Source organism: Pseudomonas sp. W15Feb34 (assembly GCF_023127765.1).
Classification (GTDB): Bacteria; Pseudomonadota; Gammaproteobacteria; order Pseudomonadales; family Pseudomonadaceae; genus Aquipseudomonas; species Aquipseudomonas synxantha_A.
This window is the reverse complement of record NZ_SPKN01000048.1, coordinates 1-57671: the sequence shown is the minus strand read 5'-3', so window position 1 is coordinate 57671 and position 57671 is coordinate 1. Positions and strand designations below refer to the sequence as shown.

Annotated in this window: 45 protein-coding genes and 1 pseudogene (1 of these 46 running past the window's edge); 27 read left to right on the top strand and 19 right to left on the bottom strand. The window is 60.3% G+C overall.

Going from position 1 to position 57671, the window contains the following annotated elements; all coding sequences use genetic code 11:
- From E4O97_RS25650 to codA, 4 genes are all read left to right on the top strand, one after another.
- Positions 1–511, top strand: partial view of a hypothetical protein gene (locus E4O97_RS25650; protein WP_078820846.1) — the 3' portion only. It extends 569 nt beyond the left edge of the window; only the last 511 of its 1080 coding nucleotides appear in the window; its start codon lies off the left edge, out of view; the stop codon is at positions 509–511.
- Between the two features lie 96 nt (positions 512–607).
- On the top strand, positions 608–964 hold the full coding sequence (gene queD, locus E4O97_RS25645) for a 6-carboxytetrahydropterin synthase QueD (RefSeq protein ID WP_003190259.1): 357 nt from the start codon (positions 608–610) through the stop codon (positions 962–964).
- A gap of 213 nt (positions 965–1177) precedes the next feature.
- Complete coding sequence (gene codB / locus E4O97_RS25640; RefSeq protein ID WP_248162636.1) at positions 1178–2446, top strand: cytosine permease; 1269 nt, start codon at positions 1178–1180, stop codon at positions 2444–2446.
- Positions 2447–2496: 50 nt separating this feature from the next.
- Positions 2497–3732 carry a cytosine deaminase gene (codA, locus tag E4O97_RS25635; protein WP_032876831.1) on the top strand — a complete coding sequence of 412 codons (1236 nt, stop codon included), beginning with the start codon at positions 2497–2499 and terminating at the stop codon, positions 3730–3732.
- 8 nt (positions 3733–3740) lie between these two features.
- On the opposite strand, the gene E4O97_RS25630 is transcribed toward codA, so the two are convergent.
- From E4O97_RS25630 to E4O97_RS25610, 5 genes are all read right to left on the bottom strand, one after another.
- The gene (locus E4O97_RS25630) at positions 3741–5891 is read right to left on the bottom strand and encodes a lipase family protein (protein ID WP_248162631.1); all 2151 of its coding nucleotides are present in this window, start codon (positions 5889–5891) and stop codon (positions 3741–3743) included.
- A gap of 14 nt (positions 5892–5905) precedes the next feature.
- Positions 5906–6667, bottom strand: a complete 762-nt coding sequence (locus E4O97_RS25625) for a hypothetical protein (protein WP_248162628.1) — start codon at positions 6665–6667, stop codon at positions 5906–5908.
- A gap of 4 nt (positions 6668–6671) precedes the next feature.
- Positions 6672–7508, bottom strand: coding sequence for a DUF4123 domain-containing protein (locus E4O97_RS25620; protein ID WP_078820839.1), 837 nt, complete (start codon positions 7506–7508; stop codon positions 6672–6674).
- On the bottom strand, positions 7508–9523 hold the full coding sequence (gene tssI / locus E4O97_RS25615; protein WP_248162625.1) for a type VI secretion system tip protein TssI/VgrG: 2016 nt from the start codon (positions 9521–9523) through the stop codon (positions 7508–7510). Before tssI ends, E4O97_RS25620 begins: the two co-directional genes overlap by 1 nt.
- A 299-nt stretch (positions 9524–9822) precedes the next feature.
- Entirely contained in the window at positions 9823–10809 is a 987-nt protein-coding gene (locus E4O97_RS25610) for a diaminopimelate epimerase (protein ID WP_078820837.1), read from the bottom strand.
- Between the two features lie 360 nt (positions 10810–11169).
- Between E4O97_RS25610 and E4O97_RS25605 the strand changes: the two genes are divergently transcribed.
- Positions 11170–12321 (top strand): MFS transporter, encoded by a 1152-nt coding sequence (locus E4O97_RS25605; RefSeq protein WP_032876840.1) that lies wholly within the window; start codon positions 11170–11172, stop codon positions 12319–12321.
- Between the two features lie 9 nt (positions 12322–12330).
- Here the strand turns inward: E4O97_RS25605 and E4O97_RS25600 are convergent, their stop codons facing one another.
- From E4O97_RS25600 to E4O97_RS25570, 7 genes are all read right to left on the bottom strand, one after another.
- The gene (locus E4O97_RS25600; RefSeq protein WP_228309674.1) at positions 12331–12993 is read right to left on the bottom strand and encodes a type III secretion effector protein; all 663 of its coding nucleotides are present in this window, start codon (positions 12991–12993) and stop codon (positions 12331–12333) included.
- 419 nt (positions 12994–13412) lie between these two features.
- Positions 13413–13730 (bottom strand): hypothetical protein, encoded by a 318-nt coding sequence (locus E4O97_RS25595; protein ID WP_032876842.1) that lies wholly within the window; start codon positions 13728–13730, stop codon positions 13413–13415.
- 140 nt (positions 13731–13870) lie between these two features.
- On the bottom strand, positions 13871–14923 hold the full coding sequence (locus tag E4O97_RS25590; RefSeq protein ID WP_248089541.1) for a type III secretion effector protein: 1053 nt from the start codon (positions 14921–14923) through the stop codon (positions 13871–13873).
- 161 nt (positions 14924–15084) lie between these two features.
- Entirely contained in the window at positions 15085–17490 is a 2406-nt protein-coding gene (locus E4O97_RS25585) for a TonB-dependent receptor (protein ID WP_248162621.1), read from the bottom strand.
- A 97-nt stretch (positions 17491–17587) separates the two neighbouring features.
- Positions 17588–18538, bottom strand: coding sequence for a FecR domain-containing protein (locus tag E4O97_RS25580; protein ID WP_148854458.1), 951 nt, complete (start codon positions 18536–18538; stop codon positions 17588–17590).
- Between the two features lie 26 nt (positions 18539–18564).
- Complete coding sequence (locus tag E4O97_RS25575) at positions 18565–19062, bottom strand: sigma-70 family RNA polymerase sigma factor (RefSeq protein WP_216091014.1); 498 nt, start codon at positions 19060–19062, stop codon at positions 18565–18567.
- 98 nt (positions 19063–19160) lie between these two features.
- A complete protein-coding gene (locus tag E4O97_RS25570) occupies positions 19161–19556 on the bottom strand; it encodes a cytochrome c (RefSeq protein WP_228309670.1) in 396 nt (131 codons plus the stop codon).
- Between the two features lie 177 nt (positions 19557–19733).
- Between E4O97_RS25570 and E4O97_RS25565 the strand changes: the two genes are divergently transcribed.
- From E4O97_RS25565 to E4O97_RS25555, 3 genes are read left to right on the top strand one after another with little or no spacing between them, the layout of a single operon-like run.
- The gene (locus E4O97_RS25565) at positions 19734–20534 is read left to right on the top strand and encodes a glucose 1-dehydrogenase (RefSeq protein WP_248131558.1); all 801 of its coding nucleotides are present in this window, start codon (positions 19734–19736) and stop codon (positions 20532–20534) included.
- Positions 20527–22353: a glycoside hydrolase family 15 protein gene (locus E4O97_RS25560; RefSeq protein WP_248131556.1), complete on the top strand. Its 1827-nt coding sequence runs from the start codon at positions 20527–20529 to the stop codon at positions 22351–22353. The genes E4O97_RS25565 and E4O97_RS25560 overlap by 8 nt, the downstream gene beginning before the upstream one ends.
- Complete coding sequence (locus tag E4O97_RS25555) at positions 22341–23252, top strand: alpha/beta hydrolase (protein WP_248162618.1); 912 nt, start codon at positions 22341–22343, stop codon at positions 23250–23252. The genes E4O97_RS25560 and E4O97_RS25555 overlap by 13 nt, the downstream gene beginning before the upstream one ends.
- On the opposite strand, the gene E4O97_RS25550 is transcribed toward E4O97_RS25555, so the two are convergent.
- Positions 23238–24206 (bottom strand): helix-turn-helix domain-containing protein, encoded by a 969-nt coding sequence (locus E4O97_RS25550; RefSeq protein ID WP_078820829.1) that lies wholly within the window; start codon positions 24204–24206, stop codon positions 23238–23240. The two genes, E4O97_RS25555 and E4O97_RS25550, sit on opposite strands and share 15 nt — an antisense overlap.
- 88 nt (positions 24207–24294) lie before the next feature.
- On the opposite strand from E4O97_RS25550, the gene E4O97_RS25545 reads away from it, so the two are divergent.
- Entirely contained in the window at positions 24295–24975 is a 681-nt protein-coding gene (locus E4O97_RS25545) for a DJ-1/PfpI family protein (protein ID WP_078820828.1), read from the top strand.
- 498 nt (positions 24976–25473) lie between these two features.
- On the opposite strand, the pseudogene E4O97_RS25540 reads toward E4O97_RS25545, so the two are convergent.
- Positions 25474–25644: pseudogene (locus E4O97_RS25540) on the bottom strand (LysE family translocator); the annotation flags it as partial.
- Between the two features lie 130 nt (positions 25645–25774).
- Between E4O97_RS25540 and E4O97_RS25535 the strand changes: the two are divergent.
- The 15 genes from E4O97_RS25535 to E4O97_RS25465 all read left to right on the top strand — a co-directional run bounded on the left by E4O97_RS25535 (position 25775) and on the right by E4O97_RS25465 (position 45423).
- Positions 25775–26290, top strand: coding sequence for a sigma-70 family RNA polymerase sigma factor (locus E4O97_RS25535; RefSeq protein WP_032876877.1), 516 nt, complete (start codon positions 25775–25777; stop codon positions 26288–26290).
- On the top strand, positions 26277–27227 hold the full coding sequence (locus E4O97_RS25530) for a FecR domain-containing protein (RefSeq protein ID WP_032876880.1): 951 nt from the start codon (positions 26277–26279) through the stop codon (positions 27225–27227). Before E4O97_RS25535 ends, E4O97_RS25530 begins: the two co-directional genes overlap by 14 nt.
- 105 nt (positions 27228–27332) lie before the next feature.
- On the top strand, positions 27333–29819 hold the full coding sequence (locus tag E4O97_RS25525; RefSeq protein ID WP_248131552.1) for a TonB-dependent receptor: 2487 nt from the start codon (positions 27333–27335) through the stop codon (positions 29817–29819).
- 433 nt (positions 29820–30252) lie between these two features.
- Positions 30253–31692 (top strand): undecaprenyl-phosphate glucose phosphotransferase, encoded by a 1440-nt coding sequence (locus tag E4O97_RS25520; RefSeq protein WP_032876885.1) that lies wholly within the window; start codon positions 30253–30255, stop codon positions 31690–31692.
- A complete protein-coding gene (locus tag E4O97_RS25515; RefSeq protein ID WP_248162615.1) occupies positions 31692–33152 on the top strand; it encodes a mannose-1-phosphate guanylyltransferase/mannose-6-phosphate isomerase in 1461 nt (486 codons plus the stop codon). Before E4O97_RS25520 ends, E4O97_RS25515 begins: the two co-directional genes overlap by 1 nt.
- The gene (locus E4O97_RS25510; RefSeq protein ID WP_194440396.1) at positions 33152–34063 is read left to right on the top strand and encodes a glycosyltransferase; all 912 of its coding nucleotides are present in this window, start codon (positions 33152–33154) and stop codon (positions 34061–34063) included. Before E4O97_RS25515 ends, E4O97_RS25510 begins: the two co-directional genes overlap by 1 nt.
- 6 nt (positions 34064–34069) lie before the next feature.
- On the top strand, positions 34070–34897 hold the full coding sequence (locus tag E4O97_RS25505) for a polysaccharide biosynthesis/export family protein (protein ID WP_032876894.1): 828 nt from the start codon (positions 34070–34072) through the stop codon (positions 34895–34897).
- Positions 34898–34967: 70 nt separating this feature from the next.
- A complete protein-coding gene (locus E4O97_RS25500) occupies positions 34968–36947 on the top strand; it encodes an exopolysaccharide transport family protein (RefSeq protein WP_248131550.1) in 1980 nt (659 codons plus the stop codon).
- Positions 36947–38128, top strand: coding sequence for a glycosyltransferase (locus tag E4O97_RS25495; protein WP_248131548.1), 1182 nt, complete (start codon positions 36947–36949; stop codon positions 38126–38128). Before E4O97_RS25500 ends, E4O97_RS25495 begins: the two co-directional genes overlap by 1 nt.
- Complete coding sequence (locus tag E4O97_RS25490) at positions 38125–39465, top strand: beta-xylosidase (protein WP_103735419.1); 1341 nt, start codon at positions 38125–38127, stop codon at positions 39463–39465. The genes E4O97_RS25495 and E4O97_RS25490 overlap by 4 nt, the downstream gene beginning before the upstream one ends.
- A 22-nt stretch (positions 39466–39487) precedes the next feature.
- Positions 39488–40702, top strand: coding sequence for a glycosyltransferase family 4 protein (locus E4O97_RS25485; RefSeq protein ID WP_216091006.1), 1215 nt, complete (start codon positions 39488–39490; stop codon positions 40700–40702).
- Positions 40693–41796 carry a glycosyltransferase family 1 protein gene (locus E4O97_RS25480; protein ID WP_078820818.1) on the top strand — a complete coding sequence of 368 codons (1104 nt, stop codon included), beginning with the start codon at positions 40693–40695 and terminating at the stop codon, positions 41794–41796. The genes E4O97_RS25485 and E4O97_RS25480 overlap by 10 nt, the downstream gene beginning before the upstream one ends.
- Positions 41796–43199: an O-antigen ligase family protein gene (locus tag E4O97_RS25475; protein ID WP_005786790.1), complete on the top strand. Its 1404-nt coding sequence runs from the start codon at positions 41796–41798 to the stop codon at positions 43197–43199. Before E4O97_RS25480 ends, E4O97_RS25475 begins: the two co-directional genes overlap by 1 nt.
- Positions 43196–44017 (top strand): acyltransferase, encoded by an 822-nt coding sequence (locus E4O97_RS25470; RefSeq protein WP_005786788.1) that lies wholly within the window; start codon positions 43196–43198, stop codon positions 44015–44017. The genes E4O97_RS25475 and E4O97_RS25470 overlap by 4 nt, the downstream gene beginning before the upstream one ends.
- On the top strand, positions 44017–45423 hold the full coding sequence (locus tag E4O97_RS25465) for a lipid II flippase MurJ (RefSeq protein ID WP_248162606.1): 1407 nt from the start codon (positions 44017–44019) through the stop codon (positions 45421–45423). Before E4O97_RS25470 ends, E4O97_RS25465 begins: the two co-directional genes overlap by 1 nt.
- A 59-nt stretch (positions 45424–45482) precedes the next feature.
- Here E4O97_RS25465 and E4O97_RS25460 read toward each other — a convergent pair whose 3' ends face one another.
- The 3 genes from E4O97_RS25460 to E4O97_RS25450 form a co-directional block, all read right to left on the bottom strand.
- Entirely contained in the window at positions 45483–46055 is a 573-nt protein-coding gene (locus E4O97_RS25460; RefSeq protein WP_032876911.1) for a DUF4174 domain-containing protein, read from the bottom strand.
- 152 nt (positions 46056–46207) lie between these two features.
- Positions 46208–46840, bottom strand: coding sequence for a glutathione S-transferase (locus E4O97_RS25455; protein ID WP_078820816.1), 633 nt, complete (start codon positions 46838–46840; stop codon positions 46208–46210).
- Between the two features lie 49 nt (positions 46841–46889).
- Complete coding sequence (locus E4O97_RS25450) at positions 46890–49247, bottom strand: DNA polymerase II (protein WP_248162603.1); 2358 nt, start codon at positions 49245–49247, stop codon at positions 46890–46892.
- 212 nt (positions 49248–49459) lie between these two features.
- On the opposite strand from E4O97_RS25450, the gene E4O97_RS25445 reads away from it, so the two are divergent.
- Together E4O97_RS25445 and E4O97_RS25440 are read left to right on the top strand one after the other, a co-directional pair.
- Entirely contained in the window at positions 49460–51673 is a 2214-nt protein-coding gene (locus tag E4O97_RS25445) for a TonB-dependent siderophore receptor (RefSeq protein ID WP_248162600.1), read from the top strand.
- 99 nt (positions 51674–51772) lie between these two features.
- Positions 51773–54532 (top strand): autotransporter outer membrane beta-barrel domain-containing protein, encoded by a 2760-nt coding sequence (locus E4O97_RS25440; protein WP_248162598.1) that lies wholly within the window; start codon positions 51773–51775, stop codon positions 54530–54532.
- A 77-nt stretch (positions 54533–54609) separates the two neighbouring features.
- Here the strand turns inward: E4O97_RS25440 and E4O97_RS25435 are convergent, their stop codons facing one another.
- Positions 54610–55068 carry an SRPBCC family protein gene (locus tag E4O97_RS25435; protein ID WP_248089568.1) on the bottom strand — a complete coding sequence of 153 codons (459 nt, stop codon included), beginning with the start codon at positions 55066–55068 and terminating at the stop codon, positions 54610–54612.
- A gap of 99 nt (positions 55069–55167) precedes the next feature.
- Here E4O97_RS25435 and E4O97_RS25430 point away from each other — a divergent pair, with 99 nt between their 5' ends.
- On the top strand, positions 55168–55569 hold the full coding sequence (locus E4O97_RS25430) for a GFA family protein (RefSeq protein WP_103735413.1): 402 nt from the start codon (positions 55168–55170) through the stop codon (positions 55567–55569).
- Position 55570: 1 nt separating this feature from the next.
- On the opposite strand, the gene mrdA is transcribed toward E4O97_RS25430, so the two are convergent.
- Positions 55571–57463 carry a penicillin-binding protein 2 gene (gene mrdA, locus E4O97_RS25425; protein ID WP_078820812.1) on the bottom strand — a complete coding sequence of 631 codons (1893 nt, stop codon included), beginning with the start codon at positions 57461–57463 and terminating at the stop codon, positions 55571–55573.
- Between the last annotated feature and the right edge of the window lie 208 nt (positions 57464–57671).

Sequence of the window (57671 nt, the reverse complement as noted above, 5' to 3'; positions counted from 1 at the left end):
GGCGCCGCCGGTACATCCGCTCAAGGACTTTGCCTCGCGCTTCATCGACCTGGAACTGGGCAACCTGCGCCAGGCGCTACTGGCATCCGGCTCAATCCCCATGGTCATGCAAGGCGTGCGCGACCTGCCCGGCGCCGGGGCCGGCACCTACCGCGACGGCGGCCTGCTGGACTACCACCTCGACCTGCCCTATCACGGCGATGACATCGTGCTGTACCCGCACTTCACCGACCGAGTCATCCCCGGCTGGTTTGACAAGGGCCTGCCGTGGCGACGCAGCAACCCGCAAGGCTTGCAGGATGTATTGTTGCTGGCGCCATCCAGGGACTACCTGGCCCGCCTGCCCCACGGCAAACTGCCAGACCGCAGTGACTTCAAGCGCTTTATGGGCGACGACCCGAGCCGCAACAAATATTGGCAAACCGCGATGAGCGAGAGCCGGCGGCTGGGGGATGAGTTCCTGGCATTGGCAGATAACGGTAAATTGGGCGAACACTTGCAAGCCCTTTGACCCCATGGGGCCTGCTGGCGAGGGGCGGTATGCGCAAGGGTTGATCAAACTGTTAAACTCGCCGCCTGCCAGACACCTGACCGAGCTGAAAACACTGTGGAAATCTTCAAGGAATTTACATTCGAATCCGCCCACCGCCTGCCCCACGTACCGGAAGGCCATAAATGCGGGCGCCTGCATGGGCATTCGTTCAAGGTGGCCATCCACCTGAGCGGCGACCTGGATCCCCATACCGGCTGGATTCGCGACTTCTCGGAGATCAAGGCGATTTTCAAGCCGCTCTATGAGCGCCTCGACCACAACTACCTCAATGACATCCCCGGCCTGGAAAACCCCACCAGCGAAGTGCTGGCCAAGTGGATCTGGAATGAATTGAAACCTCTGCTGCCGGAGCTCAGTGCAATCCGCATCCATGAGACTTGCACCAGCGGCTGCATCTATCGCGGCGAGTAAGCGGTAGCGTGTTGGAAAAACCACCTGCGGGTGGTTTTTTTTCGCAAACTGAATTCGACTGAGCCAGTTTGGCTCACCACTGCATTGCTTCTGCACCAGATTGGGCTGGGGGCAACTTGAAGACGCTTGCTCCCGTTAGCTGATGTGTATCTACCCCCTGCGTTGGCACGCACGATGCAAACGAGCTGCGTCACTACTCAGGGAGCAGCCCCCATGACGCATCAACCACCTGGCAACGATTACCCCCTCAGCGAAGTCCCCCTGCATGCGCGCAAAGGCCTTGCGTCCACGGCCATGGTGTTGCTGGGTTTTACCTTTTTTACCGCAACCATGTTTGCCGGCGGCAAGCTGGGGGTGGCGTTCAGTTTCATCGACATGCTCGGCGTCGTGGCCCTGGGTAACCTGTTGTTGGGTATCTATGCCGCAGGCCTGGGTTACATCGCGTTCAAGAGCGGCCTGAATTCGGTGTTGATGGGGCGTTTCTGTTTTGGCGAAGTGGGCAGCAAGCTCAGCGACTTGATCCTCGGTTTTACCCAGATCGGCTGGTATGCCTGGGGCACTGCCACGGCGGCCGTAGTATTGGGCAAGTATTTCCAACTGAGCCCAGGCAGTGTGCTGGGGTTGATGATGGTGTTTGGCTTATTGTTCTGCGCCACTGCCTATGTGGGGTATCGCGGGCTGGAAATCCTGTCCTGGATCGCAGTGCCTGCAATGGGGTTATTGTTGATCCTGTCGATGTGGGTCGCCACGGTGAAGGTCGGCGGGCTACCGGGGCTGCTGGCGGTGGTGCCGACCGCAGAGTTGGACTTGTCCACGGCGATTACCCTGGTGTTCGGCACCTTCGTCAGCGGTGCGACCCAGGCCACCAACTGGACGCGGTTTTCGCGCTCGGCCAAGGTCGCGGTGCTGGCCAGCCTGATCGGCTTTTTTATCGGCAATGGCCTGATGGTGCTGATCGGCGCCTATGGCGCCATCGTCTATCAGCAACCGGATGTGGTAGAGGTTTTACTGCTGCAAGGTTTCGCCATGGCCGCGATGGCGATGTTGCTGCTCAATATCTGGAGCACCCAGGACAACACCATCTACAACTTCGCCGTCGCCGGTTGCAACCTGCTGCGCACCCAGCGCCGCAAAACGGTGACCCTGGCCGGTGCAGTAATCGGCACCCTGCTCGCCTTGCTTGGCATGTACGACCTGCTGGTGCCGTACCTGATCCTGCTGGGCACCGTGATCCCGCCCATTGGCGGGGTGATCATGGCGGACTTCTTCTATCGTTATGGGGGCCAATACCCGCGCCTGGCGGATGCTCGCCTGCCGGCATTCAACTGGCCGGGTCTGGTAGCGTATGGGGTGGGTACCGTACTGGCGTTCAATTCGCCATGGGTCGCGCCGCTGGTGGGAATTGTTGCCGCATCGCTGACCTACGTGTTGCTCAGCGCCATACTACGCATCATGACCGCCGGGGCATCGATATCGCCTTGAGGATCCGGCGGCTGCCTGCCTGATTGTTTTTAGCCAAGAGGAACTTGACCATGCACATCATCAATGCCCGCCTGCGCAACCGTGAAGGCTTGCATGATCTGCACCTGGAACACGGCCGGATCGCCAGTATTACTGCGCAAACCAGCGTTCCCACGCTCGCGGCCGGCGATCTGGACGCCGCCGGCAACCTGGTGATACCGCCTTTCGTCGAACCCCACATCCACCTTGATGCCACGCTCACTGCCGGCGAACCGCGCTGGAACATGAGCGGTACGCTGTTCGAGGGGATCGAGTGCTGGGGGGAACGCAAGGCCACCATTACCCAGGAAGACACCAAGGCCCGGGCCAAAAAAACCATCCAGGCCCTCGCCGCCCACGGTATCCAGCATGTGCGCACACATGTCGACGTCACCGACCCGGACCTCACCGCGCTCAAAGCCATGCTGCAAGTGCGTGAAGAAAGCACGCACCTGATCGACCTGCAAATTGTTGCCTTCCCCCAGGAGGGCATCGAGTCGTTCCGCAATGGCCGCGAGTTGATGGAGGAAGCCATTCGCCTGGGCGCCGACGTAATCGGCGGCATCCCCCACTTCGAATACACCCGCGATCAAGGGGTCAGTTCGGTGAAGTTCCTCATGGACCTGGCCGAACGCACCGGTTGCCTGGTGGACGTGCATTGTGACGAAACCGATGACCCTCACTCACGCTTTCTCGAAGTACTTGCCGAAGAAGCCCGCAGCCGCGACATGGGCACCCGCGTCACCGCCAGCCACACCACCGCCATGGGCTCCTACGACAACGCGTACTGCGCCAAACTGTTTCGCCTGCTGGGGCATTCCGGCATCAGCTTTGTGTCTTGCCCCACCGAAAGCATCCACCTGCAAGGCCGCTTCGACAGCTTCCCGAAACGCCGCGGCGTCACCCGTGTCAACGAGTTGCTCGAAGCCGGCATGAACGTGTGTTTCGGCCAGGACTCCATCGTCGATCCCTGGTACCCGTTGGGTAATGGCAACATCCTGCGCGTGCTGGAAGCCGGCCTGCACATCTGCCATATGCTCGGCTACCGCAACCTGCAAAGCGCGCTGGACCTGGTCACCGACAACAGTGCCAAGGCCATGGCCCTGGGTGACCGCTACGGTCTGGAAGCCGGCCGCCCTGCCAACCTGCTGATCCTGTCGGCCGACAGCGACTACGAAGTCATTCGTAGCCAGGGCCTGCCGCTGTACTCGATCCGCAATGGCAAGGTGCTGATGAAGCGGCAACCGGCACAGGTGGAGTTTATGTAACCCGGTGGCTAGACGATGGAGTCGATATCCAGTGTTTGCGCCCTTGCCAGATCATCGTGGGAAGGCGGTGGGATGCTGGCAAATTGAGCAGGCTCGCGATTCTCACGGTGGCTGAACCAGCGTTTGAGGCAGGCGTGCAGGTGCGCAGCCTCCGCATGACTGCCGTAGACATCGCGGGCTTGAAGGCGACGCCAGCGCAGGCTGGCCAGACGCTCACGGCTGGTGTGCAAACGGTCGATCTCGGCGTTCAAGGCATCGTTGGTTTCATAGCTGCGATCATTGGCAGGGCGTAGACGGGCGAGGTCACGCCGTTTGGCCCGCAGTTGCGCGCGCATGTCCTCAAGAGCCTGGTCGAGCAGCTCAAACTCCCTTGGAGTCACCAAGGGGCCTTGGCTATCCAGGGTTTGTTGCCAGCGCCGCAATGTAGCCCAGGCCGCAGGGATGTAGCTGGTGGTCATGAAGTGTTGACCGGCCTGAAAAAGCTGCCTCAATAGATTGTCGCGGTCGGGCATGTCGCCCTGCAGTTGCAATGCGCGATTACAACCCGCCTCTTCGATGGACTCACAGCCCGGCTTCCATAACACCGAAGAATGGGTGCCATCCGGGAGCGTGATCGGCATGAAGTGATGTTGTTCACCATGATGTTGATAGGGGTTGCCCCCCATGCGCACCAACCCGGCGGCGAACAACAGGCCACCGGGTACAGGAGTACTGAATAAGGTGATGGCACCGGGTATCCAGAGTTTGGCGGTGGTGTTCATCCACGGGGCGGGGACACTAGGCACGGGGTCGTTGTGATTGACGATGCGGTGGTGGACCAGTGATGAAGCGCCGGCAGTGAATTCGGAGTCAGCGGCACGGGGCGCCCCATAGGTGTAAAGGAGGATGTTGTAGTGGGCGTCCGGCGTTCGGCGCAGTCCTTCGGCCAACAGCAATGCAATGGCGCCGCCGAGGCTGTGGCCGCAAATTACAATGCGTTGGCCGGTGTGAAACTGATCAAGGTATCGCAATACGAAATCACGCATAGCCCGGTAGGCTTGATAAAATCCGTCATGCACTTTTCCAACGCCTTCGGCAAACGCTACCTGATGGGCGTCTGCGTCACGTAGCACATCGGCACGGCTGACGGTTCCTCGCACAGCGATCAGGATTACCTCATCGTGGTGAGTGATGAAAGCCTGGGTGTCGGTGCCGAATTTTTCGTCATCGAAAAAGTGCAAGCGCGCAGGGTGCTCCTGTTCTTCCTTCAGTTCCGGTCGGTTTTGGGGATACAACTCAGGATCGAATGGCAGGATTTCGAAACGGCTGGAATAAGGGACCTCTTCATAGAGCGGATAAAAACGCTGCACTTGCTTCGGGTCAATTCGCCAGGCTTCGTGATACAACGAAAGCTGTTCAGCGAATAAATTTCCAACGCTTGGATCGAGCGGAAACCGGACTTCATGCAAAGGCCTTTCTGAGGGTTCCTGCCCAAAATCGCAATAACTCAACGCGGCAAACAATGCGAGCTGGTACAGGTTCAGGGCACTGAATCTGTCTTCAATACATAGCATTGGGCGCAACGCCCGTAGTGGTCGTACTTCGAGGACAGTGTGGTTGTTGGGGAACAGTACGATACCTGACAACGTTGGCTCGGGTGGGCCGAATCCAAGGTCGGCCATCATTTTCAGTACATGACGTTTGGGACTATGGGCACGAGGCGTTATCGCAGGTAAGTGGGCAACATGGCGTACTAGATCCCTGACTTCGACTTGGTAGAATTGGTTGGCTTGTTGTTGTGCAGGATTAGCCTCAACGCGACGCCCATCGGCCATAGCAAATCCAGTCTGCTCAGCACGAACTTGAAGCTCGGTAACTGGAAGCTGATAGGTCGGTCGCATCATTAACCGACGATATGGCTGCCCTGCTCCTGAATACAGGTCATCAAAAACAAGGATGACGGGGCCGCTATTAATATTTTCCAGCTTGGCAAAGCCTTCTCCATTCAATCTACCCTTGTACTGCTGTCCTACACTGTCGCGGACGGTATATGGCAGGCCGCCATACGTCGCGCCAACCCCGAGCTCATCGACCAGGCAAAAGCTGACCCAGTGCCCTCGCAATGAACAAGCTGGCGCACTGTCGCTGAAAAAGGATCGCGTCCTTGCGTCCAAATACATGGCTTAACTCCTTATCACTCACACGTTGGATAAATATTGCAGATGCGGCCATCCGGCATTTTTATTGGCTTGAAATCGGTGTTATTGCCATTGCAGTAAGCATCCAGATCGGCAAAATCTATACCCTTGCAGCGTTTCCACCCTCCTGGAACAGCGACCCAGTTATCGCCAAAAGCGGGGCGTTCCTCATCAGTCATCTTTAGCATCACCCTGAGGGTTCTCCCCCGCAGTTGATCGCGCTGTGCAGTTCCACCAACGCGTGTTGTCTGCAACTGTCCTAGCGAATTAACCGAACGGCACTGGAGGATTTTCCTGATTGCATGAAAGGGACCTACTGTCCGAAACAACCATTGACACTGACCTGATAGCTCCTTCACTCCTTTCTCCTGCATCCCAGGTATATCCAGATGATCGCTAATAGAGATATAGGCATCATCCCCCCCCACATCTGTATCCCGCGCGCCCCACTTCGCATAAAAACCAAACTCCACACTGCGCAGTACCAACGGGCAACCCTCTACCGTTTCAGCCAGCGGCAGTTCATAGCTAATCCTGCTCGCTACCGGTTTGTATTCCGTGAAAAAGACTTTTCGCTCTGGTCTCTTACCTCGACGCCTGGGTAAAACGCAGCGTTCACCCGTCGCAGGTCGGTAATTGGCAGCAGTTTTAAGTTCAAACTGGGCCGGCAAATCCACCTCCAATGTAAAACTATCCACCACCCGCCCCGCGCACCCCGGATTCCCCGCGCCCCCAAGAACAAGCAACACCGCTGCCATCCACCTACTCACCGTTTCCCACCTCCCTGTGCCACTGCTCCACGACCCGGTCAAAATGCACTTCAGGTGTTTCCCCAGCCCGAGGCGGCCAATGAATAACGCTGCTTCGGATCGTCTCTTCCAACCGGCGCACCACCAGGAACGCCAACTGCTCGGGGCTGCGCCATTGCCAGGTCCGCGCCTGTTCCAGTATTTGGCTGAGCCAGACCTTGGGGTCCTGGAATTCGACCAATGCCGCCAGGTCCTCACTGTGCTCCGCGAGCAGATAACGCAGGATATTGGCGTGCAGGATGGCTTCGGCCTGTGGGTTTGGCGTATCCAGCCAGGGCGCTGGATCCGGTGCCGAATAATCGCCCGGAGCAGGGTTTTCGCTTTGGTGCCAGCGCCCTTCATGCCAATAGCACACGCTGACCAGCGGCCCGAGATAGACCGGCCAGTGCTCCTTTGATAGATGGAGCAAGGCGCGGGCCAGGGTGCGGTTGTCGTGAATACGATAGAGCGCCCGCTGCCCCGTCGGCCCCACCAGCAGCCTGTCGCGCCAATGTCGCGTTGCACCCGCCAAGTCGGCAGCGGATAGGCTAAAGAGCCATCCCCAGTTCGACTCGGGATGTTGCAGCAGGTCGATCAGTGCAGGCTCATTCATTTGTTCCAGCAATAGGATCAGCGGGCCAGAACTCGCCAACTGCGCCGCATCGGTCTCGCTGTAGAGCTTGCAATAACGCGACAGGTCGCGCCCTGCCAGCAGCGGTTGGCTAGCCTCATGACTCCCCTCAAGCATCAGGCATAGGTGGTAGCCTTGTTGCTGTTGTCGGGCCATCCATCGAGTGACCAGGCTGTCCATCAAGCTGCCCTCCCCGCAATATCGCACTGACCTTCGCGGCAGCATTCGCACAGGGGGCAAAAGTCCGCACCCAGTTTTTTAGCCAAATCCATGATGACGCCTTGCGCTGCAGAAATTTGCGCGCGGGCAACTGGCGGGGGCGTTACCGAGCGCGTTGCGGACGGTGAACCGCCCAGGATGATGGGCCGGCTGCTGAAAATACCTCCGGCCTGAATCAGCAGGTGCTCTCCGCCAGCCTTCAGGCTCAGTTGCGCACCCGCCTCAATCACCAGGTTGGCACCAGCCTTGAGATGAACCTGTTGCCCGGCTTCGATCACCAGGGTCTGAGCAACACGGGTCAGGCTATCGCCCTGTACGTCGAGGTGGTCATGCGCCTCGAGCACGACCTTGCGAGCACCGAGAATATGGCGACGCTCCTCACTCTCCAATCGAACCGTACTGGTTCCCCGAATGACTTCATGCCGTTCCCCTGCCACTTCCAGGCGGCTGTCATGCCCCACCCGTTGTTCCAGGTCACGCTGGGCGCGCAGGTAGATGAGCTCTTCGCCACTGCGGTCTTCCAGATGCAGCTCATTGCCACCGCTACCGCCTGGGGAGCTGCGGCTGCGCAGTACCGTGCGTGTCTTGTGCTGTGGCAAGGGGTAAGCCGGCAAGTGCGACGCATTGGGCAGGCAGCCGTTGACCAAAGGTTGGTCCGGGTCGCCTTCCAGGAAGCTCACCAGCACTTCCATGCCTACCCGGGGAATGACCAGCGCGCCAAATCCGTCACCGGCCCAGCCCGACGCCACCCGCAGCCAACAGCTGCTCGTATCGTCGTTTTTGTCCAGGCGATCCCAATGAAAGCGCACCTTCACCCGGCCATAGGCATCGCAATGCACGTCCTCTCCAACGGGCCCGGTTACCGTTGCGGTCTGGCTGCTACTGATCGTCGGCTTGGGGTGCTTGAGGGCCGGGCGATGCACTGCGCGCCAGGGGATTGCAGTGAATCGGTTGCGATAGCCCTGAAACCCGCCGGCCTCGAATGCCGACTCTTCCAACACCTGCGGCTGGTAGCCCTCATGACGCACCGACGTCAGCAACCATAAGTCATTGCACGCTGGATCCGGGTGACCGCACAGTTCAAGAAAGTGACCACTGCGTAACGCGGGTTGATCGCTTTTGCCCAACACCCGATGGCGATCACGCTGATGGCGCTCCAGGCCACGCCGCGCCAGTTGCGCCCCCCGAGCACGGCTGGTGAAACCACCGGGGCATTCATAGTCTTCCCATGGTTCTGCCGTTTTGGCACCGGCCTGTTCTTGCAGGCAAAACGAAGGATGCTCAAAGTCATAGTCTCGACGCACGGTTCGCTGACTGCGTGTTTGCAAACGCCGATCGAAGCGCTGGACAACCCGGGTCTCGAGCGCCGGATCGCCCGACGAGCAATAACGCTGCACCGCCAGCCGTCGAAATACCGTCTGGTCGTCACCGAATACCAGCAGATGGTTATCCACGCTGTGGCGAAAATGGTAGTGAATACCCTCCTCTTCACACAGCCGCTGGATAAAGTGCAGGTCGGATTCCCTGTACTGCACGCAAAACACCCGCGGTGGATACACCACCGGTCCAAGCTCGAAGGCATAGGCGTCGGCAAGGATCCCGTGGTGTTCAAGGACCGTTGCAATGATCTGCGGCACGCTGCGTTGCTGGAATATCCGCTGGTCGCGACGATGGGCAAGGCAGGCCAGGCGCGGGGCGAGGGTCAGGTGATAACGGGTGAGCCGCACGCCAGGGTCACCTCGACCGATGGCGTAGACCTGCCCATGCAGCCCCTGCTCCGCTTCGCCAAAGTCCAGATAGGCGGGTTGATGAAGCAGCGCCTCCAAATCGAAGGAAGGGTCTTCGCTGACCAGTTGCACATGTATGAAGTAAGGCTGATCGAGGGCTTCAGTGCCTTTGAATGCCACTACCTGAAAGTCTGTAGTTATGCCTGAAAGAACTAATTTGAAACGTGACGAAACAAACGCGTTAACCATCCTTTGTTACCCGCCATCAACTTTTCAACTGAACGACTCTCCCTCGCCAATACCGGATGGATTGCGAAAAAAAGCACCTGAACAGACTAAAGCTTAGCGATTTCCCGCGCTTTTCGGCGCTTACCCAATAAAAAAGAAGTTTCGTACACCGAGGATGGAAATGTCGCTTATAAAGCAAGACATACAGCCAATAAGACATCTAAGAACAACAAGAAAATTCTTACGCGATTTTATATCTGAATAACCAAGTTCCGAAGAAACAGCTGACATCTGTCCAAGCCGACAGCAGCCTTCCAAATTCAGGGGATGAGTCGCGCCGCCCCAAAAAGACTGACACCCTGCAGCTGTCCAGACTCGGTTTGCAAACGCACTGGCGCCGTGCCACCCGGCATCACTACGGCGATGTCTCCCCCCTCAACCCAACCCGCGCGCCATGCCGCGCACGCCACGGCGCTGGCGCTGGTACCCGAGGACGCCGTGGGCCCCTCCCCTCGCTCAAATACCCGCGCTATCACACGATTGCCAACGTCCCGAGCCGCCCATTGAAGGTTGATTCCACCGGCACAGGGTTGGCCGGTACCTGCGGGCGGTGCAAAAGCGATAGTTTTCAACCGATTGAACAGCACCGATTGATGCATCGTGTCGTTGTCTGGCAATGCCGACACTTGCTCGACCAGCGTCACACAATGAGGATTACCCACCCGGACGAACTGGCTAATTCCCCAATGCGAATCAATCGATGTCAGTGCCGCCAGGCAGCTGAATAGGTGACTGCCCACGACCACGGAGCTTATGCCAGCGGCACTTACCGCCAAGGGGCCAAAATCAGGTCGGCCCAAGGTCAACCAGAAACCTTGCTCACGTTCATGCATCGCCGGCTCGACATAAGTGGCCACGGGCGATACCGCGTCAGGCTTGTCGTGATATACCCGCAATTCACTGCCCTGGGCCATCAAGCCCTGGTCGCTCAACGCCTGAGCAAAAATAGTCAGGCCATTGCCACTGCGTTCGGCCAGCGACCCGTCGGTATTGATGATCAGCAGATCAAACGGCGACTGGTCCTGAAAAGGCCCTACCAACAAACCATCGCAGCGGTGCGCCTTTGTATTAGCCGGACGAGGCAATAAGCCCCAGCCACATTCAGAGGCAATAGCCGACGCCGCCCACGCCTTGCGCGTGATCGCCGCCGTGCGGGCATTGTTGGGCACATCAATACCCAGTTCACGTAAATAGGTGGGGCTGACCACTCCATAGATATTGCCGCGCGCATCGTAGAATCGGGTCATTACCACACCCGCCTGAAATTTTTCATCGGCCCGTCCGTTCAGTTACCTGCTTACCAGAACGACAGCGTATTACAGAACCGCCACCTGTGGGAGGTGGTCTGGAAGGTGGTAATCCGTCGCAAGAAACCTGGGGTTCAGCCACCCTCACGAGGATTACACACCTTCCAGACCACCGCCTACAGGCTCGATCACTCCTGTGTGGTTATCAGCCACCAAAGCGTTCCGGCTTTGTAAAAATAATTTTCTCGATCCGTATTTTTGATTCCGAACGCGAAGGGAACCCGGCTCGCTCCAGAGGGCCTGATGTGCAAGGATGTGACACTGAACATCGCTCGATGAACGCAAAACCAAGGACTTTTCATGACTGCCATCCCCACCCCTGCGCCCGTAATTCCCGGGCGGCTGGAGCAGATGTCGACGCGCATCGCTTTCTTTATCGCCGGCTTCGGTATCGCCGCCTGGGCGCCCTTGGTGCCGTATGCCAAAGCGCGCGCAGATCTGAATGAAGGCACGCTTGGCCTGCTGCTGTTGTGCCTGGGAGTTGGCTCGATCATCGCGATGCCGGCAGCAGGCGCCTTGGCATCGCGCTACGGCTGCCGTCGCGTACTGACCGCAGGGACGCTCATGATCTGCCTGGCCCTGCCGATGCTGGCCACTGTCAGTTCGATCCCCTTGTTGATCGCAGGGTTGTTCCTGTTCGGCGCGGGCCTGGGCACCGTGGATTCCACCGTCAATCTGCAAGCGGTGATTGTCGAGCGCGCCAGTGGTAAAACCATGATGTCGGGCTTCCATGGTTTATTCAGCCTGGGGGGCATCGTCGGCGCAGCGGGGGTTGCCGGGTTGCTGGGCCTGGGCCTGTCGCCACTGCAGGCGACGCTGGTAGTGGTGGCTATCATGGTTGTGGCGCTGCTCAAGGCCGCACCGCACCTCCTGCCTTATGGCAGTGAAAGCTCCGGCCCGGCTTTTGCGGTGCCACATGGTGTGGTGTTGTTTATCGGTTGCCTGTGTTTCATCGTGTTCCTGGCCGAAGGTGCCGTGCTGGATTGGAGTGCTGTATTCCTCAGTGCCGAGCGCGGCCTGGATGAAGCTTACGCCGGCCTTGGCTACGCGGCATTTGCCTTGACCATGACCGCTGGGCGTTTGACCGGTGATGCCATTGTCCGACGCCTGGGGGCAACGCGAGTGATCGTGATCGGGGGCACCTTGGCGTGTGTCGGCCTGCTCATCGCGACGCTATTACCCGCCTGGGAAACTGCATTGCTTGGATACGCATTGGTGGGTGCCGGGTGTTCGAATATCGTGCCGGTGCTGTACACCGCCGTCGGCAAACAAAAGGTCATGCCGGAGCATATTGCGGTGCCGGCCATCACCACGCTCGGTTATGCCGGCATTCTCGCCGGCCCTGCGGTAATCGGCTTTATCGCCCATGGCAGCAGCCTGAGCACCGCCTTTGTATTGATTGCGGTGTTGCTGGCGGCCGTGGCCATCAGCGGCAAAATCCTCAAGGTATAGGCCCGGCAGTCAGCGCGCTTTGCGAGCATCGTCCTGCTCCCGCCAGCGCTCGAGGCTTTTGTTGCTCAGCCAACCCTCTTTGTGGGGTGGGCCAAACAGTCGTGTGCCGTTGGCACGTTCCAATGAAGGCAGCAAACCTGGGCGTTCGATAATGTTCTTCGCCGTGTAGACACACAACTCACTGTATTGGGGCCTGGGCATGCCGGTAGACGTATCCAGTACAGGGCTGCCCTTCTGATCAACTTCGTAAGGGTCCTGCATGACCGCCTTGAGCTTGGCAATCTCAACGTACTGGTGTTGTTCGAACAGGAAGGTGCGGTCCATTGTCTTGTCTCTCAACTGTTCAAACTGGCTTTGCAGCGCTTGCACCACTTGCGCGTTGCCATGGGTATGAAACGGATCCTGGCTGAACACACTCGCCGAGCTGTTGCCATGCAAAGCCTGGGCTGCCGCACTGAGGCTGTCACGCGTGATATCGCCGTCGCGGCTGAAGATGGTGTCGCTTAACCGCGCACGCTTGAGAATTTCCCTGACGACCTGAATGGCGCCGTCCAGTGCCTCGTTTTCACCCATGGGTTGAGCGGCGATCCGCTGCAATGACATCCAGGTCAAGCGCCCCTCATTAAGGAAGGGGTGCAACAGGCCAAAGGCTTTTTCAAGGGCCTTTGCCAACTGCTTGTCCGTTGAAGTTTCACCCGGCAGGGAACTGCTCGCCCGTTCAGCGGGGAAGTTCTGTAGGTCTCGATGACTTAGAGCGGATAACGTTCCGCGCAAAAGAGTGGGCTGGCGAAAGATCCCTCGCTCCGGCACGGAAGAAGCTTCCTGCCAAGTGACCGGTGATAGCGTCGTTGCTCGCGCAGCTGACCCGCCAGGGGCGAGAGGCCGGCCGGGAGGTAGTACACCCTCGATTTTCATGGGTTTTCTCCAACTCTATTCAGATGCATATCCGCTTGGTGACCTGTGTCGGAATGACAAGATCAACGAATGGATTCCACTCGGACAAGCACCTCATGTGTGGTTGGAGGGAGACGGCAGTTCCGGATGAGCAGCGAATACCAATGACAATATGTAAAAGCCCAGGCAAGGCAGCATCAACCTGACTTTCGACTACGCCACCACGTCGCCAGGCTATTGATCAGCCCGGTGCTTTTCAGTGAATCAGCGCGGGCCACTGGGACCTGGCGGTCAGCCAACATGCCCCGGGAAAAATCATCCGCAACGGGCGCCTGAAATTTTCGCTCGCCGGCAAACGCTTTCATGCGGCGGGCTTGGGCCACATATTCCTGCGCGGCAGTGGGCATACCTTCTGATACTCCGCCCTTCTCGGACAGCGCAGGGTTTACTTGCTGGGTGTTTTGCAGAAGTTCAAGGCGGCAGGATTGGGAGGAATTAAACGAAGTTGAAGTCATGTGTTTTCCCTCAGGCGAAATCTGAAAAGCAGTGGGCCAATGCACCACCGCAGTTACCACCTATGTGGCAAATAAGCGTAAGCCGTTCCTTAAATGATTGAATCAGGCGCCGTTTTCGCAGCACAGCGCCTGAAGGCGGGTTATTGCGACAGTAAGGCCAATGCTTTGCGACGGATCTTTCCATCACCGTCGGCACTGACGAGGTTATCCAACAGTTTGAGCAGGTCGCCCCGTTTCATGACTGCCTGGGCCAATTGGATCAGGTGATCCTTGGCTGCATCGCCTGTGAGCTCCTGACTTGCGAGTTTCCTCAAGTCTTTGAATTTCAGGTGTGGCCCGCCGCTCCCATCCTTGAGTTCATCGAAATGCTCGAGCATTTCAGCGGCCAATTCCTTGTCAGTCTTGTACTTGAAGTAGTTATCTCCCTGGATAACCGCGTTCAGGCTTTTCCAATCAATAAGATCATTCAACGCACCGGTGCGACCGTCCCGGTCAAGCGCCGCCATCAGCTCCGGACGTCGCAGCAGCTCATTGGCCAAGCGGGCGTTTTCCCTCATGACCGGGTTAGGTGACCATCCTCGTTTCGCCATCGCAAGAATGCTGTCAACGCTGATAGACCCAGGGTTATTTGGATCTCTAAACGCGTTGAAGCTGTCGCGCAATTGCTGCGCCAACTCTTCGTTACTCTTTAATGAGTATTGCGGATCCGGCCTGCCGGGGGCGACCGGATAAGGCCTACCCCCTGCAGTAGGGTCGGGGCGCGGCGGTGGATTGCTTGCCCCGGGGTTGGGCCTTGGCGGCGGGTTGCTGCAGCCCGGATGCATGGGCGGCCGATGCCCCAGAAACCAATGACTGAGCCAGCGCTTGAGTTGGCTCAGTAAGTGATGCAGCCCGGGAGGGTTGTGTTGATGGCCAAGCACATCAGCCGCGGTTGTTGCCGGCTGATGGTGATCGAACACCGGCCCGGCCTTGTTTTGCGTGGTCGGGAAGTTGACATGGGCAGCACGCTGATCATTGAAAGAAGGCGCAGCAGGTGCCTCGCGAGTGTTTTTGACGACAGCCTTGCCAGTGACTTGTGAACGGTCTGGCGTTGTTGAAGCAGAGACGGATGTATCCATCGATACAGACATAGGTTTCTCCATTGCAGTAGGCGCGATTTCAGCTTGTCGCTCCAACGCAGTGTCGAAGCCCATCAGCTTTCCCATGTGTGGTTTTGTGTCGGAAACAGTTCCTGACGCAGCAACAATACGTGCTTTGACGGTGTAGGAAACAGATCAGGCAGGCTTGCATTACGCCGGGCGCGGGCAAAAAAAATCGCAACCCTTGGGCTGCGATTATTGCCATCAACCGAAGATCAGAATCCAACGCTTGCCTGTACGAAGAACGTGCGCGGCTCGCCCAGGTATATCCCGGCGTTATTGTCGCTGGAGCGTGTGTAATGTTGCTGGTCGAAGAGGTTTTTCACCCCCACGCCAAGTTTCAGGTTCGACAGTTGCGCACCGAAGTCATAACCGCTGCGCACGTTGACCGAAACATAACCCGGAATATCACCGTACTGGCCGTCAGCGGTGCCTTGGGTGATATAGGTGGTGCCGGTGCCTGGCGCACGCTGGCCAGACTGAGCATAGACGTCCAGGTTGTGCGTCCAGTGATTGACATCGTAACGCAGGCCCAGGGTCGCCACTTCACGGGAATACAGCGGCAGATCGCGGCCCTTGAACGGTACGTCGCCCTCGGAGGTGGCCTTGGTGTAGGTAAAGCCGGCGTTGGCGGTCAGACCGTCGAGGCGCGGGTCAAGATTGGACAGGTCGTAGTGGGCCGACGCTTCGATACCGGCGTGCTTGGTGGCGCCGAGGTTGGTCCAGCCTACGTCATTGCTGACGTATTGCAGTTCATCCGAGAAGTCGATGTAGAACAGCGTCACTTCGCCGCCCCAGATGCTGTCGTTGTAGCGCGTCCCGATCTCGTAGGTCTTGGCTTTTTCCGGGTTCAGACCGTTGGCGGTCTGGTTGCCGGTACCACCCTGCCCCAACTGGAAATACTGCAAGCTGCCGAAGGAGGTTTCGTAGTTGGCGAACAGTTTCCATGCGTCGCTGACGTGGTACATCACGCTCAGGGCCGGTAGCGGTTCATTGTTGTGAATCTCGCGGCGTTTTTCCTCGGTACGCTTGCCGTTCAAGGCCACTACCGGGCGGTCATGCCATTCGGTGCGGATGTCTTCAAAGCGGATGCCCGGCGTGATGGTCCACTGGCCGATGTCGATTTTGTTGTCGATGTAGAAAGCGCTGGCTTCGGTGCCGCCGGTGCGGTCTTGATAAACGTGGCCGTCGCTCTGCCCACCTGGCGTGGGTACGTTGTTGACCAGGTTAAGGCTGGTGGCCTGCTCGTGCATGCCTTCCTTCAAGTAGCGGTAGCCAACGCTGACTTCCTGCATGCTGGGGCCCACATCGAACACATGGGACACCCGTGGCTCGATGCCGAAGGTGTAGTAGGTGCGTGGGTAGGAACTGAGGGTTTTCAGATCGCGGTTGGCGATGTTGCTGCCTCGGAAGCTGTCGGAATAGTAGGTCAGCACTTCAGCCTGGGTACGGTCGTCAATCTGGCGGATGTACTTGAAGGACACGTCCTTGCGGCGGCCGCTGAAGTTGTCCCAGTCGCGCACCGACTGGTACGGGTTGGCGTCAAACTGCTCCTGGGTCAGGCCGCCGGGCATGTCGGCGCTGGCATCGTAATAGTGGAAGTTCAGCGAGAAGTCGTCTTGATCGGTCGGCGCCCAGTGGGTCTTGAAGATTACATCGTCAATGTCGTTGGAATTGTTGCTGTTGCGATAGCCGTTGCCATTGACCCCGGAGTACAGCAGCGCGGCGCCGATGCCGTTGTCGGCGGTGCCGCCGATAAACGCATTTTCGACGTGCTTCCAGCCACCGTGGGCGGACGTTTGCAGGGTAGTGCCGACTTCCCCGGAGAATTTTTCCGGGATGGCGCGGGTCACGAAATTGATCACGCCGCCGACGTTCTGCGGGCCATAGCGCACGGACCCGGCACCACGCACGACGTCGATGCTGTCAAGGTTACCGGCGGAAATGGGCGCCATCGACAGTTGCGGCTGGCCGTACGGGGCGAAGGCTGCCGGTACGCCGTCAATCAGCACGGTGGAGCGTGGCGACAGGCGTGAGGTCAAGCCGCGTACGCCGACGTTGAGAGAAATATCGCTGCCCCCGGTGCCATTGGATTCCTGTACCTGCACGCCAGGCACGCGGCGCAATACGTCGCCGACGTTCATCGCGCCCTGCTCCACCATGGCTTCGCGGCGCACCACCGTGCGTGCACCCGCATGGTTTTGCACCACGGCGGCATCGGCATCGCCGAGCCAGTCGCCCACCACCTTGATGTCGGTGACGCCCAGTTCCAGCGGCGAGCCAGCTTCGCCAGTGCCGGAGCTCAGCGTGCGCAAGGTTACGGAGCCTACGTCGATCTGGTAATCCAGCCCACTGCCTTGCAGCAATTGGCGCAGGGCTTGTTCAGGCGAGAGGTTGCCATCCACTGCTGGGGCTTGCTTGCCGGCGACCATGTCGGGGCTGAAGAACACTTGCAGGGAGGTCTGCTGGCCCAGTTGGCTCAAGGCTGCGCCCAGGGGCTGGGCGCGAATATGAACGCCCTCGCCAGCCTGTGCGGCAGGCAGCGCGATGCTGACTGCAATAGCCAGGGCGAGAGGCGCCCAGCGGGAGATTTTATTGTTGTGGAGGGCGAGTTTTTTCACGTCGAACCTAGTCCTGTGATCGCAAAAATGTGCGGCTGTTAATGCAAACCAGTTGCAGTTGCAGGAGAAGACGAACAATGCGAAAAAAACCTGAATGTCAGCGTGAAATAATTTCCTGGCTGCCGTCCGGCAAGGTGCGCAAGGCAACCGGCAGAATATGTGGCAAGGCTTTGAGCAAGGCGTCGGTGTCACTGGCGTTGAACACGCTGGTCAGACGCAGGTTGCCCACCGCTGCCGTGGTGATGCGCAACGGTTGCTCGCGATAACGCGACACTTCCCGCGCCACTTCGGCCAGGCTAGCGTTGTTGAACACCAGTTTGCCGGTGCGCCATGCGGTCAGCTCTTCAGGGTTTACGGCATAGGCCGCAGCCACTTCGCCCTGAGTATCGACATGAGTGCCCCGGCCGGCGGTGAGCGTCACGACTTGAGCCGACGCTCGTCCCTGCACCTTGACGGTGCCGGTCTCGACCACCACGCGGGTGCGGTCGTCATCGCGACGCACATCGAAGCGTGTGCCGGTGACCGTTACCTGCCCTGCCCCGGCGGCCACCACGAACGGGCGACTGGCGTCGTGCTCGACACTGAACATCGCCTCACCCTGCTTGAGCTCAATGCCCCGCCGACCTTTTTCGTAGTGAACCGCAACCACACTGCGGCTGTTGAGGTCCATCACAGAGCCGTCTGGCAAGGCCACCTGGCGCTGCTCGCCCACCCGGGTAGTGAACTCGGCGCTGTAGAGCTTGGACTGGCCCAGCCCGCTGAACAAACCCAGGCCCACGGCAATGGCAACCACACCGGCCGCTACCGCATAGCGCAACACCGCCCCACCCCTGGGGCGCTCGGCCGGCGCATCGCACAAAGCCTGCAAACGGGGTTGGGGCAGCAGATCCGTGGCGCTCCACAGCCCTTGCAGCACATCGAACTCATATTGGTGTTCGGGCTGCTCGGCACGCCAGGCCTCGAAACGTTGCCGTTCTTCGGCGTTCAACGGGCCGTCTTGCAGGCGCACAAACCATTGCGCCGCTTCGTCACGGACACGCTTATCCATCGTGGAAGATCCTGTTTCAAAGCGGGTCATGGCGCCATTGCATCCAGGTGGTCACGCAGATGCCGCAGGGTGCGGATCATATACTTCTCAACCATGTTTTTAGACAGCCCCAGGCGCACGGCGATTTCCTGTTGGGTGAGCCCCTCGATTTTCTGCCAGATAAAAATCTTGCGACAGTTGAGCGGCAACTCGACCAGGGCCCGCTCGATGGAGTCGGCCAACTGAATCGCGTGCATGTAATGCTCCGGATCACCGCTGTGGGGGGCGTGATCAACGGCCTGCAACGTCAACGCCGCGCGGCGTTCTGCGCGCCGGTAGGCGTCCACCGCGATATTGCGCGCGGTTTGATGCAGGTAGGCGCGCGGTTGTGCAACCTCGCTGGCGTCGGACTCAAGCACTCGCACAAAAGTGTCGTGGGTCAGGTCCTCGGCTTGCTGACGGTTCCTCAAGCGGCGCGTCCAGGTGCCGATCAACTCTTCGTAGTGCTCGAAAAAGCCTGTTCTGCGGGGCGGCTGAGGATTCATCGCGAAGGCACTGAGGAGGCGGGGCGTGAATAGTAATGCTTCCTATTAAGTGGGGCAATTGCTGTCCATCGCCGGTACGCCCGCCGCACTCAAACCCCTCAACTTTTTGAAATCACGCTACTCATGTATTGATGCAGATCGCGGAAGTCCTGAACGCTCCACGCGTGCGGCGCTATCTTCACACCGTTGTCCTTCAACGTCTTTGGAATCAGGTTGCCATTTGGGCGAAGTATTATCGACGAGACGATCACGCCCGGATAATCATGCAGCCGCTGTTTGAACGCGGCGGTTGTAAGGTCAGGCGTGGGGGGATTGCTTTTTTTAGCTAATGGCCCGGTGGCCTTTATATCGGGTCCATGGCACACGCCGCATCGCTGTAGATAGAGCGTTTTTCCATTGCTGTTTTCCGCAACAGCCAATGATGTCTGAGCCAGTGATAAAACGGCTGATAAGCCAATGAGTAAACTTTTCATCCTTGGGGTGCGTGTCGACATACACATTCCTTTGCTCCATCCCTTACCTTTTGTTTTCAGCATATTACGATAAACCTTTGCCTTGCGCCCCGGCGCTACACCTGCGGCCCGCGGTCTAGGCGTACAAGCCGTGCGGTGAACTTCCGCTCCCCGCCGCCAGTCATCTGAAAGGACTCGGATAAACACAGTGGGTGGGCGATGCAGATTTCCTTGCAGCAACAAGTGGCTCTGGTCACCGGCGCCAGTTCCGGCATCGGTGCTGGCGCAGCCAAAGCCCTGGCCGACGCGGGCGCGGCAGTGGTGCTTAACTACAATTCCCAGGCGGCCCCCGCCGAGGCTCTTGCCGCACAGATCAATGCCAACGGCGGTCGGGCGCTTGCCATCGGTGGCGATGTGTCCAAGGAGGCTGATGTCGAGCGCCTGTTCGCACAGACCCTCGATGCCTTCGGCCACCTGGATATTCTGGTGGCCAACTCCGGCCTGCAAAAAGACGCCAACCTGGTCGACATGAGCCTCGAGGACTGGAACACCGTGATCGGTGTCAACCTCACCGGGCAGTTCCTCTGTGCCCGAGCGGCGGTGCGTATCTTCAATCGTCAGGGCGTTCGTGAGGGCGTGTCACGAGCGGCCGGCAAAATCATCCATATGAGTTCGGTGCATCAAGTCATTCCGTGGGCCGGGCATGTGAATTATGCAGCGTCCAAGGGCGGCGTGGAGATGCTGATGCGCACCCTCGCCCAGGAAGTCAGCGAGCAACGCATCCGCATCAACGGCGTTGCGCCGGGGGCCATTCGTACGGCGATCAACCGTGCAGCCACTGAAGGCGCTGCGGAGAAAGAGTTGCTCAAATTGATTCCTTATGGCCGCATCGGCGATGTAGAAGATGTGGCCAATGCAGTGGTGTGGCTGGCCAGTGATGCTTCTGATTACGTGGTCGGCAGTACGTTGTTCATCGATGGCGGCATGAGCCTTTATCCGGAGTTTCGCGGCAATGGTTGATCTGAAAAAAGAACCCCAAAGCGCCATCGATGCCCACGGCATCATCGGCGACATGCGCAGTGCCGCACTGGTAAACGACCGTGGCAGCATCGATTTTTTCTGCTGGCCGGAATTCGACAGCCCGTCGATCTTCTGCGCACTGCTCGACACGCCCGACGCCGGTACCTTCCAGCTTACCCCGGACCTGCCTAACGCCCGCCGCGAGCAGATCTACCTGCCTGACACCAACGTGCTGCAAACACGCTGGCTGAGTGACGAGGCGGTGGTGGAAATCACCGACCTGCTGGCCGTCAGCGAAGACGTTGACGATTTGCCGCTGCTGATTCGCCGCGTACGGGTAGTCAGTGGCCAGGCAACTCTGCACCTGCGTTGCGCCGTGCGCCACGACTACGCCCGTGCCAAGACCCACACCACAGCCGATGACAGCGGCGTGCTGTTCAGCGCCGACGGTCAGCCCGGCCTGCGCCTGGTAGGCAGCCACCCGCTGACCCTCGAAGAAAATGCAGTCGTATCCCGCTTCACCCTGGCCCAGGACGAGGGCGCCGAATTTGTGCTCGGCGGCCAGGATGATCCGCGGGTGGTCAACAACTGCACGGACCTGTACCTGGAACGCACCCTCAAGTTCTGGCGCGGCTGGATCTCCCAGTCCAATTACCGTGGGCGCTGGCGCGAAATGGTCAACCGCTCAGCCTTGGCGTTGAAGCTTTTGACCTCGCGCAAGCACGGCGCAATCATCGCCGCCGCCACCTTCGGCCTGCCGGAAAGCCCCGGCGGCGAGCGCAACTGGGATTACCGCTATACCTGGATACGCGATGCGTCGTTTACCGTCTACGCGTTCATGCGCCTGGGGTTTGTCGAGGAAGCCAACGCCTATATGCGCTGGCTCAAAGGCAGAGTCAGCGACTGCTGCGGCCAGCCGACCAAAATCAATATTCTCTACGGCATCGACGGTCGCCAGGAGTTGCCGGAAACCACACTCGATCATTTGCGCGGCCACGGCGGCGCCCAGCCGGTGCGCGTGGGCAACGAAGCGTTCGACCAGATCCAGCTGGATATCTACGGCGAACTGATGGACGCGGTGTATCTGGTCAACAAGTACGGCGAAGCCATTTCCCACGAAGGCTGGAAACATACGGTGGAAGTGGTCGACCAAGTGTGTGAGATCTGGAACCGCAAAGACGTAGGCATCTGGGAAATGCGCGGCGAGCAACACCACTTTCTGCACTCGCGCCTGATGTGCTGGGTGGCCTTGGACCGAGCTATTCGCCTCGCCTCCAAACGCTCGCTGCCCGCCCCATTCGCGCGCTGGGACCAGACACGCCAGGCTATCTACGCCGACATCTGGAGCAACTTCTGGAACGAAGAGCGCGGGCATTTCGTCCAGCATATCGGCAGCACGGCGCTGGACGGCTCGATGCTGTTGATGCCGCTGGTGCGCTTCGTTGCGGCCACCGACCCGCGCTGGCTGGCGACGCTGGAAGCGATCCAGAAAAGCCTGGTGCGCGACGGCATGGTCTACCGCTACCGCAATGACGACAGCCAGATCGATGGCCTGCAAGGCACCGAAGGCGCATTTGCCGCCTGCTCGTTCTGGTACGTGGAATGCCTGGCCCGCGCCGGGCAAGTGGAAAAGGCCCACCTGGAGTTCGAACAGCTGCTGCGCTACGCCAACCCGCTGGGACTGTACGCCGAAGAATTCGACAGCCAGGCTCGGCACTTGGGCAACACACCTCAGGCGTTGAGCCACCTGGCATTGATCAGTGCGGCAACGTTCCTGGACCGCAAACTCAGCGGGGAGAAGACTGTATGGCAACCCTGACCTCCCCGGCCGCGCTGTTGTATGTACGCACGTCCATGCTAGACGTGGCTTACGAGACGCACGGCCCCATCGCGGGCGAGCCGGTGATCCTGCTGCATGGCTTCCCTTATGACCCTCGCGGTTATGACGAAATCGCGCCGGTGCTGGCCGAGCGTGGTTATCGGGTGTTGGTCCCCTATTTGCGCGGTTATGGCCCGACGCGGTTTATCAACGACCAGGTCATGCGCTCCGGCCAACAGGCGGCGTTGGCCAAGGACCTGCTGGATTTCATGGATGCGCTGTCCATTAAGCAGGCCACGCTCGCCGGGTATGACTGGGGTGGGCGCGCGGCGTGTATTGTCGCGGCGCTATGGCCCGAGCGGGTACGCGGCTTGGTGACGGGGGACGGTTACAACATCCAGGACATCGCCAAGTCCCTCGAGCCTCGGGCACCGGAAACCGAGCATCGATTGTGGTACCAGTATTACTTCCACACCCAGCGTGGGGTCGACGGTTTGACCGCCAATCGACAAGAGCTGTGTGAGTTGTTATGGCGGCTTTGGTCGCCGACCTGGCGTGAAGGGCCAAGTCTGTATGGCAAGACTGCGCCGTCATTTGATAACCCGGACTTTGTCGCGGTGGTGATTCACTCTTACCGCCATCGTTTCATGTATGCGCCGGGTGATCCTGCGCTGGAATCCATTGAGCAGGCATTGGTGCAGCAACCGGCGATAACGGTGCCCAGCATTTCGTTATGCGGGGCCGACGACGGTGTGGGCCCGCCGCCGCTTGTGGATGACGATGTGGAGCACTTCAGCGTTTTTTATCGACGGCAGGTTTTGCCAGGCATTGGTCATAATGTTTTCCAGGAAGCGCCCCAGGTCACGCTTGAAGCATTACTGGAACTACTGGAGCGCTGAAAAACGCTCCCGGTAAGCTTGAGGCGTCACTGACAAGGCCCGCACAAAGCTGCGGCGCAAAGTCTCTTCACAGCCAAAACCGCACTGCATGGCGATACGTTTGATGGAGGTCGTGCTGTCTGCCAATTGCCGGCGCGCAGTTTCGACACGGATCAGTTCCACGGCCCGGGCCGGGGTCTGGCCGGTCTCGGCGCGGTAATGGCGCACAAAGCTACGCTCGCTCATGCCAGCCTGGGCCGCCAGGGTGGCGATGTTCAGATCCAGCGTCAGATGGTCGGCGATCCAAGCGTGCAGGTCGGCAAAGCGGCTGTCGCTCCTTTGCAGGGATAACGTCACGCTAAATTGCGACTGACCGCCAGGGCGCTTGAGGAATACCACCAAGTGGCGCGCCACTTCCAAGGCAATGGCGCGACCCAGGTCATCCTCTACCAGGGCCAGGCACAGGTCGATCCCGGCGGTCACACCAGCAGACGTCCACACGGCGCCCTGCTGGATGAAAATCGGATTGGCCTCCACCGTGAGTGCGGGAAACTTGCGCGCCAGTTCTTCACACCGCGTCCAGTGCGTGGCCACTCGGCAACCATCGAGCAAACCGCTGGCGGCCAGCAGAAAGGCCCCGGTGCACACCGAAGCCATGCGCCGGGTGTGCCGGGATTTATCGCGCACCCATTGCACCAGTGTCGGGTCTTCGGCGGCAGCGTACACGCCCCAGCCACCGGCGATCACCAGGGTATCGCAAGGCGCGTCGATGGCGGGCAGCGGTTCAGCCAGCAGCGCCAGGCCGGCAGAAGTCCTCACCGGTTCAGGCTGAGCGGCGATCACGTTCACCGCGTAGGGCAACGGTAAACCACGTTGGCGCAACAGGTCATTAGCCGACGCAAACACTTGCATAGGCCCGGTGACATCGAGCACCTGGGCATTTTCAAAAGCGAGTACATGAATAATCTTGGGCATGATTGGCGTGATTAGTGGGCTCAATGGCGTACACGCCAAAGCCTAGGCTTCTACAGTGCGGTCGTCCATTTCTTTCGGAGCTTGCACCATGACCTTGCAGATCGGCTTTCTGTTGTTCCCCGGCATCCAGCAACTGGACCTGACCGGCCCCTATGATGTCCTCGGTTCGCTGCCAGACGTGAAGCTTCACCTTGTATGGAAAGACCTCGCGCCGATCACCTCCAGCACTGGCCTGGTGTTCACGCCGACCATTACTTACGCCGACTGCCCGAACCTGGATGTGCTCTGCGTACCCGGTGGCGCCGGTGTGGGCCCGTTGATGGAAGACCCGCAAACCCTGGATTTTCTCAAGGCCCAGGCACAGACAGTGCGCTACCTGACCTCGGTGTGCACCGGCTCATTGGTATTGGGCGCAGCAGGGTTGCTGCGCGGTCGCAAGGCCACCACCCACTGGGCCTACCACCACCTGCTCGCCCCGCTCGGTGCTGTTCCCGTGCAGGAGCGCGTGGTGCGTGACGGCAACCTGTTTACCGGCGGCGGGATCACCGCCGGCATCGACTTTGCCCTGACCCTGGCCGCAGAGTTGTACAGCGAAGCGGCGGCGCAACTGGTGCAACTGCAGATCGAATATGCGCCGGCCCCACCGTTTGACTCCGGCCGCCCGGAGACTGCGCCCCGATATGTACTGGAGGAAGCCAACAAGCGCACGGTGGAGTCACGCAGAGTGCGTGGGGAGATTGTTGCGCGGGCGGCTGCGCGGTTGGGGTGAATGTTCATCCGTGGCGAGGGAGCAATCTCCCTCGCCACAGTACAGCGCTGTTTCTTAACTGACAGGCATCGCCGTTACTGCGCTCGCGTCTCGCCGCCTCCCTCTACTACCCGATCAACCAGCAACTGAACGCCCTCTACCATCCGGCAAATCCCCAACACCACACTGCGTTGCGAACCTTCAACCTGTACGGACCGGACACGCTGTTCAAAAGTGAGCCGCCGTCAGGGCGGAACCCTGAGTGGCCGTTACCGCAGGAATGGATATGTACTCGGTATGACTGTGTCGGCTGTCAGGCCGCCTTCGCGAGCAAGCCCGCTCCACATTTGGATCGCGGGGTGTCAGGTAGAGAAGCATCGCCTGTCAGGCCGCCATCGCAGGCAAGCCAGCTCCCACAATTGGATTGTGAGGTGTCAGGTAAATGAGCATCGACTGGCAGGCCGTTACGGGAGCAAGCTCCCTCGCCACACAGAAACCTGCTTGGCTTCCCGCGTGTCGTCAGGCAGGACGCGACATCACCGCCAAGCGCACGGCCAACGCCATCAGCACCGCCGCCAAACCCCACTTCTGCAGCCAGGCGCTTTTGGTGCGTTTGGCGAAGAAGCGGCTGAGCGCCCCGCCAAACATGCCCAGCAGTACATGAAACACACTCGCGATCAGCGTCAGCACGGCGCTCGCAGGCTCTACAAAAATTGTGCTGGATACATTACTGACGCAGCAAACCAGTGATTGCTGAATGCCACAACCAACGTCTAGAATGCGAAACATTATCAATTAAGCCTGCTGCGCCAGGATGACCATGTCGAGCGATCACCCACTGGACCATGCCGCCATCGGCCAGCTATACCAAGCCCACCATTCCTGGCTGCGCGGCTGGTTGAGCCGACGCACCGGCTGCCGTGAACACGCCGCTGACCTGGCGCAGGAAACCTTTGTGCGCCTGCTCAACGCGCGCAAGCAACAGACCTTGCAGCAGCCGCGTGCTTACTTGAGCAGCATCGCGCGCAGTTTGATGATCGACCAATACCGACGCCGCGAACTGGAACGTGCCTACCTGGAAAGCCTGGCGCACTTTCCTCAAGTCGAGGTGCCGAGCGAAGAAACCCGCCTGCTGATCCTCGACAGCCTGGCGCGCATCGACCGCTTGCTCGACCAGCTCAAGCCACGGGTGCGCGAGGCGTTTCTGTTGGCCCAACTGGACGGCCTGACCTGCGCGCAAATCGCCCTGCGCCTGGGCGTGTCCAAGGCCACGGTGGAGCGTGACCTGTCCAAGGCACTGCACGCCTGCTATCGGTTACGTTATGCCGAATGCTGATCCGCGCCTGGTGGACCAGGCCATCCAGTGGATGATCAAGCTGCGCTTCAACACCGCTGACGACGCCAGCACGGCGGCCTTTGAGCAGTGGCTGCACACCAGCGCCGCGCATCAACTGGCGTGGCAGCGCGTGGCGACCATGAATGACGACTTCACCCAACTGCCGGCGCATGTCAGTCGCCATGCCCTCGATGGCGCACGCCAACGTATCAGTCGGCGTGAAGGCTTGAAGCTGCTGGGCTTGTTTGCCGGCGCCGCCGGGTTGGCCTGGCTGGGTCGCGACTACACGCCCCTGCCCGCCCTGATGGCCGACTACCGCACGGCCACCGGCGAGCGGCGCTGGGTGGCGTTGAACGATGGCAGCAAGGTCCAGCTCAACAGCGCCAGTGCCATCGATATCACCCTGAATGCCGAGCGGCGTCTGGTGAACCTGCGTCAGGGTGAAGTGTTGGTCAATACCGGCGCTGACAACCGTCCGTTCTGGGTGCACACCCGCGATGGTTACCTGCGCACCCTCGGCACGCGCTTTGTGGTACGTGAAGAAGCCCAAGGCACGCTGCTGGCTGTGCAACAGGGTGCGGTCGCGGTGTATGCCGACAGCCATGACGCCAGCGCACGCCAAATGATCAAGCCGGGCGAACAGGTGCTGTTCAACCGTAGCGGCATTCGCCCTTCTCCCACCAATGGCCTGGATCCCTGGGCCTGGAGCGACGGCGTCATCAGCGCCCACAATATGCGCCTTGACGACTTCCTGGCCGAACTGGGCCGCTACCGCAACGGCTTGCTCCGTTGCAGCGAAGCCGTCGCGGGGCTGCGGGTTTCGGGCACCTATCAACTGGAAGACACCGATCAGGTACTCAAGCTGGTGGCGCAATCGTTGTCGATCAATGTGACCTACCGCAGCCCCTATTGGGTGACCGTCTCCGCTCGGGTTTGAGCGGCCGAAAATAAATGAGGTGAATTCTCATTGCCATTCGACCTGTAAGGAAAGGCCGATCAACAGGCCGGTGTTGTCCACTTCCTTCAGGAGCATCCCGCGGTCATGCAAGCGTTCCCCTCCAAACGTTCCCCCCTCAGACACGCCCTCAATGCCACTCTTCTTGGCGCGTGCGTGGCAGCCAGCGCTTTGCCGTATACCGCAACAGCCCAGGAACCCGGCAGCGAGCGCCAGGCCCGCACCTGGAATATTGCGCCCGGGCCTCTGGCCGGCGCCCTTGATCAGTTTGCGCGGCAGGCCGGTATCAGCCTGTCGTATGACGCGGGCAGCGTGGCCGGCAAAAGCAGCCCGGGGCTGAGCGGCACCCTGGCCCCACAACAGGCCCTGAGCCAGTTGCTTCAGGGCCAGGGTTTGCAGGCGCAAAGCCAGGGCCAGAACGCCTGGTTACTGCTACCTCAGCAGCAAGCCGGCTCGGCACTGAACCTGGGCGCCACCACCATCACTGGTGATCGTCTAGGCGCCACCACCGAAGGCAGCGGTTCCTACACCACCGGTGCGGTGACCATCGGCAAGGGTGAACACAGCCTGCGACGCACGCCGCAATCGGTGAGCGTGATGACCCGCAAGCTGATGGATGACCAGAACATCACCACCATCGACCAATTGCTGGAGCGCACGCCAGGGATCACCAGCTACGAGTCGCCCATGGGCGGCAAGTATTTTTACTCCCGGGGCTTCAAGATGCTCGGCCAGTACCAGTTCGACGGCGTGCCGCTGGACATCGGCAAGGACTACATACAGGCCGACAGTTTCAGCGCGAACATGGCGATTTATGACCGGGTGGAGGTGCTCAAAGGCGCCGCCGGTATGCTCAAGGGCGCCGGCACCGCCAGCGGTGCAGTGAACTTCGTGCGTAAGCGGCCCCAGGCCACCCCGACCACCAGCCTCGGGCTGTCGGCGGGCACTTGGGATAACTACCACGCCGAACTCGACACCGGCGGCCCGTTGAATGACAGCGGCACAGTGCGCGGCCGTGCGTCGGTCAGCCAGCAGAATCGTGGCTCCTACATGGACCTTGCCAAGCGCCAGGACCAGGCGTTTTACGCGGCGCTGGACATGGATGTCAGCCCTGACACCACCCTAGGCTTCGGCGCCAGCTATGAGGATGTCGACGCCACACCGTGCTGGAGCGGCCTGCCGCGCTACCGCGACGGCAAAAGCCTCGGCCTGAGCCGCTCCACCTGCCTGGGCCAGGCCTGGAACGATTGGCAAAGCCAGCGCACCACGCTGTTCGCCGATCTGACCCATCACTTCAACGACGACTGGAAGCTCAAAGTCAGCGCCGTGCATAGCCGCAACCTGCAAGACATCAAATACGCCGCCAGCGAAAGCACCGTGGACTATGGCAACCCGGCCCCTACGCTCACCAGCTACGCCGCGCTGCTGGATTACGATCACAAGGACTACGGCCTGGATGCCTACATTGATGGTCAATTTGAAGCGTTTGGCCTGCAACATGAGTTGATCCTCGGCGCCAATGGCAGTCGTGGCACCCAGGACGATGTCTACGCGATCCGCAACCTGCCCCAGCGCCAAAGCGTTTTCAACCCCAACCACCACTTCCCGGAACCTGCCGACGATACCTTCTGGCCCAACATGTACCGTGGCGGCACGGTCAAGGAAACCGCCACCCAATACGGCGCCTACGCCACCTTGCGCCTGCGCCTGGCCGAACCATTGATGCTGGTTCTCGGCAGTCGCGTCAGTTGGTATGAAAACCGCCGTGAGTCCTTGAACCTGGCTTGGGGCGAGTGGGCCGACCAGGATGCACGCACCAAGGAAACCGGCGTGGTCACGCCGTTTGCCGCGCTGATCTACGACCTCAATGACAACCTTTCGGTGTACGCCAGCTACGCCGATATCTTCCAGCCACAAAGCTCCTACGCCACGGTCAGCGGTTCGGCGCTCAAGCCGAAAATGGGTGAGAACTACGAGCTGGGTATCAAGGGCGAATGGTTTGACGGGCGCCTCAACAGCTCCCTGGCGCTGTTTCGCGCCATCGAAAAAAACGCCGCCCAAACCGATTTCGAGACCCGCTGCGGCAGTTCCTCTGACGGCTACTGCTACACCGACACGGGCAAAGTTCGCGCCCAAGGGGTCGAGGCCGAGCTGAGCGGCGAATTGCTTGAACGCCTGCAAGTGTTTGGCGGCTACACCTACACGCAAACCAAGAACCTGAAGAACATCGACAGCGCAGCCGAAGGCGCGGTGTCCAACACCTACGTACCAAGGCATATGCTGCGTTTGTGGGGCGACTACCAGTTGGACGGTGCACTGTCAAAATGGACAGTCGGCGCAGGGGTCAACGCCCAAAGCAGCAACTACCGGTTGCAAACTATCAAACTGGAACAGGCCGGGTATGCGTTGTGGAATGCGCGCATTGCGTATCAGGTGGACGACACCTGGACTGTGGCGCTCAACGGCAACAACCTGTTCGATAAAAACTACTACCAGACCGTGGGTACCTCAGGCTGGGGTAATCTTTATGGAGAGCCGCGCAACCTCACGCTGAGCCTCAAAGGCAACTTCTAAACATCAGCAGTCCTTGCACCAGAGCCGGCAAGCCGGCTCTGGTTCGACAACCCCCCTTCCCCCGCCCTGCTTCTGTCAAAAAAAAGCTTTTTTCGCTGGCAGGCAAATCCCCACGTTTGTTCCTACACTCCAAAAAGCCATCATCGATTCTCGATTTTTCTGAAAGCCCGGCCTCCCATGTCAATAAATCGTCATATCATGGGAGCCTCATGAGAGCCATTGAAGGCAAGGGCAAAAAAAGCCAAATCATTGACACGGAACCTCAAGGAAGCCACTATTTAGCCATCACTCCGTAAATTCCTGCGTCTGAACAGGCATTACGTATTACCCAGCAACTGCAGTTGTTCGATTTGCACCACTTGTAAAGCAAACCTGCCTTATGGATGAGCAAAACGAATAGGAACGTTCTGGTGGTGTATTGAGGATCTGATCTATGCGCGGTAAATCGTCGGTCGATAGCCTGTTTTTGACTCGTCCCGGTTTCGTTGAGTTTTTTGTCGTCTTCGTAAAACTGATCCACGGCCTCACTGCTGTAGTGCCGGCAATTATCCTGTTGTTCTACCCGGAACCCGTCGCCGAGCACATGCGCAACCACTACCTTGGCCTGCTGGTATTCTTTGCGCTCTTGACCATCATTCTGTTCCAGGCCCTGGGGGTGTACTCCGAGGATCTGTTCAGCAATCGCCTGCGTTTTCGCGTGATGCTGGTGGCCTGGGTCTCAGCGTTTTGCATCCTGCTGTTCATGTACCAGATCCTGCTGCTGTTCCCACAGTTGAGCCCACGCAACCTGGCGGCTTGGTTCTCCATGAGCCTGGTGCTGTTTGGCGTGGAGCGGATATTGATGCTGCGCCTGTATCGCCATTTGATGAAGAACGGCAAATTCTTGCAGCGTACGGTGATCCTGGGTTTTACCGAGACGGCGGTGCATGTGGCTGAACACCTGTCGCGCAACAGCGATATCCGTTCCGGCCTGATCGGCTTTATCGACGACCGTACCGAGCGCATTCCCAAGGAATTGAGCCGCCTGCCCTTGCTGGGCAATACCCGCGACCTGGAAAAGCTGATCCGCTCCGAACAGGTCAACCAGGTCATGATCACCCTGCCCTGGGCTGCCGAGCAGCGTATCAACGGGCTGGTCAAACGCCTGCGGCAGATGTCGGTGAACGTCATGCTGGTGCCCGACATGGCTGCCTTGCGTTATGGGCATAACCGCATCACCGACGTGGGCGGCATCCTGATGTTCAACACCTCGCAGTTGCCGCTGCGCGGCTGGTCGCCCTTTATCAAGCGTTGCGAAGACCTGCTGCTGGCCAGCCTCGGCCTGTTGTTGCTGTCACCGGTGATGCTGGCGACGGCCATCGCGATCAAACTCGATTCCAAGGGCCCGGTGCTGTTTCGCCAGAAGCGCTTTGGCTACAACGACAACCTGATCCGAGTGTTCAAGTTCCGCTCGATGTACGTCGAACAGACCGACCTCAACGCCGAGAACCAGACCACACGCCAGGACCCGCGCATCACCCGGGTAGGCAGGATCATTCGCAAGACCAGCATTGATGAGCTGCCACAACTGTTCAACGTGCTGCTGGGCAATATGTCGATGGTCGGCCCGCGCCCCCACGCCACTGCCACCAAGGCCGCCGGGATTCCGTTCGAGCAAGCGGTCAGCGAATACAGCTCACGCCACCGGGTCAAGCCAGGCATCACCGGCTGGGCACAGATCAATGGCTACCGTGGCGAGACCGACACCCTGTTCAAAATCCAGAAGCGAGTCGAATACGACCTGGAATACATCGCCAAATGGTCGGTGTGGCTGGATCTGTACATCGTTTTCATGACGGTTCCGGCCGTCCTTTCCACCAAGGAAGTTTATTGATGAACCCTCTTAACGGATTGATCCCGTGCATCATCTCCGGTGGTTCGGGCACGCGGCTGTGGCCGGTTTCGCGGCAGAACATGCCCAAACCCTTCATGCGCATGCGCGACGACCAGAGCCTGCTGCAAAAGACCTTCCTGCGCGCCAGCCACTTGCCGGGGGTGGAGAGCATCCTGACAGTGACCAATCGTGACCTACTGTTTCGCACCCTCGACGACTACCGCGCGGTGAACACCCAGCGATTGGCCCTGGAGCTGCTGCTGGAGCCGTTTGGCCGTAACACCGCCGCCGCCATCGCCGTGGCCGCCTTGCATGTGCAGGAGCATTTCGGCGCTGAAGCGCAGTTGCTGGTGATGCCCGCCGATCACCTGATCCTGGATGAAACGGCCTTCGCCCAAGCGGTGGAAAAAGCCCGTGCGCTGGCCGAGGCCGGTTACCTGGTGACCTTTGGCATTCAGCCTGACCGTGCCGAAACCGGCTTTGGCTATATAGAACAAGGCGCAGCGTTGGGGGCCGGGTTTCAGGTCCGGTGCTTTGTCGAGAAGCCCGATCTGGCCACCGCCCAAGGCTATCTGGACGGCGGCAAGCACCTGTGGAATGCCGGCATGTTCTGCTTCAAGGCGGCCAGCCTGTTGGAAGAATTGGCCAGCCACGCCCCGGCAGTGCTGGACGCAGCCAAGGCCGCACTCGAGCACAGCCAGAGCCTGCAGAACAGCAGCAGTCGCCAGCGTGAGCTGAGCCCGGAAGGTTTCGGTACCGCGCCGGACATCTCCATCGACGTGGCCCTGATGGAAAAATCCGCAAAGGTCGCGGTCGTGCCCTGCAACATTGGCTGGAGCGATATCGGTTCCTGGGAAGCGCTGCGCCAACTCACCCCCAGTGATGACAATGGCAACCAGATCAATGGCGAGGCGATCCTGCACGACGTGCATAACTGCTACATCGACTCGCCCAAGCGGGTACTCGGTGCAGTGGGCGTGCGCGATCTGATCATCGTCGACACCCCGGACGCACTGTTGATCGCCGACGCGCACCGCAGCCAGGACGTGCGCTATATCGTCGCCGAACTCAAGCGCCAGAATCACCCGGCGTTCAGTCTGCATCGCACAGTCACCCGCCCGTGGGGCACCTACACGGTGCTGGAAGAAAGCACGCGCTTCAAAATCAAGCGCATTGTGGTCAAGCCAAAAGGCTCGCTGTCCCTGCAAATGCACCATCACCGCAGCGAGCATTGGGTAGTGGTCAGCGGCGCAGCGATGATCACCAATGGCGAGCGCGAAATCCTGCTCAATATGAACGAGTCCACCTATATTCCCGCCGGCCACAAACACCGCCTGACCAACCCCGGCATCATCGATCTGGTGATGATTGAGGTACAGAGCGGTGAGTACCTGGGCGAAGACGACATCGTGCGTTATGACGACATCTACGGCCGCGCGCCGGTGGAAGAGAAACCCTGATGCGCACGTCCCTGATCATCCCCACCCGCAACGCGGCCAGCCATCTGGACCGCTTACTGCCGGCGCTGCGCATGCAAACCCTGCAACCGGACGAGATGCTGGTGGTCGACAGCGCATCGAGCGATGACACCGTGGCGCGCTTTCGCGAGTTTGGCGCGCGCGTGGAGGTGATTGATGCCCGCGACTTCAACCACGGCGGCACTCGGCGCTGGGCCAGTGAACAGGTGGGCGGCGACGCTTTGATCGTCATGACTCAGGACGCAATCCCCGCCACGGCCGAGACGTTCGCCAACCTGATCGCCGAATTGCAACTGGAGCCGCTCAATGGCGTGGCCTATGGACGGCAGCTGCCGCACCCCGGTGCAGGGGTGCTGGGGGCACAGTCGCGGCACTTCAATTACCCGGCGGCCAGCCGCAGCAAAAGCCTGGCCGATGCACCGCAGCTAGGGATCAAGACCTGCTTCAGCTCCGACTCGTTTTCGGTGTACCGACGCAGCGCCCTGCAGGCGGTGGGTGGTTTTCCCCAGGATGTGATTGGCAGCGAAGACGCCTACGTCGCCGCACGCATGTTGCTGGCCGGCTACCAGGTGCGCTACGCCGCCAGTGCGCAGGTTTATCACTCCCACGATTACCGCTTGCTGGACGAGTTCAAGCGCTACTTCGATATCGGTGTGTTCTACGGCCGCGAGGCGTGGATTCGCCAGGCGTTCGGCGACGCCGGCGGCGAAGGTAAGCGTTATGTGCTGGCCGAACTGCGCGCATTGCGCGAGGCCAACGCGCTGCACCGTGCGCCGGAAGTGGTGGTGCGCAGCGCCTTTAAATTGCTGGGTTATCGCCTCGGCCACCTTGAACGCCACTTGCCCAACTCGCTTAAACGGCGCCTGGGCATGTTTTCCACTTACTGGACTTGAGCCGTCATGAAGACTACCAACCGACGTTCCCGTCTTACCCTGCTCAGCCTCTTGAGTGCCTCAATCTGGCTGGCGGGCTGTTCGACCCCTGCGCGGGTGCCGCTTCCTGACAACAATACGCTCAAGGCCGGCCATCAAGCGGCGCTGACCCTGGCCGACCTGCCACCACCCCAGGTGCTGATCCAGACCGGCGACTCGCTGCGGATCGTGCGCGACGCCCAGGAACCGGCGGCGGCCGATGACATGACCGTATTCGTCGTGCGCCCCGACGGCGTGATCTCGGTACCCAATATTGGCCGGGTCAAGGCCGCCCTGCGCACGCCCGAAGACCTGGGCAAGGAAATCACCGAGAAGTACAAGCGCATCTACCGCGAACCCGCGGTGACGGTGAACATCGCCAGCGCACCGAGCAACAAGGTGTTTATCGGCGGTGCGGTGTCCAACCCGGCGTTTTTCGACCTGGCCGGCAACGTCAGCGTCGAGCAGGCACTGCTCAGTTCCGGTGGTGTATTGCCCTCGGCGGATGCCTCCAACGTGGCCTTGCTGCGCACCGGGCCAGATGGCAAGTACAGGACGTACTTCATCAGCCTGGAGAGCATGTTGACCAACCCCAATCACCCGCGGGTGGCGTTGCAGCGCGGCGATTTGATCTTCGTGCCGCAGTCGGGCATCGGCGCGACGGTGGAGGCCGTGGATATGTACTTCACCAAGCTGTTTCCGATCAACAAGGGCATTGGCATTGGCTTGAATTACGACCTGAACAAGAGCGACGTGAAAAACAGCGGCAACACCATCTACAACAACCCAACCATCAACGCAGGCCAAGGATTATGAAGCGGGCGTCGTATCACTCGAACCAAGCGTTCCCGTCTTTCGTAAACCCCATATGCAATGGAGTGATCCTGTGATCGAAATCCGCTCTCTTCGCGACCTGCTGCGGCTGTTTTTCATCTACCGCCGCGAATTCAAACTGGCAGTGATCACCACGATCGTCGTCGCGGTGCTGGGTGCCTTCCTGTTGCCGGCTCGCTACGAATCCGACGCGCGCTTGTTGGTCAAGCCGGGGCGGGACAACACCACCTTGCCGATCGAAGCCGCCAACCGCCAGACGCTGATTGCCCCGAGCACCCAGCACGACCCGATTGTCGACGAAGAAAAAATGCTCACGGGCCGGCCCATCGTGCATATCGTTGCCGAGCGCTATATGGCGATGACCTCCGAGCCGCCGCAGGGCTTCTGGAAGGTCACCAAGTTCTACATCAAGAAGGGCCTTGGCGAAGTCATCAACGGCGTGCGCAGCGTGCTGCAGTTCGTAGGCCTTGCCGAGAAGCAAAGCCCGCTGGAGCGCCTGGCGACCTCGCTGGAGAAGAACTTCAAAGCCGGTCACGAGCCGGGTTCTTCAGTGATCGAGATTTCCTTCACCTGGGACGACCCGGCTGTGGCGCAAAAAATCGTCGAGGAATGGGTCAACGCCTACCTTGAGGAACGTGCGCGGATTCTCGGGCGCAAGAGCCTGCATACCTTCTACGAAACCGAACGCGCCAAGGTGGCGGAAAATATCCAAAGCCTGAAGGACCAACTGCAAGGCCGTTTGAAGCAGATCGATTCGATCAGTGTCGATGCGCGCCTGAAGAACCTCACCAGTCAGATCGACCGTGTCACCGACGCCAAGGTCAGCGCACAAAACCAGATCTCGGGCATTCGCAGCCTCCTGGCCAACGCCAGCCAGCAGATCAAGAGCCAGCCGGCAGACGTGGTGACGATGCGCGAAACCAGCCTCAATCCCACCCAACTGGACCTCAAGCGCCAGCTCAATGCGCTGCAAGTGGAACGCGCACGCCTGTTGCGCACCTACCTGCCGGGCACGCCGCAGGTCAATCAGATCGAGCAGAACATCCGCGACATTGAAGCCCTCAGCGCTCAGGAGGCTACGCGCCTGGAACGCTCGCAAAACACTGCGCCCAACAGCTTGGTGATCAACGTCAAGCAGCAAGTGATCGACGCCCAATTGCAAGAGCGCAAACTGGCCGGGGAGATCGAGAACTACGACAAGACCCTCGCCGAACTGCGTGACCAGCGTGACAAGGCGATGACCGATGAGCCGGAACTCAACAAGCTGAGCCAACAACTGCGCGCCGCCGAAAAAAGCTACGCCTTGTACTCGGACAATCTTGAACAGGCGCGTATCGATCACGAACTGGACAACAGTCAGATCAGCAACATCGCGCTGATCGAACACGCCACCCTGAACCCGTCACGTGTGTTTCCCAAGAGCCTGCTGATTCTGTTGTTCGCCATTCCCGCCGGCGTAGCCGTGGGCTTTTTGACCATTTATGTGCTGTACCTGCTGGACCAACGCATCCACGATGGCACCCGCTTGCAGGAGATGTTCCAGGTGCCGCTGTGGAGCAGCATCCCCGACGTGCAAGACGCCACGCCGGCCGCCGTCACCGCCAGCCTCTATCGCCTGTACAGCCTGCTGCCCCTGGAGCGCATCGCCAGTGAAGGCTTTGCCCTGGGCCTGACCTCGGCGCGGCATGGCGAGGGCGTGACGTTTATCATCGAGCAGCTCAAGCGCCTGCTGGAAGAACGTGGCCACCGCGTCTCGGTCGACGGGGCGAACGCGCCCACGCCGGGTGAAGTGCTGTTGCTGGACGCCTCGGCCTTGTCGTCCAACCCGCAGGCCTTCCTGACGCTACGCCGTGCCGACCAGATCGTGCTGGTAATCGAAGCCCGCACCAGTACCGTACCGACCATCGAAAACGCGGTGTCGCTGCTGACCACCGCGTTCGGCAAAGTCGACGGCATGATCCTCAACCGCCGCCGCTTCGAAGTACCGGCCAAGGTCCTGGCGCGGATCAACAGCTGGCGCGGTGCGGCCTGATGCGTATTGCATTGCTGGCCCCTCTGCCACCGGAGCAGACCGGAATCGCCGATTACGCCGCGCATTTGCGCAACGCGTTGATCGAACTGGGCCTTGAAGTGGTGACCCCCCTCGCGGGTTGCCAGGACCTGGCTGAACAGTTGCGGCGCTTGCAAGCCTTTGACTGGCACGGTGTGGACCTGGTCCATGCCGAATTGGGAGGTGGGCGCTTCGGTGAGTTCCAGGCGCTTGACTACCTGCGTCGGGCACATCCACAACTGCCGTTGACCGCTACGGTGCATGATCCGGAGCGCTTGATCTGGCGCCGGGCCAAGCTGTTTTTCCCCTTGACCCTGCTCGAACGCCTGCCCCACCCGCTGCCCCAGGCGGCGGCGCTGCTGGCCGACCCGCTGACCTTGCACGAAGAACGACGCCTGGCCAAAGGTATGCGCCGGCTGATCACCCTCACCCGCCTGGGAGGCGACTGCCTGCGCCAACGCATGGGCCTGCGCCCGCAGCAAGTGGCGGTGATTGCTCACGGCAACCTGCCCATCGCGCCCCAGGACTTGCCGCCGCTTGCGCCGCTGCGTCTGTTGTATTTCGGCTTTATCTATCGCGGCAAGGGCATTGAAGATCTGCTCCAGGCCCTGGCCCAGTCACTTTCCGCCCACCCGCAATGCCGAGGCCAGGTGCGCCTGACTCTGGCCGGCGGCACTGCTCCGGAAATGACCTTTGACCCGGCCGGCAACTACCTCGACGGCCTGCGCCAACAGATCAGCGCGCTGCACCTGGAGGACGTGGTGGACTGGCAGTTGGACCTGCCATCGGCGCAGATCGCCTCTACGATCCAGGCGCACCATGTGATGGTGCTGCCCTACCGCGAATCGAAAAAACTCGGCTTCCTGGGGCAGATGCGTGGCACCAGTGGCGCACTGTCGTGGGCCAATGCCTGCGGGCGCGGGGTAATCACCTCCAATGCGCGTGCCTTTGCTGAAGAGGTGGCCGGCGGCAATGGCATCACCTATCAGCAGGGCGATATCGATTCCTTGAGCAACGCCTTGAGCCGCTTGATCCTCGACCCGCAACAGGCCCGGCAATGGGCTGCCCGGGCAGCGGAAATCGGCCACCAACGCCAGTGGGCCACCACGGCCCAACGTTTTGCCGAATTATTTCGGGATGCTTGTGAGGAGCCGTTGCGATGAATATTTCATCTGTTCGCCCGATGTGGCGCTATCTGCCGCTGGTGCTGGCAATCGCCGTGGGTGGCGCCCTGCTGTCGAGTGAAAAAGTCGATGCGCAGCCGGTGAATCTGGCCCCGGAGCGCACTGTGGTATGGAAGGACTTCCTTGGCGTGAACGCGCACTTTCTGTGGTTCACGCCCGAGCAGTACCGCCAGCAGATCAAGCAATACAAGAAACTCGGGTTGCAATGGGTGCGGGTCGACCTGCACTGGGATCGCCTGGAGCCCACAGAAGACGGTTATCAACTCAGCACCTTCGATGAACTGGACCGCACCCTGAGCGCTGAAAAAATCCGCTCGGTGTTTTACCTGGTGGGCTCGGCGCCCTTTATCACCACCGCCCCCAAGGGCGCGCAGTTCCAGGACCAGTATCGCCCGCGGGACCCCGAAATCTACGCGCTGCGCCTGGCACTCCTGGCCAAGCGCTACCCCAATATTGATGCCTGGCAGGTGTGGAACGAGCAGAACCTGCCGAACAACTGGCGCCCCAAAGTCAACGCCAAGGAGTACGGGCAATTGTTATTGGCCAGTCACCAGGCGTTGAATATTGCTGCGCCCGGCAAACTGCAGGTCATGGGCGGCATGGCGTACTACAGCCAGATGCCGCCGCGTGGCAAAACCCTGATGTTCGAAGCGCTCGGCGCGCTGGGCGTGCAAAACCTGGGCATGGTCGCGGCCTATCACCCTTATTCGATGACCCCGGAAACCGATGAACCGGGCAAGAACGAAGTGCTGCTGCGCGGCGATCAACTCAATACCATGCTGCACGGCGCCGGGATCAAGAACGTATGGGCTACCGAGTGGGGCTGGTCCAGCTATGCCGGCCCCAAGGAGATGCAGGACCTGATCGGTATCGACGGGCAGGCCGACTACACCTTGCGCCGCCTGGCGTTGATGGCGTCCCAGGACTATCAGAAGATTTTCCTGTTCGCGCTGTCCGACCTCGACCAACGCGCCTCGCCACGCGACCAGCATTACGGCCTGCTGAACCTGGACGGCGAACCCAAGCCGGTCTACACCGCCCTCGCCCGCTTCCTCGAGATCACCGGCCCCTCCCTTAAACCCGGCACCACGCCCAAGCTTGAGGATGTGCCGGACAGTTTCTACAGCGTGGCCTGGACTCGGCCTGACGGAAAACACTTGTTGATGTACTGGAGTGCCAAAGGCAGCAGCATCAGCCTGCCGGACATCAAACACGCAGAACTGCTGGACCCGCTGACCGGAGCCCGGCAGCCCCTGAACGACGACAACGGTATTCGCCCAGCGGTGAAGCCGAGTTTGCAGATACTGGTGTGGTAGCCCCGGGCATGGAGAGCTGTACATGAGAATCCTATGGATTGTGCCCTATCTGCCGTGGCCGACCACCAGCGGCGGCAAGACCCGGCAGTATCATTTGCTGCGCACCTTGAGTGAGCGCGGGCATCGCATCACGCTGCTGGCGCAATCGAAGACACCGGCCGATGACGCGGTGCACGCAGCCCTTGAACCGTTGCTCGAACGCCTGATCGTGGTGCCGCGCCGGCCGCTGAAACACCCGATGACCCTGCTCGCGGGCGTATTCGCACCGTGGCCGCTGTTGACCACGGTCAATGGCCTGTCGGCACCGTTGCAAGCCCAATTTGCGCAACTGTTGAACGAGCGCTGGGACGTGATTCAAGTGGAACACAGCTACAGCCTGCAACCGTTTCTGCGCACCTTGCAGCAGCGCCAGCGCGAGTTTGTGCTGACCGAGCACAACCTGGAGTCAAGCCTGGGTGGCGCCACTTATGACCGTTTCCCCAAGTGGGCTGCGCCGTTCGTGCAGTACGACCAATGGCGCTGCCGGCAATGGGAGCGCAAGGCGTTCGATGCCGCCGCCCATGTGATCGCGGTGACCGACGCAGACGCCCAGGCCATGCGGCCGTTGACTGCAACGCCGGTAAGCGTGGTAGTCAATGGCGTCGACAGCCGTGCCTTCGCCCAGGTCAGTGCCGATGCGCAGAGCCAGCGTTTGTTGTTTGTCGGCAATTACGAATACGCACCGAACCTGGACGCTGTGCAGTGGTTGCTTGAGGAGATATTCCCCCGGGTCTGGCTGCAGTGTCCGAACGCGCGCCTGGCAGTGGCCGGTTACGGCTTGCCCGAACACTGGCGCGACCGTTGGCCGGATGAACGTGTCGAGTGGCTGGGGTTTGTTCCTGATCTGTGCGCCCTGCAACGGCGCTGCGCCGGTTTTGTCGCCGCGTTGCGCCATGGCGGCGGCTCCAAGCTCAAGGTGCTGGAGGCAATGGCCGCCGGCTTGCCGCTGGTCAGCACGGCCCAGGGTGTTTCCGGTTTGGCGGTGCAACCCCAGGCGCATTACCTCGCGGGCGAAAGCGCCGAGGCCCTGGCCGATGCCATCGTGCGTTTGCTGGATCAGCCGCTGCTGGCCCGGCAACTGGCCGATGCGGCACGCGATTATGCGCGGCATTACCACGACTGGGCGGTGGCCGGTGACGAACTGGAGCACATCTACCGCACCTTGATCGCCTCTAAGGAGTCTCAGCCATGCGCGTAGCCCTGGACTATCGCCCCGCCACGGTTGCGCCCTCGTCGGGCATCGCCCGCCAGGTCCTGGCGCTGGAAGATGCCCTGCGCGCGCGGGGCAACACCGAGGTGGTGCTGTTCACTGAGGCGCCCCTGGACCACCCGCAACGCCAGAACGCCATTTGCCCACCGTGGGCCAGCCCGCTGGATGGCCTGCAACGGCCGCAGGTACGCTTGCGGTTCGAGCGCAAATTTTTGCCCAGAGCCTTGCACGAGCAACAGATCGACCTGCACATCGCCACGGCCAATATGGGCTTGCCGCTGTGCCGCAAACCCGCCGGCACCCGTTATATCCTGGTGCTGCATGACCTGTTTCAGCTGACTCAGCGTAACTTCCATCGCTCCAGGCTCAAGGCCCTGGCCTATCGCTTGATCGACGGCGCCTCGATTGCCTGGTCGGTGTGGCAGGCTGACCGGGTGTGGTGCCCTTCGCAGTTTTCCTGCAACGAAGCCGCCCGCGTATTCCCCTGGGCCCGGGCCAAGTTCCGGGTGTTGAGCAACCTGGTGCCCGAATTGAATGCAGCGCCAGAACCGCTGCCAGACAACCTGCCGGCGCGTTACTGGCTGGTGGTGGGCACGCGGGAGCCGCGCAAGAACATGGCATTTTTCCTGCGCCAATGGCAGGCCTGCCGTGCGGCGAACCCTGAGGTGCCGGACCTGGTGCTGGTGGGCCATGCCAGCGATGTACCGTCCGCCCTTGGCGAACTGCCGGGCCTGCATTGGTGCAGCGGTTTATCCGACGGCCAACTGCAAGCCCTCTACCGTCATACCGACTGCCTATGGCAGCCGTCTTATGCCGAAGGCTTTGGCCTGCCGGTGGTGGAAGCCTTGAGTGTCGGCACGCCGGTGGCGGTGGCACGCGGTTCCGCCCTGGATGAAGTCGCGCCGCCCGGCGCCCCGCGCTTCGACCCACACGATGCCAGGCAATTGCAGAACGTCATGCAGCAACTGGCAACCGCGGGCGACAAGGCAGACGCCGAAACGCAGCGCGCCTGGGCCCGGCAATTTGCCGAACCGGCCTATCGCTCGCGCCTGGATACTTTGCTCAAGGAATTGGACCGCTAATGCTGCCAGGAAAACTCATCAGTCTGCTCCTGGGCCTGGTCTTCGGCATTTTGCTGTTGGCCCTGTCGCCGATCAAGGCCTTGCTGGTCGTGGCCGGCGCGGGTGTGGCCTTGACCCTGATCCGCTTTCCCCTGTGGGGCTTGCTGATTTTCGCGGTGTTGGCCACCAGCATTCCCTACACCACGTTGGAACTGGGGATCCGCACCACCATCAGCGAAGCCGTGTTGGGGCTGACCTGGGTCGGGGTGTTCTGGCAATCGTTTATCGGCAAGACCCGCGGCTTGATCCTGTGGCGTCCGACCGAGCGCGCGCTGATGTGGCTGATGCTGTTCAGCACTATTCCGTTTATCTGGGGCATGGTCATCATCCATGCCGAAGGCAACGGACCGGTGAACTGGGTACGCTGGCTGATGAACCTGTCGTTGCTGTTTATCGTGCCGTTGCTGCTGCGCACCGACGCCGACCGCGACAAGGTGGTGGTCGCCCTGCTGCTGGGCAACCTGGCGATGCTGTTGCTGTCGATTTTCATGTTTTTGAAAACGCGCAACGCCATGTCGATGATCGAGGTGCTTACCGACCTCAAGTACGCCCACCCGGAAGCGGTGAAGGATATTTTTTCCGCCAACTACACGCGCATGGCCTCGCCCTGGGTGCACCCAAACCTGACGGGTGGCGTGCTGGTGCTGTTTATCCCCCTGGCGCTGTTCTACGGCTGGACCCGCAGCGGCTGGCGCCGGGCGCTGGGCCTGGCGGTGGCGGTGCTGGGTTGCGCCGGCCTGCTGCTGAGTATTTCCCGTGGCGCCATCGTGGCCCTGGCGCTGGTGCTGATCTGGCTGACCTATAAGCGCGTACCTAACAGCGGGCGCATCATCGGTATCGGCGTGGCGTTTGGGGTTGCGCTGGTGATGTTCTATCCGCCGTTGCAGGAGCGCTTGCTGACTATCTTTTCGTCCACCAACGCCAGTACCGAAATCCGCTTCGACGAGTACGCAAGATTCCCCGAGGCCATGTCGACATACCCCCTGGGGATCGGCTTCAAGATCGACCCACCCGTACCCGGCACCAACCTGTTGGGCATCTCCAACCTGTGGCTGAACTTCATCTACAAGGTCGGCATTCCGGGGATGCTGTTGTTTATCACCGTCACGGTGTTGTGGTGGCGTGAAGTGCGGCCGCTGGGCCAGGTGCGCAAGGTCACCGCCGACAACGCCCTGTGGCTGGGGTGTATCTGCGGCGTGATGGCAGCGCTGTTGACGGGGATTTTCGACCACTATTTCAGCTTCACCTTTGTACTGATCGCGCTGTTCTGGCTGTTGATGGGCATGAGCCTGCAACAGGTGCGTCTGCGCCCCTCCATTACCGCCCCTGTTGCTGCTATTGCGCCAAAGGATAACCAACCATGAAACACCGGATGATTCACTCCACCGATTTGCGCGATCGCCTCCCCACACTGGCCGCTGAACTGGGCGTGAGCCTGCCGGACCTGGAAGAGGCGCTGGACTGGTGCCTGGCCAACGATGTGGTGTTTGAAGAGGGCGAAGGCGACAACAAGCGCTTCTGGATAAACTCCATCGACCTGGAACCCGCCCTTGAGCACCCGGTGGCCCGCCTTTTGTTCCGCCGTATGAAACAGGACCTGCCGGGCAAGCTGTTGCCGCGCTATGGCAAAAACTGGGCAACGATCAAGGATCGCTGGCGCAACGCCTGGGACATGGCCTACAACATTTTGATCAACAAGATCCCCAGCCACCATGTGCGCATTGCCTGGCTGCGCCTGGGCGGCGCGAAGATCGGCAAGGGCACAAGCTTGTGGCGTAACACCGAAGTGTTGGGCATCCACAATTTGAGAGTCGGTGACGATACGGTGATCGGTTGGCATTGCCAGGTAGACGCCCGCGCCGGGCTGGTGATCGGCAACCACGTGGCGATTGCCTCCCACGTGCTGATCATCGCCGGCAGTCATGATTTGCAGGCACCGGAGTTCTGGTCGATTTCCGGGCCGATCTACATCGACGACTATGTGTGGATCGGCAGCCGGGCGTTGATCGGCTACGGCACGCACCTGGGTCATGGTTCGGTGATCAGCGCCAATACCGTGGTGGCCAAGGCTGTGGCCCCCTACAAAATCATTGGCGGTTCCGGGGCCAAAATCATGGGCGAACGTTGCCATGATCTGAACTACAAGGTGGGTGGCAAAGGCCTGTTCACCCTGTTCCACTGATGTTCGGCAGCACGCTCTGGCTGACCGTCGCGACCCTCGCCGGGCTGGTCGCCGGTTTTGCCCGCGAATGGCTGCTGGTGGCGGCCTGGGGCGCGGGCAGCCGCAGCGACGGGTTTCTGGTGGCGGTGTTTTTGCCCGAAGCGTTGCGCATGACCCTGGCCGCCGGCTTGCTTGCGGCGGCTGCCCTGCCCCTCTATCAACAACGCGACCCACAACGCCAGCAAGCCTGGCTGGCCAGTCTTTCCCCACGCCTGCTGGGAGTAGGCCTGGCCCTGTTTGCCATATTGGCGCTGGGCGCGCCGCTGTGGGTGCGCCTGATCGGCCCCGGCCTGGACGCCGAGGCCCATGCCGAAGCCGCCGCTAACTTGCGCTGGCTGGCGGCCTGTGCGCCGGGCCTGGTGATGCATGGGTTGTTCAGTATTCCCTTGCAGGCACGCCAGCGTTTTGTGCTGCCGGGGCTGGGCTCTTTGCTGTTCAACCTGCCGCCGGTGCTGTACCTGTTTATCCGTGGCAGCGCAAGCGACAGCGGCGAACTGGCCATGAGCTTTTTTGCCGGCAGTGTATTGATGTGCCTGCCACTGCTGGCGCCGGTCTGGTCTTTCGGCTGGCGGCCGTGGCAAGTCACTGGCGACAAGCTGGCGGGCCGCGAACTGTTGGGGCGCATCGGGCCATTGTTGGCCAGCAATGTCGCCAGCCAGGGTTTGGCGCTGCTCGAACGCTTGATCGCCAGTTACCTGGGGGAAGGTGCCGTCACGTGGGTCAACCTTGCACGCAAACTGATCAATCTGCCCTTGATCGCCCTGATGAGCCTCAACCAGGTACTGCTGGGCATGATGAGCGGCGAACAAGGCCAGCAGCGCCTGGCCCTGCTGCGCCGAGGCCTGGATGCTGCGACCCTGCTCAGCCTGCCGGCCGCCCTCGGCCTGATCGGCGCCAGCCCGGTGCTGATTCATCTGCTGATGCCCGCCCAAAGCGCCGACAGCCCACTGCCCGCCCTGCTGGCCTGGTTCGCGACGCCATTGGTGTTCGGCGCCTGGAACGCTATGCTCGCCCGCTACGCCTATGCCAGCGGCGACACGCGCCTGCCCTTGCGCTGCGAATTGCTGGGCAGCGGGGTCAACGCTTTGCTGTTGGTGCTGCTGCCGTACTTTCTGGGTTTGCCGGGTATCGCCCTGGCGGCGTTGGGCGGGGTTATCGTCACCAATCTGCTGCTGATGCAGCGCCAGCAATTGCTTGGGCAACTGGGCTGGCCGCTGCAATGGGGGCTGAGTGCGGTTTTACTGGGTTTTGCAGCCGTGATATTGCACCCGCTGCACAATGATGGGTGGCAACTGGGCTTGAGTACCGTGACGGCGGCCCTGGTATTGGGAGGGTTGGCTGGGTGGTTCAAGCCGTGGAAACAGTGAACTGGAGCCACCACCGCAATGGCCTGCGCAGGAGCTGGCAAGCCAGCTCCTGCACGGACTCAGTCATCCAGCTGTTGAGGCGCAGCCGGCTTGGTTGCCTTACCCGCTTTGGTAGCGTTCTTGCCAGGCGCAGGCGCCGGTTCTGGCACAACCGGAGCAGCCGCTTCTTTCTCGGCCATCGGCATCTGGTCGATGGCGCTGAAAAATTCCTTCAGGTCGAGGGTATCCGGCGGTACGGTCTTCTCCAGTTTCTTCTCGCCATCCTTGCCGATCAGGATCACCTTGGTGCCGCTGCCGACGCCGAGCTTGAGGGCACGGATCAGCGCGTTGGTTTCAGGCGGCGTGAGCTTTTTGCTGTCCTTTGGGTCCTTGGCGAACTTCTCCCCTTCGGCGCCAATGCTACCGAACTTGACGGTGTAGAACACCATGCTGCGCTCTTCGAAGGACTGCTTGGTGGCAGCCTCTTCCAGTTGTTTCTTCAGCGTTGCCAGTGTCGGGTTTCCAGCATCAAGCTCCACGACCACCAGCGGGCGCGTCTTGCCCAACTCCTGCTTGAGCGGATTATCATCAGCGGCCAACAACGGCCCCGTAAAAGCCATCAAGGTAGCCAGGGTCAGCGACCGGATGAGCATGCGCACCTCCTTTGAATTCCATGCAGGGTTCTTGAGTTTCATGTCTGCGACAGTCAAATTCAAGGATGATTCCTACATCACGTTGAGAAGAGTAGGTCAGGACACCCGCTACGCAAGGGCTTGGAGAGTGGCCAGGTCATTGTTTCTTCCGGTTACGAGACCTTCCACTGCGGCCAATGCCGGGCAAAAACCGGGGCCACGACAGGGTCGGCGTCTACCCGCTCCAGGCTCTGTGCAAAGCCCGGCGCCAGGTTGCCGAGCACCTCGCGCGCGTCATCCCAGCGCGACACCGCCGCCGCCATGATGCCCAGTGCATTTGGCACGTTGCCCGGGGTAAACAGCTGGTCGGCAAACTGATCGGCAAACACGATCCAGGCCTGGTGCAGGTAGCGCCGTGTGCCGCTGACCAGTTGCGCTTGCTGCGCCTCATCGGCATTACCCAACCAGCGTTGCGGGTAGTCGATGATGCCGATCGCCGAATAGCAATTGGCGGCGATGTACAGCAAGCCGCGCAGGATCTGCGCACGATCGCCGGCCAGCAACTCGGCCTTGGGGTACTCCAGGCCCAGGTGGATCAGGATAGCGGCGCTTTCGGTCAACACTTGGCCATTGGGGGTGACCAGGGTGGGGATCTGCTTGAGTGGATTGATACGTGCAAGAGCGTCACTGCCCTCGCCGTCCTGCCAGGAGCTGGCGTCCACGCGATGCCACGGCACGGCGCAGCGCTGCAGGGCGATTTCGATCATGCAGGAACCGGATTCGTCGGTGCCATAAAGTGTGTACATGGGCGTTGCCTCCTGAGCGATGAGCGATAGGGACAGTGTGGTCCATTGCCTAGAATAGCCCCATCTGCCCGCCCACCAGGGTACCGAAGTCATCATTCACAAACGGCAGGATCGCGTCGGCAACGGGCTGCAATTGCCGGGTCACATAGTGGTCGTAGTCGACGGGCGCTTGCCGCACTTCCAAGGGTTCGGGGCCGTTGACGCTGATCACGTAGCTGATCCAGCCACCGCGCTGGTACTGGCGCGGGCGCCCCAGGCGGTCGTTGTACTCGTCGGCCAAACGTGCCGCGCGCACATGGGGCGGGACGTTGCGTTCGTAGTCATGCAAGGGCCGGCGCAGGCGCTTGCGGTAGATCAGCAACTCGTCGAATTCGCCGCTCAGGGTACGGCGCACGTAGTCGCGTATGTAGTCCTGATGGGGCTGGCGATGGAAGATGCGCCGGTAGAGTTCCTGCTGAAATTGCCGGGCCAGAGGCGACCAATCGCTGCGCACGGTTTCCAGGCCTTTGTAGACCATCTCTTCGCTGCCATCGTCGCGCACCACCAAACCGGCGTAGCGCTTCTTGCTGCCCTCCTCCGCGCCACGGATGGTCGGCATCAGGAAGCGGCTGAAGTGGGTTTCGTATTGCAGCTCCAAAGCACTTTGCAGGCCGTACTCGGTGCTCAGGTGGGCGCGCCACCAATCATTGACGTGCTGCACCAGCGCCAGGCCGATGCGATTGGCATCCTGCGGAGAATGGGCGCTGCCGAGCCAGACGAAGGTGGAGTCGGTGTCGCCGTAGATCACTTCATAACCCTGGGCCTCCACCAGCTCGCGGGTCTGGCGCATGATCTGGTGCCCCCGCAGGGTGATCGACGACGCCAACCGCGTATCGAAAAACCGACAGCCACTGGAGCCGAGCACGCCGTAGAAGGCATTCATGATGATTTTCAAGGCTTGGGACAGCGGCGCGTTGTGCTCGCGCTTGGCCTCTTCACGGCCTTCGGATACGCGAGTGACGATGGACGGCAGGCAGTGCCGGGTGCGGGAGAAACGTGCGCCGCGAAAGCCCTCTACCGAGTCGCTGTCGTCGGGATGCTTGAGGCCTTCGATCAAGCCCACCGGGTCGATCAGGAAGCTGCGGATGATCGATGGGTAAAGGCTTTTGTAGTCCAGCACCAGCACCGATTCGTAGAGGCCCGGGCGTGAGTCCATGACAAACCCGCCAGGGCTGGCCTGGGGCGGTTTGTCGCCCAGGTTCGGCGCGACGAAACCCTGGCGATGCATCAACGGCAGGTACAAGTGGGTGAAGGCGGCGACCGAACCGCCGTTACGATCGGCCGGCAAGCCAGTGACGCTGGCACGCTCCAGCAAGAACTTGAGTAACTCGGTCTTTTCAAAAATCCGTGTGACCAGCTCACAGTCCTTGAGGTTGTAGCGCGCCAAGGCGGGCTTGTCCTCGGCGAACATGCGGTTGATTTCGTCCATGCGCTGGTACGGGGTGGAAATGTCCTTGCCTTCGCCGAGCAGGGTTTGTGCGACGTTTTCCAGGCTGAAGGATTCAAAGCTCCAGGTCGCCGAGCGCAGCGCTTCGATCCCGTCGATGATCAAGCGCCCCGCCGCTGCCGCGAAGTAGTGATTGCGGCTGCCGTGCTCGCGCCAGGTCATGGCTTCACCGCCACGCCCCAACAACAGCGGCACGTTCAGGCGTTGGGCGTGCTCATGCAGGACGCGCAGGTCGAACTGCACCACATTCCAGCCGATGATCGCATCGGGATCAAAGGTGGCCAGCCATTGGTTGAGGCGTTCGAGCAGTTGCGCACGGGTGTCGCAGTAGTCGAGCTTGAAGTCCACGGCATCGGTTTTGTTTGGCGGGCCGAGCATATACACCTGGCGCTCGCCGCAGCCTTCCAGCGCGATGGAATACAGATCGCCCTGGGCGGTGGTTTCGATGTCCAGGGACACCAACTTCAAGCGCGGGCGGTAGTCGGGCGCGGGCTTCATCTGCGCGTCGAGCACGGTGCCGTTCGCGTCGGGCGTGCCGCCGAACCATACGGGGGCAGTGATAAAACGCTCCATCATGTAACGCTCGGGCGGTCGCACGTCGCCTTCGTAGACATCGACCCCGGCGCTGCGCAGGCGCTTTTCGATGTCCATCAATTGGCGGTGCTGGCGGGCATAGAGGCCCAGGACCGGGCGATGGTGGAAGTCGCACAGTTGCAGCGCACGCAACTCCAGATCGCGCTCGCCCTTGAGCAGCCAATCGAGCGGCTTGCGATGGACTTCGGGGATGAACATCACCGAGGTTTGCACGGGTAGGCGAATACACCGAGGCCCGTGGTCGGTGGCCAGCCAGAAACTGACCTCCGTGCCTAACGGGGTATCGCGCCAATGCCGGGTCAGGACAAAACCCTGCTGTAAATCCACCGTACCGCACCTCAGGAATCGCTTTCAGGGCGTGATTCTACTCGGCATCTGTACAAACGCGGCAGGTTAACGCGCACGCAGAGCGCAATCGCATAAATTTGTTGCAGGACATTAATAACAATCACTATCATTTGCGTCGGAGTCGTATCCGCGCAGTGAGGAAGCGCAACGTCGCTGCCCCCTTCCTCATAAGTTAGCCGTCTGGATCGACCATGCCCCTCTGCAATCTTTTCGCTGCGCCATTTCGCCCGACCCTGCTCGCCCTTTGTTGCTCCGTGAGCCTTGCTGCACAGGCGGCAACCCCAGCGGCCTCAGACAACGTATTGGAACTGGGCGCCACCAACATCAATGTCCAAGCCCTGGCGCCCACAGCGCTGCCCCCTGAGTTTGCAGGTGGCCAGGTTGCACGCGGCGGCCAATTGGGTGTGCTGGGCAACCAGGACATCATGGATGTGCCCTTCAGCATGTCCTCCTACACCGAAAAGCTGATTCGCGACCAGCAGGCGGAAACCGTCGGCGACGTGTTGCTCAATGACTCTTCTGTGCGCCAGGCCTCAGGGTATGCGAACCAGTCCCAGACGTTCATGATTCGTGGCTTGCCGTTGAATGGTGACGACATTTCCTATAACGGTTTGTACGGCGTCCTACCCCGCCAGATCATCTCCACCGATGCCCTGGAGCGAGTGGAAGTGTTCAAGGGCCCCAATGCTTTCATCAATGGCGTCACGCCCACCGGTTCGGGTATTGGTGGCGGTGTGAACCTGCAACCCAAGCGTGCCGATGATGTTCCGCTGCGCCGTTTCAGCACTGATATCAGCAGCGATGGTCGGGTTGGCGAACACTTGGACATTGGCCAGCGCTTCGGCGAAGACAACCGGTTTGGCGCACGGGTCAACCTGTCCCAGCGCGAAGGCGATACCGGCATTGACGATGAAAACCAGCGTTCGAAGCTGTTTGCCGTCGGCCTTGATTACCGCGGCGATGCTTTGCGGCTGTCCGGTGATTTTGTGTATCAGAAGCAGCGTATCAACGGTGGGCGTAACTCGGTGTTCCTTGGCACCATCACCCAGGTGCCGGATGCGCCGTCGGCAGACACCAACTACGCGCCAAGCTGGAGCAGTACCAACCTTGAAGACACCTTGGGGATGCTGCGCGCCGAATATGACCTGAGTGAAAACTGGACCGCCTACGCGGCAGCCGGTGCCAAGCACAGCCGTGAAATGGGGCGCTACTCGTCGGTGACCTTGAGCGATAATCTCGGCAATGCCAGCGCCAGCGGCTCGACTATCGCCCACGAAGAAAACAATACCAGTGCCATGGGTGGCCTCAATGGCAAGTTCCACACCGGCCCGGTGAGCCATCGGCTCAACTTCGGCCTGGCAGGCATCTGGACCGAGGCGCGCAACGCCTATGTATTCGCCAGCGCAAAAACCCCGACCAATATCTACAACCCCGTGACCGGCGCGCCGCCGGCCCTCAACAGCCCACGCAATACCCCAGGTACCGACTTCAGCGATCCGACCATCACCGACAAGACATTCGTGCGTAGCGTCGCGGTATCAGACACCTTGGGGTTCTTCGATGACCGCCTGTTAGTGACCGTTGGTGCACGTCGCCAGCAGATGGTGGTGCAGAGTTACAACTACATGAGCGGTACCCGCACCGCCAACTATGACGAATCGATCACCACACCGGTCTACGGCATTGTGTTCAAACCGTGGGAGCACGTATCTCTGTATGCCAACCGCATTGAAGGCCTGGCTCAGGGCCCGACGTCGCCGCTCAAATCAGGCAACCTGACGGTCATCGGTGGCGGGCAAGCTTATGCGCCTGCCCGGTCCAAGCAGATCGAAGCGGGTGTCAAAGTGGACATGGGCACCTATGGCGCGACCCTGGGTGTATATCGTATCGAGCAGCCCGGCGCGGGTTATGCCGAGGCCATCGACGCCACCACCGCCCGCTACGTGCGGGAAGGTCAGCAGATCAACAAGGGCGTCGAGCTCAACGTATTCGGCGAACCGGTCAGCGGCCTGCGCTTGCTGGGCGGGGTGACCCTGATGAAGACCGAACTCAAGGGCACCCTCAACGGCGCCAATGACGGCAACCGTGCCATTGGCGTACCGTCATTCCAGCTCAACGCCGGGGTGGATTGGGATGTGCCCGGCCTGCAAGGCGTAAGCCTCAGCGGGCGTATGCTGCGCACCGGCGGGCAGTACGCCGACGCGGCCAACAACCTGAGCCTGCCGGCCTGGAACCGCTTCGACGTGGGTGCGCGCTACACCTTCGCCGTGGACAAGCGCGAGGTGACATTGGGTGCCACGGTGGAGAACGTGGCCAACGAGAAGTATTGGGAGTCGGCCCAGGGTGGATTTCTGAGCCAGGGTGATCCGCGGGTGGCGAAGTTGTCGGCGACGATTGATTTCTAACCTCCCTGAGTGGCCAGCGCATCTTAATGAGGAGAATGCGCTGGCAATATCAAATGGCTATATAGGAAGATAGCACGACTCAAGAAAAGGATTTCGCGCATGTCGTTCGTCCCCCGCCGTCTGGCCCTGACTATTTCGTTGATTGTTTCCGGCGCCTCGCTTTCTCCTGCCAGCCATGCTCAAGTATTCATCGATACCCCAACCAATACCCCGCTCACCGTGGGCAGTGGCTATTTTTACAATCCCAGTTTGTGGGTGACCAAGAACGGCAGCATCACCACCCATACGACCGCCGTCAGCGTTCGCCAAAACCTGCCTGATTGGCAACGCAATGTCTTCATTCAAAATGACGGCTCGATCAGTGCCGATAAATTAGACGCGATCAGCCTGGGCGCTGCGACCGATGTGCGCATCGACAACACCGGGGTAATCTCGGGCGCCAGGCACGCAATCTCAGGCGAACAACTCAATTTACTGAGCAATAATGGCACGCTTACCGGACGTGACGGCGCTGGAGTCTCGATAACGGGTGATGCCATGGTTTACAACGACGGCACGATCACTGGCGGACGAGAGGGGAGCCTGGAGAATATCGATGGCGATGGCCTACGCGTAGGCGGCATTGCCCACATCGAAAACTCTGGCGTTATCCGGGCATTGGGCGCCAGTGGAGCGGACAATAATGGCCGAGCCAACACCAGCGATGGGGTATCGATTGGCAGCGGCTACCTGTTCAACGGCGGCAGTTTTGATCCTTCCACAGGCATTCCACGTACCGGCTCAATCACAGGTGACAACAATGGCCTCTTAGTAAGTAATGGCCATGATGGGGCGGCAACCGGCGCAACGGAGCTTAGAAATTTCGTCGACCTGCGTGGGCTTGATGGCTATGGCGCGCGTTTTATCGGTAATTTCGACGACCGGGTATTCAACGGTGCCCTGATCAGCGGGGGTAATGGTGTAGCCCTGGACATGGGAGGCGGCAACGACACCTTGACGCTGTACCCCGGCGCCCGTTTTGAGGGGTTAGTTGACGGCGGCGCAGGGCATAACACCATGATTCTGGAGGGCTACCAATATTATCCTTCAGATACGCGTGAACCCGACGGGACGGTCGAGGCAACGCGCAATTTCGACTTGCTACAAGTGCGTCGCGGCTACTGGCTGCTCAATGGTCGCGGCGATTTCAGCGAAGGCGCGCGCCTCTCTGCCAATGGTCACTTAAACAACCAGGGCAATATCGCTGGTGACGCGATCGTCGACCAAGGCGCGACTTACCGGGGCCGAGGCTCAGTCAACAATCTTACCGTCAGCGGGAGGTTGATCACGGATACCGTTGTCGGCGCTCCTCAGGTCAACGGCAACCTGATCATGAAGCCAGGCTCTACATTCGAGTTCGCTACTTATCCCGACGGCAGTGCTGCGACAACCCATGTGGCCGGCAATGCCAGCCTCAACGGTGCCTATTTGTGGCCGCAGCCGGGTTACTCGATGGAGTATCCCTGGCACAGCACGTACACCGTCCTACAAGCAGGCAGCATCACGGGTACCTTTGATGAATCCAACCTGCGCAGCTACTACGCGTTCCTGTCGCCAACACTCAGCTACGAAAATAGCCGCGTGAACCTGAGCTACACACGCAACGATGTCGAGTTCATCGATTACGCCCGTACTCGCAACGCCGCCCGCGCAGTCAACAGCATCGAGTCCATCAAGTGGAGCCACTGGAGCAACTGGGATGGCTCTTTCCCTCCGCCGTCCATGATGCCCAACCCCAACCCGCTCTACGACGCGCTGCTGGCCACCTCGGAGACCACGGCCAGCGCCGCGCTCGAGGCCCTGGCAGGCAGCGGCAACGCCAACCTCGCCAGTGCCACGCTGGCGGCCAGCAGCCAAGTGGGCACGTCCATGCTGTCGGCCATGCGCCAGATGAGCAGCAGTTCAAGCTTGCTCGTCGGGCTTGAGCCGGCGCAAACACCTGAGCTGGCCGCAACTGGCATCCCCAGCAGTGCGCGCAACTTGAATGATCCAAACGCGCGAGGCCGCGTGTGGCTGCAAGGTATCGGCAGCTACGGCAAGCTTGATGGTCAACACGGCAATGCGTCTTCACAGCAACGCACACAAGGCAGTCTGCTGGGTATTGACTGGTCCTTGCCGCCTCTCTGGCGCCTGGGTGTACTGGGCGGCTATTCGAAGACCGATATGGACAGCCACAACGTCGATAATTCATTACGCAGCTGGCACGCGGGGGCATATGCCGTACGCCAGGATGGCCCACTGGCGTTGCGCCTGGGGGCCGCGTACAGCCAACACAGAGGTAACAACAAGCGCACAGTGGAGTTCGCAGGTTTCAGCGAGCGCCCCAAGGGTGATTACGATGCCGATAGCCAGCAAGCCTTTGCCGAGCTGGGTTACATGCTGGGTAACGGCCGATTGAATATCGAACCCTTCGCCAACCTCGGCTATCAGCGCTATCACCGCGACAGCTATCGCGAGAAAGGCGGCGATGCTTCTCTCAAGGTGGACGCGCAAACCCAGGACAATGTCAGCAGTACCTTCGGGGTGCGCCTGGCTCATCTCAGCCAACTGGACAATGGCATCAGCCTGACGCCGCAAGCCAGCTTCGGCTGGCGGCACCTCTATGGCAATGTCGACAGCAAGACTCGGCAGGCTTTTTTGATTGGCGGCGACGCGTTCAATATTGACGGTAGCGCACTGGACCGCGACAGCTTGATGGTTGAAGTGGGGTTGGCGGTGGGTTTGTCTGCGCAGCAGAACGTGAGTGTCGGCTACAACGGTGAGTTGGGCAGCAATAGCCGCAATCATGCGGTGGTGGGCCAGTGGCAGATGAGTTTTTAAAAACGCCTGCAGCAATCGATTGCACGCTGCCGGGAAGCTGCCGTGAAGACGGGCATCGGCCATGATGCCCGTTCGGGTCAGGCTGGGCTCAGGTAGCTTTCGATATTGCGCATCTGCTCATCCCAACCACGGGAGTTCATCTTGAACGCCTTCTGGCGCCGTGCCTCGGGAACCTGGTCGAAACCGGATTCGACAACCCGCAGCAGGATGCCGGGGGCGTGATCCTCGATGGTGAACTCCACCAGAGTCGGTGTTTCGTTGTCGTAGTCGATGCCCTCCTCTACCGCGAAGGGGTGCCACCAGAAAGAGAACAGGGTTTGCGGCAGGACGCGTTCGATCCTGGCCTTCCAGACCACATGTTCGTAGCCTGGGTAAGTAATTGGCGCTTCGATGGTTTGCCCGGCTACAAAGGTTTTGCCCTTGAGCGCGATACCGAACCAGCTGCCAAATTGCTCGGCATCCGTGAGAGCCTCCCAAACTTGTTTACGCGATGCATTGAGCAGGACTTTGCGTTCGATTCGATCTAATACGTGCATGAGTCACCTCCTTCTTTGAACAGTAGGCGACATCGACCAATGCGCAACCTTGCGTTGTGCGCGATGATGATGACCCCCTCCTTGACCTGGCCATAGGTTATGACTGACCCATTGAATGGAAGTTGCTTGTGCAAAGGTGTGCGCTATCAGGTGGACAGCCTGGACATGCCCATCAGCCACTGCCATTGCGACAGCTGTCGCAAGGCACACGCAGCTGCGTTTGTTGCCACTGCCGGGGTGATGCGCGAGCATTTTCGCTGGACGCACGGTGAAGAGCTTTTGGCATCCTTTGAATCCTCGCCGGGGAAACTCCGACGCTTCTGCTCGCGCTGCGGCTCACATCTGATTGCCGAACGGGGGCATCAGCCCCACGTGATCGTGCGGGTGGCGACGCTGGACGATGATCCCGGCGTCAGGCCCACCTCGCATATCTGGATGGCCCATGAGGTGCCATGGCTGGCCTATGAAGGCTTAGAGCGCTGGGACGAGTGGCAGGCCTGAGTCAGACGCGTGGGTCGCCTGGCGCTTTGGCTGGCGTCGCATACTGCGGCTTGAGATGACCTTCCTGGTCAAGCAACCAGGCATCCATGATCTGCCGCACAACCGGCCCAGCCACACGGCCTCCGGCCTCACCGTTTTCAATCATGACGGAAATCACGATTTTCGGATGTTCGGCCGGCGCAAAACCGACGAACAAGGCGTTATCGCGATGACGCTCCAGCGTCTTGTTGCGGTTGTAGCGCTCACCCTGCTTGATCGCCACTACCTGGGCGGTGCCGCTCTTGCCGGCGATGCGGTATTGGGCGCCTTGCGCTGCCGCCCGGGCGATACCGCGTGGGTCGTGCATCACCAATTGCATACCATGGTTGACCTGCTCCCAATCACGCGGGTCTTTTAAGACCACGTTGGGCATCGGGTTCTCATCCACCGGAGGCACGCCGTTGATGGTCTTGGCCAGGTGCGGACGGTTCCAGATGCCTTTATTGGCGATCAATGCAGTGGCTTGGGCCAGTTGCAGTGGTGTCACTTGCATATAGCCCTGGCCGATGCCAAGGATGACGGTTTCGCCTGGGAACCAGGGCTGGCGACGGGTCGCACGCTTCCAGGCCTGAGAGGGCATCAGACCTGCGGACTCTTCGAACATGTCCAGGGACACCTTCTGACCAAGGCCGAACTCGGCGAGGTAGTCGTGCAGGCGATCGATGCCTAGCTTGTGGGCCAGGTCGTAGAAGTAAGTGTCGTTGGAACGCATGATGGCGGCGTCCATGTCTACCCAACCGTCGCCACTGTGGTTCCAATTGCGGTATTTGTGGTCAAAGTCCGGCAACTGGTAATAGCCAGGGTCAAACACCCGGGTTTGCGGGGTGACAACGCCACTGTCGAGACCCGCGATAGCCACTTCCGGCTTAATGGTTGAACCCGGCGCATAGAGCCCACGTAGCACGCGGTTGAACAGCGGCCGATCAATGGAATCGTGCAGCGCGGCGTATTCCTTGAAGCTGATGCCGGTGACGAACAGGTTCGGATCGAAACTCGGTTTGCTGACCATGGCCAGTACTTCACCGGTTTGCGGATCCAGGGCCACCACCGAACCACGCCGGTCGCCCAGGGCTTCTTCCGCGGCTTCCTGAAGCTTGACGTCGAGGCTCAGGACGATGTTTTTGCCAGGGATCGGATCGGTGTGCTTGAGCACGCGTAGTACGCGCCCCTGGGCGTTGGTCTCGACCTCTTCATAACCGACATGGCCGTGCAACTCGGCCTCGTAAAAACGCTCGATCCCGGTTTTACCGATGGATTGGGTACCGCGGTACTCCACGGAATCAAGGGTCTTGGATTCTTTCTCATTGATGCGGCCGACGTAGCCGATGGAGTGGGCAAAGTGCGCACCCAGCGGGTAGTGGCGGACAAACTGGGGCTCGACGTCTACCCCTGGAAGACGGAACTCGTTGACGGCCAAAACGGCGATCTGTTCTTCGTTCAACTCATAGAACAGCGTGACCGGAACAAACGGGTGACGAGCCTGCTTAAGCGCCTTATCGAACATCGCTCGGTCTTCGGCAGGCAGATGCAGCAGATTGACGAGCGCGTCCAGCTCACCCTTAAGGTCGGTGGTGCGTTCACGGGTGATGGTCAGGTTGTAACTCGGACGGTTGTCGGCCAGGACTACACCATTACGGTCATAGATCAAGCCGCGAGTTGGCGTGATCGGCAGTACGTGAACCCGATTGTTTTCCGAGATCGTGGAGTGGTAGTCGTACTGCACCACTTGCAGAAAATACATACGCCCCACCAGGGCACAGGTGATGCCTACCACCAGCAGTGCACAGGCCAGCAAGCGCTTGTTGACCAGGCGGTTTTCTTTTTCGTGATCTTTGATAGGTATCGGCTCAGGCATTTCTACAGCATCTCGTTGGAAAATGGCGACGCCGCCTCCTGCGGGTAACGATCAGTCCTTGTGAAAATGTGCTGCACCATACCAAAAATGCAGAAACACTTTGCATTGATTTCCCCAACGGCACGTTATTTAAGCGAGAGTCCCAGAGGCAGCCGGCTTTTCGACCGCCCAAAACAAAACCCCTGTTTGCGTTAGCAAACAGGGGTTT

Coding starts and splice junctions, on each gene's coding strand:
- E4O97_RS25515 (WP_248162615.1), top strand. CDS start 31,692: ATGAACCCTCTTAACGGATTGATCCCGTGCATCATCTCCGGTGGTTCG.
- E4O97_RS25505 (WP_032876894.1), top strand. CDS start 34,070: ATGAAGACTACCAACCGACGTTCCCGTCTTACCCTGCTCAGCCTCTTG.
- E4O97_RS25555 (WP_248162618.1), top strand. CDS start 22,341: ATGGCAACCCTGACCTCCCCGGCCGCGCTGTTGTATGTACGCACGTCC.
- E4O97_RS25580 (WP_148854458.1), bottom strand. CDS start 18,538: ATGGATAAGCGTGTCCGTGACGAAGCGGCGCAATGGTTTGTGCGCCTG.
- E4O97_RS25495 (WP_248131548.1), top strand. CDS start 36,947: ATGCGTATTGCATTGCTGGCCCCTCTGCCACCGGAGCAGACCGGAATC.
- tssI (WP_248162625.1), bottom strand. CDS start 9,523: ATGGTTAACGCGTTTGTTTCGTCACGTTTCAAATTAGTTCTTTCAGGC.
- E4O97_RS25480 (WP_078820818.1), top strand. CDS start 40,693: ATGCGCGTAGCCCTGGACTATCGCCCCGCCACGGTTGCGCCCTCGTCG.
- E4O97_RS25440 (WP_248162598.1), top strand. CDS start 51,773: ATGTCGTTCGTCCCCCGCCGTCTGGCCCTGACTATTTCGTTGATTGTT.
- mrdA (WP_078820812.1), bottom strand. CDS start 57,463: ATGCCTGAGCCGATACCTATCAAAGATCACGAAAAAGAAAACCGCCTG.
- E4O97_RS25545 (WP_078820828.1), top strand. CDS start 24,295: ATGACCTTGCAGATCGGCTTTCTGTTGTTCCCCGGCATCCAGCAACTG.
- E4O97_RS25510 (WP_194440396.1), top strand. CDS start 33,152: ATGCGCACGTCCCTGATCATCCCCACCCGCAACGCGGCCAGCCATCTG.
- E4O97_RS25520 (WP_032876885.1), top strand. CDS start 30,253: ATGCGCGGTAAATCGTCGGTCGATAGCCTGTTTTTGACTCGTCCCGGT.
- E4O97_RS25530 (WP_032876880.1), top strand. CDS start 26,277: ATGCCGAATGCTGATCCGCGCCTGGTGGACCAGGCCATCCAGTGGATG.
- E4O97_RS25430 (WP_103735413.1), top strand. CDS start 55,168: ATGACTGACCCATTGAATGGAAGTTGCTTGTGCAAAGGTGTGCGCTAT.
- codA (WP_032876831.1), top strand. CDS start 2,497: ATGCACATCATCAATGCCCGCCTGCGCAACCGTGAAGGCTTGCATGAT.
- E4O97_RS25560 (WP_248131556.1), top strand. CDS start 20,527: ATGGTTGATCTGAAAAAAGAACCCCAAAGCGCCATCGATGCCCACGGC.
- E4O97_RS25605 (WP_032876840.1), top strand. CDS start 11,170: ATGACTGCCATCCCCACCCCTGCGCCCGTAATTCCCGGGCGGCTGGAG.
- E4O97_RS25610 (WP_078820837.1), bottom strand. CDS start 10,809: ATGACCCGATTCTACGATGCGCGCGGCAATATCTATGGAGTGGTCAGC.
- E4O97_RS25625 (WP_248162628.1), bottom strand. CDS start 6,667: ATGGCAGCGGTGTTGCTTGTTCTTGGGGGCGCGGGGAATCCGGGGTGC.
- E4O97_RS25620 (WP_078820839.1), bottom strand. CDS start 7,508: ATGGACAGCCTGGTCACTCGATGGATGGCCCGACAACAGCAACAAGGC.
- E4O97_RS25485 (WP_216091006.1), top strand. CDS start 39,488: ATGAGAATCCTATGGATTGTGCCCTATCTGCCGTGGCCGACCACCAGC.
- E4O97_RS25595 (WP_032876842.1), bottom strand. CDS start 13,730: ATGACTTCAACTTCGTTTAATTCCTCCCAATCCTGCCGCCTTGAACTT.
- E4O97_RS25630 (WP_248162631.1), bottom strand. CDS start 5,891: ATGTATTTGGACGCAAGGACGCGATCCTTTTTCAGCGACAGTGCGCCA.
- E4O97_RS25575 (WP_216091014.1), bottom strand. CDS start 19,062: ATGAATCCTCAGCCGCCCCGCAGAACAGGCTTTTTCGAGCACTACGAA.
- E4O97_RS25460 (WP_032876911.1), bottom strand. CDS start 46,055: ATGCTCATCCGGTCGCTGACCCTGGCTACCTTGATGGCTTTTACGGGG.
- E4O97_RS25490 (WP_103735419.1), top strand. CDS start 38,125: ATGAATATTTCATCTGTTCGCCCGATGTGGCGCTATCTGCCGCTGGTG.
- E4O97_RS25455 (WP_078820816.1), bottom strand. CDS start 46,840: ATGTACACACTTTATGGCACCGACGAATCCGGTTCCTGCATGATCGAA.
- E4O97_RS25570 (WP_228309670.1), bottom strand. CDS start 19,556: ATGTCGACACGCACCCCAAGGATGAAAAGTTTACTCATTGGCTTATCA.
- E4O97_RS25465 (WP_248162606.1), top strand. CDS start 44,017: ATGTTCGGCAGCACGCTCTGGCTGACCGTCGCGACCCTCGCCGGGCTG.
- E4O97_RS25475 (WP_005786790.1), top strand. CDS start 41,796: ATGCTGCCAGGAAAACTCATCAGTCTGCTCCTGGGCCTGGTCTTCGGC.
- E4O97_RS25525 (WP_248131552.1), top strand. CDS start 27,333: ATGCAAGCGTTCCCCTCCAAACGTTCCCCCCTCAGACACGCCCTCAAT.
- codB (WP_248162636.1), top strand. CDS start 1,178: ATGACGCATCAACCACCTGGCAACGATTACCCCCTCAGCGAAGTCCCC.
- E4O97_RS25565 (WP_248131558.1), top strand. CDS start 19,734: ATGCAGATTTCCTTGCAGCAACAAGTGGCTCTGGTCACCGGCGCCAGT.
- E4O97_RS25435 (WP_248089568.1), bottom strand. CDS start 55,068: ATGCACGTATTAGATCGAATCGAACGCAAAGTCCTGCTCAATGCATCG.
- E4O97_RS25470 (WP_005786788.1), top strand. CDS start 43,196: ATGAAACACCGGATGATTCACTCCACCGATTTGCGCGATCGCCTCCCC.
- E4O97_RS25590 (WP_248089541.1), bottom strand. CDS start 14,923: ATGGGCTTCGACACTGCGTTGGAGCGACAAGCTGAAATCGCGCCTACT.
- E4O97_RS25550 (WP_078820829.1), bottom strand. CDS start 24,206: ATGCCCAAGATTATTCATGTACTCGCTTTTGAAAATGCCCAGGTGCTC.
- E4O97_RS25445 (WP_248162600.1), top strand. CDS start 49,460: ATGCCCCTCTGCAATCTTTTCGCTGCGCCATTTCGCCCGACCCTGCTC.
- E4O97_RS25535 (WP_032876877.1), top strand. CDS start 25,775: ATGTCGAGCGATCACCCACTGGACCATGCCGCCATCGGCCAGCTATAC.